The following is a 44,716-nucleotide window of genomic DNA, read 5'->3' as shown; positions in this document are numbered from 1 at the left end:
CCCGTGGGCAGCACCGCCTATGCGCTCGCGGCGGTCGAGGAGATGGCGGCCGAGGCGGGCGAGCGCCTGCGCGAACGGAGCGAAGGCGGGCGCCGGTTCGAACTGTTGTTCTTCCGCACCGATGGCCTTGCCTTCCCGCTGCGGGTGGAAACCAGCCTGCCGGTGCGCGATGCGCCCGCGATCATGCGGCTGGTGCAGGAGCGGATCGACAGCCTGTCCGATCCGCTCGACCCCGGCTTCGGGTTCGACATGCTGCGCCTTGCCGTGCCGCAGGCCGAACCGATGGCCGCGACCCAGCTTGCCCTGGAAGGCGGGGAGGCGCGGCGGGAGGAAGCGGTCGCGGCGCTGATCGACCGGCTGTCCGTCCGCGCCGGGCGCAACCGCATCCAGCGGCTGGAGCCGCGCGACAGCCACATCCCCGAACAGGCGCAACTCGCCTTGCCAGCGATCGAGGTCCGCACGCCGTCGAGCTGGCCGCGCCAGGGCGAGCCGGGCGAGCCGGGCGATCCGCCGATGCGCCCCATCCATTTGTTCGACCCGCCCCAGCCGATCGAGGTGGTGGCGCAGGTCCCCGACGGCCCCCCGCATCATTTCCGCTGGCGGCGCGCGGCGCATGAAGTGACCCGCTATGAAGGGCCGGAGCGGATCGCGCCCGAATGGTGGAAGGCGAAGGACGGCGCGCTGGAAGGCGAAAGCGCGGGAATGACGCGCGACTATTACCGGATCGAGGATGCGCGCGGGCGGCGCTACTGGATTTTCCGCCACGGCCTCTATGGCGCGGAGGCGCGGCATCCCGCCTGGTATATCCACGGCCTGTTCGCATGAAACGCGGCAAGGGCCCCGACCCGTCCAGGCCCAAGTCCATGGACCGGCGGGAATTGAACGCGGCCGAAGCGGCGCGGGAAAAGGCGCGGGCCAAGGAGGCGCGGCCGCCTTCGTCCCGCAAGGATGATGGTCCTGCCTTTGCCGAGTTGGTGGCGGCGACCAACTTTTCCTTCCTGCGCGGCGCGTCGCACGCTTCGGACATGGTGTCGCAGGCGATCGATCTTGGCCTGAAGGGGTTGGGCATTGCCGATCGCAATACGGTCGCGGGCGTGGTCCGGGCCTGGTCGGCGCTGAAACGCGCGCCCGAAAAAGCGCGCGCCAACCTGCTGGCGGCGAAGAAGGAAGCGGGGCAGCCGCTGGAATTGACCGAAGAAGAGGAGCAGGCGTGCCAGAATGATCTGCGGCTGATCGCCGGCGCACGGCTGGTCTTTGCCGACGGCACGCCCGATATCGTGGCCTATCCCGCCACCCGGCGCGGGTGGGGGGAACTCACCAAATTGCTGACGGTCGGCAATTTGCGGTCGGTGAAGGGAGATTGCATCCTCACCTATGCGGATCTGACCGCTTATCTCGACGATCTGCTGCTGATCGTCCTGCCATCCTCGACGGCCACGGCGCAGACCGCGCATCGAAAGCCGGTGGACTATGACTATGACGACCGGCCTTCAAAGGAAGCGGTCCGGCAGGGGCATTTGAGCCTGGTGCCGCCGCCGCGTCCGGCGGACCTGGAATCCTGTTTGTTGCGTCTGTCCCGTCTGGCGCCCGGACGGGTTTGGCTGGGCGCGGCCTTGTGCCGGGATGGACGGGACGCGCGCCGGATCGCTCGCTTGCAGGGGCTGAGCGATCGCACCGGCGTGCCCCTGATCGCGACGATGGACGCGCTTTACGCCACGCCCGCACAGCGGCCGTTGCAGGATGTACTGAGCTGCATCCGCGAAGGCGTGACCATCGGCAAGGCGGGGCGGCTGCTGGAGGCCAATGCTGAACGGCACATCCATGCGCCCGATGAAATGGCGCGGCTGTTTCGCGATTGCCCGCAAGCCATCGCCGAAAGCATGCGCTTCCTTGGCCAGGTGCATTTCCGGCTGGAACAGCTGGCCTATGAATATCCCCATGAGCCCGTGCCCGAAGGCTGGACGGCGCAGCAATGGCTGGAGGAACTGACCATTTCCGCCGCGCATGCGCGCTATGGTCCGCATATTCCATCCAAGGTCCGCAAGCTTCTGGACGAAGAGTTTCAATTGATCGGCGACCGCAACTATGCCTATTATTTCCTGACCGTCCACGACATCGTCGCCTTTGCCCGGATGAAGGGCATATTGTGCCAGGGGCGCGGATCGGCGGCCAATTCCATGGTCTGCTTCCTGCTGGGCGTCACCTCGGTCGACCCGGAGCGCCATGAACTGCTCTTTTCCCGCTTCGTGTCGGAAGAACGGGACGAGCCTCCCGATATCGACGTCGATTTCGAACATGAGCGGCGCGAGGAGGTGATGCAATATATCTACGAACGCTATGGCCGCCATCGCGCCGGGATCGCGGCCACCGTGATCCATTACCGGTCGCGCAGCGCCGTGCGGGAAGCCGCAAAGGCGCTGGGCCTGAGCGAAGATGTGGCGGCGCGCCTGTCGAGCACGGTCTGGGGCAGCTATTCGGGCGAGTTTCCCGAAGCGCGGATCATGGAAGCGGGCTTTGCCCTCGACAATCCCCAGATCGTGCGGCTGCGCGCCGTGGTGGACCAGCTTCTGGACGCCCCTTTCCCCCGGCACTTGTCCCAGCATGTGGGCGGCTTCGTGCTGACGCAGAACCGGCTCGATGAAACGGTGCCGCTGCATCATGCGGCGATGGAAGGCCGCAGCTTCATTGAATGGGACAAGGATGACATCGACGCGCTGGGATTGATGAAGGTGGATATACTGGCGCTGGGCATGTTGAGCTGCATTCGCAAAGCCTATGACCTGATGCGGCTTCATGATCTGGGCGATCACGACCTCAATATCGACCTCAAGTCCGGCGACCCCGCCGTCTACACCATGCTGGAAAAGGGCGACAGCATTGGCGTTTTCCAGGTCGAAAGCCGGGCGCAGATCAACATGCTGCCACGGCTGCGGCCACGATCCATCTATGATTTGACGGTGCAGGTGGCGATCGTGCGGCCAGGGCCGATCGAAGGTGACATGGTGCACCCCTATTTGCGGCGCAGATGCGGAGAGGAGGATGTGGAATATCCAGCGCCCGATCCCGCTCATGGTCCGCCGGACGAACTCAAATCCCTGCTGGGCAAGACCTACGGCGTCCCCCTTTTCCAGGAGCAGGCGATGAAGCTGGCCATCGTCGCTGCCGGATTCACGCCGTCGGAAGCGAACCAGTTGCGCCGTTCCATGGCGACTTTCCGCCAGGTGGGCGGCATGGACAAGTTCAAGGACAAGATGGTCAACGGCATGGTGGAGCGCGGCTACAAGGCCGATTTCGCCGAACGCTGCTACAGGCAGATCGAGGGGTTCGGCAGCTATGGCTTTCCCGAAAGCCATGCCTTGTCCTTTGCCCGGCTGGTCTATGTGTCCGCCTGGATCAAATGCCACCAGCCCGCCGTGTTCGCCTGCGCGCTGCTGAATTCCCAGCCCATGGGCTTTTATGCCCCCGCGCAGATCGTCCGTGATGCGCGCGATCATGGCGTCACCGTGCATGATGCCGATGTCAATATGAGCGGCTGGGACAATGCGCTGGAGCCGCTGCTGCGGTCGCGCGACAGCGGGAAGGGAGAGGGCGAGGGCCGGGCGCTGGCGCTGCGGCTGGGCTTGCGCCAGATCGATGGCTTTCGCGAGGGCTGGGCCGCGCAACTGGTCGAGGCGCGGGCGCAGGGATTGTTCACCAGCCTTGAGGATCTGGCGCGGCGGGCGGGGTTGCCCGCACGGGCCTTGCGCCTGCTGGCGGATGCGGATGCCTGCCGGTCGCTGGGGCAGGACAGGCGGGCGGCCTTGTGGGAAGCGCGGCGCACGCCGTCCAATGAATTGCCGCTGTTCGCCGCCGCCCGCCAGCGTGGCGAGGCGGCAGGGGGCGAGCTGGGGCGGGAGCCTGACGCCAGGCTGCCCGCCATGCCGCTCGCCGAGCATGTCGCTGCCGACTACCAGATGACGCGCCTGTCGCTCAAAGGCCACCCCATGCAGTTTTTGCGGCCGGTCTTCGCCGCGGAAGGCGTGCTGAGCTGCGCGCAGACATCGGCCGCGAAGAATGGGGCGCTGGTGCGGACGGCGGGCGTGGTGCTGGTGCGGCAGCGCCCCGGCAAGGGCAATGCCGTCTTCATCACCATCGAGGATGAGACGGGGATCACCAATGTCCTGCTCTGGGCCCGGCTGTTCGAAATGCAGCGGCGGCCCGTCATGGCGTCACGGCTGATGCTGGTCGAAGGCGAAGTGCAGCGCAGCAAGGAAGGCGTCGTCCACCTGATGGCGAGCCGCGTCCACGACCGCACCGCCGAACTGTCGCGCCTGTCGGATACGCACCGGCCGCAACTGGCGCTCTCGCGGGCGGATGAGTTCATCCATCCCCAGCATCCCCGCACCTCCAGCCACCCGCGCAATGTGCGGATATTGCCCAGGTCGCGGGATTTTCATTGAGGGGGTGAGTTCAATCCTTCCTGCGCCGTAGAAGGCTGGTCCCCTCCCCATCTTGCGACGGGGAGGATTAAACCCTCAATAATCCTTGGAATAGCGCAGGTTGGCCGATGATCCGGCGTTGGTGCCGGTCTTCGACAGCAGGCTCAGCGTCTTGGACAGCGAGATTTCGAGCTGGGTCGCGGTGAAGCCCTTGGGATCGGTGATCACCTCCACATAGATGTCGTTGGAGATGCGCTGCCCGACCGCGAGCGACGTGCCGCGACCGGTCGCGTCATCGCCGCCGACGATGCCGATGCGGTCGATGCCCGACGCATTTTGCAGCTTGCCCATCGGGTTCAGCCCGCCGCCACCGCCGCGCAGACCATTGAGCGCCGCCGCCAGCTGCACCGCCTGGGTCGCTGACAGGTTCGCCACATTGTCGCCGAACAGGATGCGGGCCAATATCTCGTCCTGCGGCAAGGTGGGCGTGGACACGAAGCTGATGTCGGGCCGTTGCGCCGTTCCAGCGACGGCGATGCCCGCCGTGACCGTGTCGATCCGCGTTTCCGCGCGGATCGCCAGCACCGGGTTCATCATCGGCCCGTTGAAGGTGATGACGCCCTGCTCCAGTTCGAACTGGTGGCCGGAGAAGCTGTAGCGGCCGCGGATCACCTCGATCTTGCCGACCACGCGCGGATCGGCGGTGGTGCCGGTGACGCGCATGTTGGTCTTCCATTCGGAATCGAGGCCCATGCCGGTCACGTAGATCTCGTTATCGGCGCGCACGCGGACGTCCAGCTTCCAGTTCGCGGGCCTGGCCGCCGCCTGCCGCCCGGCGAGCCGCTGGTCGAGCACGTCGCTGCCCTCGCCCTTGCGCCGCACGCCGGTCAACTGGCGGATTTCGGCCCCGCCCTGCCAGGCGACGCGGTAGCGCGTTTCGGGCAGCCACAGGTCGCCCTTGATCAGGCCGCCATTGGCCGCGCTGTTGGTGATGTTGATCGTGCCGGTCGCGACGCTGGTGATGGCTTCGCTGCGGGCAAGGCGGGCGCGGTCCAGCTTCACCGCTATGTCCATCGGATAGCCGCTGTCCGCCGCCAGCCCCACCGTGCCGCGCGCCTGCACCGTGCCGTCGCCCGCGCGCCCGGAAAAGTCGCGTATGTCGAGCCGGTCGTTGGTGAAGCGGCCATCCAGCCGCATCTGCGTGACGCGCGTGCCGAACGTCTCATTTTCATAAGTGAGCGCATTGGCGCGGACAAGGCCGTTGAGGCGCGGCTGGCTCAGCCTGCCGCCGAAGTCCGCCGCCACCGCGATGGGCCCGGTCAACTGCTGGTCGGCGAGCCCGGCGAAGGAGAAGAGGACATCGGCGGGCCCGGCATAGCGGATGCCGCCGCCAAGGGGCGCTGCCTGAAGCTGCTGCATCCAGCCCGCGCCCGGTCCCGGCGGCGCCAGCGTCGCGACGAAGCGGCCAAGGGTCGCATTGCCGCGCCGGATGAGGCCGCGCAGGTCGCCGCCCGCGCCCGACAGCTTGCCCTCGATCGCCATGGAGACCGGATCGGACACGGCGCTCAGGCTGGAGCGGCGGAAGTCGCTGATCGCCACGCGCGTGGTCGCGGTGGGGAAAGCGTTGCCGCTCTGGGTGAAGTCCAGCGACCCGGTCGCCTTGCCGCTGACGCCCAGGCCGGGCGAGGCGATGTTGGCGATGGCGAGGTCGAAATCCTTGAACCGCGCTTGCAGGGCTGTCTGCCCGCCGAAGCGCCCGGCGAGGTCGACGCGGCCCTGCGGCAGCACCAGCGTAGCGGGCTCCAGCCGGTAGCCGCCCTGTTCGATGCGGATGATGGCGGGCCGGGCGAAGCGGAAGGGGATGTTGCTCGCCTTGCCTTCCAGCGCGACGGCATAGAGGCTGGGGCGCAATGCGGCGTTCACCGCGATGGAGAAGGGCACGCCGGTCGATCCGTCGGCGACCAGCTGTGCGCGGCCGCGTCCACCCTGATAATCGACCCGTCCGCGCGCCTTGCGCACCACATAATCGCCATAGGCGGCGTTCGCCATCTGCACATCGGCAAGGATGCGGGGCTGGTCGGTCAGCACCATGGAGGCGTTGACGATGGCACGGCCGATGACGATGTCCGCATCGCCGGGCAGCCGCGCATTGCTGGCGGTGGCGTTGACGTTGACGCCCTGCGCCTTGCCCACGGCGGACAGGCGCACCGTGCCGTTGATGCCAGACCCGTTCATCGCGAGCTGCCCGGCGAACGGCCCGGCGGCGCTTTGCTGCACCCGCCCGTTCATGTCCACCCCGGCAAAGCGCGCGCGGGTAATGTCGATGGTCAGCGGGCCCTGGGCCGTGCGGATCAGCACATTGGCGAAGAAGGGTCCGTAGGGCGATCCGCCCGTGGCTTCCAGACGATAACCCGCCGCTTCGCCGTTCAATTTGGCGACCACGTCCGTCAGTTGCACGCCGACATTGGGGCGAGCGGCGCGCAGCACGGCGCGGGGCCGCTCCATCGTGCCGCGCACCGTCAGCGCCAGCGGACCATATTGGTTGGAGGCCGCGCGCGCGTCGAAAGCGATCGCGCCGTCCGTATCATAGCTGCCGGATCCCGACAGGATGCGGAAATTGGGGGCCGCGCCCTTGAGGCCGGCGAGCGTGAACTTGCCCTCCGGCGTCATGCCGATCCGCCCGGACATCACGGCATTGCCGCCCAGGAAGTCGCGCACCGACGCATTGTCCCACCGCGCCGTGCGCACGCCGAACTTCCCCGACAGGCCGAAGCCGCCTTTGGGTCCCGGCACCAGTTCCATGTCGGTGGTCAGGTTGACGATGCCCACGCCGTCGATGCGGTAATCATTGACGCGCCCTTTCAGCGCGCCGCGATAGATGGCGTTGTCGAGATCGGCGAGCACGATGGCCGTGGCGTCCACGCTGTCGCTGTCGATTTTCAGATTGTCGCTGATCAGCTTGCCCGCGGCATAGGCGAAGTCGCCCTTCACCCGCAGATTTTGCAGCAGCCCGCCAGCGGCGGCGTTAAGGCCGGTGACACGCCGCGCGGTGGCGTTCACCGGGATGCGGATGCGGTCGGCGTCGATCACCGCCCGGCCGCTCGCCTTCAACCCTTCGATGCCGGTCTGGTCGAAGGCCAGCATCGCGGCGCTGAGATCATAGTCGATGAAGGGGGTGGCCATCGGCCCGTCCAGGATCACCGATGCGCGCACGTCGCGTCCGCGCACTTTCTCCATGATCGCGCCGGGCGTCAGCAGCGCCGCGTCGATCTTGAGCCCGCTGAACTCGCTCTTGCCCAGGTCGATCAGGCCCTGCGCCGTCGCCGCCAGCGCGGACGACCGCAGCGAACCTTTCAGATTGACGCGCCGTTCGTTGAGGCCCGCGAAAAGATCGACATCCAATGCTGGCGCGGTCAGCCGGTCCACCGTCCCGGCAAAGACCAGCCCCGGCCGCACCGGGCCTTTGGCGGTGAAATTGCCGTCGCGCGCGGCGAGGGCGATGTTCGCCAACTCGCCCCTGGGAGAGGTGGCGACGATCCGCCCGTTCCATGCCTGCCACGTGCCCCGGCCGTCCAGCGACGCGGTCAGGCCATCGGTCAGGCCGCTCATCTTCGCGATCACGCCGCCCTTGGGCGCGGTGAGCCTGCCCTTCATCGCCAGCCGGTTCTGCTCAGGCACGGCGTCCAGCCATGCCTCCAGCTTGTCGCCGCTGTCCACCACGGCGTTGGCGGACAACTGCGCGCGCCCATCGGCAATATGGGTGACGCCGTCGATGGCGATTTCCCGCTTCTGCCCGATCACCGGCCGGGCGAGGACGAAGCGCGCGATTTTCAGCCGGTCGACATCGATGTCCAGGTCGGGAAGGATCGGCGCATTGGGATCGCTTTCCGTCACATTGAACTGCGGGCTGCGGGCCAGCACCACCAGCGGGCTTTCCAGCAGCCGCACGGAAATATGGTTGTTGATGTAGCGGAAGGGGCTCCAGACGACATGGACGCGCGGGGACACGGCGAAGGGCCCCTTGGGGTCGCGCAGCACCAGGTCGTGGATCACCATGTCGCTGTAGATCGACCCTTCGATGCGGCCGACCTCTATGCCCATGCCAGATTCCAGCTTGAGCGCGGCGATCTGGCGGATCAGGAATTTCTTGCCCGGCTGGGTGTTGAGGAACAGCAGCAGCCCGGCGACAAGGACGGCGAGCGCGGCCAGCAGCCCGGCGGCGCCCAGCGCGATCTTCTGCCAGAGCGGACGGCCTTCGCGGATGACGATGGTGTCCGTGGTTTCCGTTTCAACGGCGGGCGGGGGTGTGTCCTCGGCCATCAGAATGCCTGCCCGATGCCGATATAGAGGGTGAATTTGGATTCGCCCGGCTGCCGGTTGATCGGCATGGCGATGTCCGCGCGGAACGGCCCGAAATTGGTGTAGAAGCGCCCGCCTACCCCGACGCCGTAGCGAATGCCGGAAAAGCGCGGGATGGAGCTTTCATAGACCTGCCCGGCATCGACGAAGGCGACGACGCCATAATCGCCGAAGCGGTAGCGGCCCTCTACCGCGAATTCGTTGACGGAGCGGCCGCCAACTGGATCGTCATTGGCGTCCTTTGGCCCCAGTTCCTGATAGCCGAAACCGCGCACCGATCCGCCGCCGCCCGCATAGATGCGGCGGGACGGGGCGATCTGGTCCCGCGCCGCGCCGCTGATGGTGCCCAGCCGCGTGCGCGCCGCGATCACCAGCGCGTCAGACACGGGATAATAGCCGGTCAGGTCGAACGTCGCCCGGACATAAGGCGACACATTGCCTTGCAGCGAAGCTTCGGGCGACACGCGCAGATTGGCGCGGAACCCCTTGGTGGGGTTCAGCAGGTCGTTGGACCGGTCATAGCCGATCTGCGTGGGCAGGGAGCCGATGAAATAAGTGAGCCGCCGCTTTTCCGCCGTGGCCGGGTCGATCGTCGTCTGTTCGTTCGACAGCAGGATTTCCGCGCCATAGGTGTAGGTCCAGCGCTTCTGGAAAATCGGCGTGGACTGGCGCGCCCAGTTGATGTTGAGCCCGGCGGTATAGGCTTCGAACGCGTCGTAATTCTGATGGTTGATCAGCGCGCCTGTCTGGAAGGTGCGGTCGCGCTTGCCCGCGTTGGACCGGCGGAAGGTGCCCGACACGCCCTGCTCCTGCGTCCCGGCGATCACGCTGGCGATCAGCGCGCCTTCGGGCGGGAAGAGGTTGCGGTGGGTCCATGTCGCCTCTGCGCGGAAGCCCTGGCCGGTGCCATAGCCAAGCTCGCCCGCCAGCGTGCGGGGCGGCCCCGCTTCCTGATCGACATGCAGATCGACATATTCGGTGCCGTCAGGCCCCGGCTCGCTGGTGCGCACCGGATCGACGGCGACGCTGGAAAACAGGCCCGTCGCCACCAGCGCGCGGCGCAGGTCATCGACCTTGCGGCTGTCATACAGCTCGCCCGGCTTGAAGCGGCTGATGACCTTCATATGATCCGTGCCGAACGCCTGCTTGGCGCCGCTGGTCGTGATGCTGCGGAAGGAGCCGCGCGGCCCCACCTCGACCGGCAGCGTGTAGGCGCCGGTGACGGTGGCGGGGTCGAGCAATATGTCCCGTTCCCCCACCTTGGCGAAGGGATAGCCGTTTTCGGGCAGCTTCACCCCGACATTCGCCTCCGCGCTCTCCACATCGGCGGCGACGATATAATCGCCGGTCTGGAGCGGCAGGCTGCCGCGGACGAGGTTGGGGGGGACGGTCGCAGCCGCGTTGATGACGATGTCGCCGATCTTGTAGCGCTTGCCGGGCGTGACCGAGAGCACCGCCTTCAACCCGCCTTCGCCCGTCTGTTCCAGCGAGGCGAGGGCGGTCGCGTCATAATAGCCCTCCGAATAGAGCAGCCGGACGGCCAGCGCCTCATCCTCATGCGCGCGCGCCTGCACCATCGCGGCGGTCTCCGCCCGGCCGTCGCCATCGATCAGCGCGGACGCATCGCGGAACGCATCCTCCAGCCCTGTCTTGCCAAAGCCCTCTATATCGACGGCGTAGCGTATTTCGGGCGTCTTTTCCTCCGGGCTTTCCGCCGCCACCTGAGCCGGCACGGTCACGCTGTCGAGCGGCGGCAGCGGCTGGGCAAGCTCCATTTCCTGCTGCGGTTCGATGGCGGGCGGCAATTCCTGCGGCGCTGCGGCCTGCGGCATCTGCTGGTCGATCCAGCTTTCGATCGAAGGCAGGGGGGCAGCGGGGTTGGCGGCATCGCTATCGCCCGCCTTGGGCAGGCGCGCTTCGAACTCGCTGTCGGGCAGGATCGGTTCTTCTCGCTCAGGCGCGGCGGCGGGGGGCGGTGTCTGCGCCTGCGCCATCAGGGGGAGGGGGGACATGGCGATCATGAACATGCCCAAGGCACGCCGAACATTCTTCGCCTGCCTTGACCCCATGAAATTCGCGCCGCCCCTTTTAAGCCACCCGGCGCGTCCGCGCGGGACGGGAAATACGCATGGAACAAGGCTTTGGTTCCCATGACTCTGGCCATCCCCGCCGGGGCAGTCTAGGAATCGGGCATGAATGTCGCGCTGAACGTCTCCCGATCCTTCCTTGGTCAGCCCTGGCGATGGCGCGGGCAGGGCGCGGATGCGCGATCGCCCGGCTATCTGGCCGACGATCTGGTGACGCAGCTTCTGCTGGCGCGCGGCTGTCCCAGGGAAGCGGTGGACGCCCATCGCAATCCCACCATCCGCCACTTCATGCCCGACCCCAGCCTGTTCCGCGACATGGACGCGGCCGCTCACCGGCTGGCCGACGCCGTCCAGCGCGGGGAGCATGTGTGTATCTTCGGCGATTATGACGTGGACGGAGCCACCAGCGCCGCCCTGCTGATCCGCCTGCTGCGCGACCTGGGCCTGGCCGCGCGGCCCTATATCCCCGACCGGCTGATGGAAGGCTATGGCCCCTCGGGCGAAGCTTTGGTGCGGCTGGCGGGGGAAGGGGCGACGCTGATCGTCACCGTCGATTGCGGCGCCCAGGCGTTCGAGGCGCTGGCCATGGCCAGGCAGACCGGCGTCGATGTCGTCGTCGTGGATCATCATAAATGCGCCGCCGCCCTTCCCGAAGCGTTCGCGCTCGTCAACCCCAACCGGCTGGACGAGGTGGAGGAAGCCGCCGCTCACGGCCATCTCGCCGCCGTGGGCGTCGCTTTCCTGCTGGGCGCGGCGCTGGTGCGCGTGCTGCGGTCGCGCGGATGGTTCGCCGCCCGCGCCGAACCCGCGCTCATCGACCTGCTGGACATCGTGGCGCTGGGCACCGTAGCGGACGTGGCGCAATTGAAGGGGCTCAATCGCGCCTTCGTTGCCCAGGGGCTCAAGGTCATGGCGAAGCGGCGCAATGTCGGCCTGTCGGCGCTGATCGACGCCAGCCGCCTTAGCCGCGCGCCGCTGTGCCATGATCTGGGCTTCGCGCTGGGGCCGCGCATCAATGCGGGCGGGCGCGTGGGCAAGGCCGACCTCGGCGTGCGGCTGCTGACGACGGAAGATCCGCTGGAGGCGGCGCAGATCGCGGCAGAGCTTGACCAGTTCAACGAGGAGCGCCGCGCCATCGAAGCGCTCGTGCAGGAACAGGCCGAAGCGCTGCTCGCCGCGCAGGGCAACCGCGCGGTGGCGGTGATCGCCGGTCCAGGATGGCATCCCGGCGTCATCGGCATCGTCGCTGGCCGCATCAAGGAGAAAGCGGGCCGCCCCGCCATCGTCATCGCAATGGATGAAGCGGGCGTGGGAAAGGGGTCGGGACGCTCCATTTCCGGCGTCGATCTGGGCGCGGCGGTGCTGGCGGCCAAGGACAGCGGACTGCTGGCGGCGGGCGGCGGCCATGCCATGGCGGCGGGGCTGACGGTTGCGGCGGACAAGGTCGATGCGCTGGCGGATTTTCTCGACGAACGGCTGGCCGGGCCGGTGGCGCGCGCGCGGGACGATCGCGCGCTGCTGATCGACGCGGTGCTTGCCCCGGCCGGGGTCAACCCCGATTTCGTCGCCGCGATCGAGGCGGGCGGCCCCTACGGCGCGGGGTGGCCAGCGCCGCTGGTCGCCGCCGGGCCGATGCGCGTGATCAAGGCGGACGTGGTGGGCAACGGCCATTTGCGCGCCGTGATGGCGGGGGAGGACGGCCGATCGATCAAGACCATCGCCTTCCGCCAGGCCGAAAGCGATCTTGGCCAAGCGATATTGGGCGCGCCGCGCGACCGGCGGCTGTGGGTCGCGGGGCGGGCGAAGATCGATGATTGGGGTTCCCGCCCGGCGGCCGAACTGCATCTGGAGGACGCGGCCTGGGCGGATTGAACGATCCTGTCATTTTCCTTCGCCAAGGGGGTTGACCGCCGCAAACTCCCCCCCTAAAGCCGCCCTCGCTTCGCAGCGCCGCCCAAGCGGAACTGCATGTGGCCCCTTCGTCTAGCGGTCTAGGACGCGGCCCTTTCACGGCTGAAACACGGGTTCGATTCCCGTAGGGGTCACCACTTATGCCGGGATCGGCGAAGTTGTGCGGAAGACGCAGAAATCAACGCTTCATTCGCTGTCCGATGACAGGCGAGGCGCCGCATCTCTGCCCGTTACAAGGCCGGGGTAAAGCGCCTGTCCGCATTGTCTCGCGGCCCCTTGCACGCCATCAGGGCGCGGCGGCGTGGCCATAGAGCGCGGCGGCAAAGATGCAGGCCATCGAAGCCCCGACGAGGATGCTGCGCCGGTCCTTGACCGCGAAGGCGACAGGATCGCCCTCGACCTCGCCCCGCCGCGCCATCATCCAGATCCGGTTCAGCCAGTAGATGAGCGGCAGGCAAAGCAGCCACAGCAGTTCGGGAACGGCATAGTGGGCGGCCGTCTCAGGATCGTGGGCGAAGAGAGCGAGCACGAGGATTGCGACCATGCCGGCGGAAATCCCCGACATCATCACCACGTCCAGATCGCCGCCGACATAGCCGCGCCCGCTCAGCAGGCGGTTCGGATCGATGGCCTCGCGCATTTCGATATAGCGCTTGAGATAGGCGAGGCTGAGGAACAGGAACACCGAGAAGAGGAGCAGCCAGAAGCTGAGCGGCACGCCGATCGCAATGGCTCCGATCCAGATGCGGATCGTGTAGAGCGAGGCAAGGACGATGGCGTCGCCGACCATCACTGCCTTCAGGCGGAAGGAATAGGCAGTCGTGATCGCCATATAGACGAGCAGCCAGAAGGTCAGCTTCGTCCCGCCCAGGATCCAGCCCCCAATAAGGCCCGTGCCCGCCAGCGCGAGCGACAGGCCCAGCGCGGCGGGGATCGAGAGATCGCCGTGGGCGAGGGGCCGCTTCCATTTGGTCCGGTGCGCGCGATCGGAATCGATGTCGAGCATATCGTTCAGAAGGTAGATGGACGAGGCGATCAGCGACATGAGCAGCGCGGCAGCAATGGCCGTCAGCAGCGCGGCAGGCCTGGTGAACGCCCCCGATGTGAAGGCGGGGACGAGAACGAGCGCGTTCTTGGCCCATTGATGCGGCCGCATGGCCTTTACCAGCGCGCGCGCCAGGCCGGGGCGAGGGCCGCCGAGACGTTCCACCGCCGATCGCGGCGGGACATGGCCGACTGACCAGCCCTGCCGCGCCTCCCGCCACAGGCAGCAGTCGGCGCGGCTGTCGCCCACATAATCGAACGGCGCATCGGGACCGATGCGCGCGCGGATCGCAGCCAGCTTGGCGCTGCCCTTGAGATTGGCGCGGCCGCGCGTCGCGATGATCGGGCCGGATAGTTGCAGATGATCGGCGATGCAGCGGATATGGCGCCAGTGACTTGCGCTCGCCAGGATGACGGGGCGGCCATCGGCCTTCGCTTCCTCGATAAGGCCGAGCACTTCCTGACGATAAGGAAGCCGCGCGGCGTCGATCCGGTCGCGCCTTGCCGCCATCGTCTTGGCGGCGGCGCGGCCCGCTATCAGCCACAGAAGGACGGCCATCATTGCGGCGATGCCGGACCGCGCAATTCGCACGAAGCTTTCCAGCGAGATGTCCGCGCGTATCAGCGTTCCGTCCACATCCACGAACAGCGGGACCGCTTCGGTGGCGGCCATGGGGCGTTCATGCAGCATCGGGGCCGCTCCTTTGCGTGGCGGGACGGCGGTTCATGCGATCCCCTTCAACAGGTCAGGCCGAGCGCGCGACCAGCACGCAGCCAGCCGCGATCAGCAACGTGCCGCCGACCCGCGCCGCGCTCACGCCCTCGCCCAGGTACAGAGCCCCGGCGAGCATCGTCAGGATGAAGCCCATGCCGACGAAGGGATAAGCGAGCGACAGCGGGGCGCGGCCGAGAACGAAAAGCCAGAGCAGCGCGCCCACGCCATAGAGGCCAAGGCCGGCAAGGACCATGGGCGACTGGATGAGGCCGCCTACTTCGCCGCCGACGCCCGCCGTCCGCGCGCTTGCGGCGGCCGTGGTGCCCATCTTGAGCGCAAGCTGGGCGAGTGCGGACAGGCTGACACTTGTGAGAATCAGAAGGAAAAGGCGGAACGTCATGGATGTGTCCACTATCCGGCCCGGCTCAACATAAGGTAAATCCAGGCTGCTATGATCTGCCGGGCTGATGGGGTCGATGTTGTGTGGATCGGCCTATCAGCACATCATTTCCCTTCGCTTCCATGACCCGGTAGCCCGGCGGCAAGTCGATCCGGTCTGCCGCGACGCCCCATATCCAGATGGTCTGGAAATCGTCGTTCGCCATGTCCCGGACACGCTCCGCCAGTGCAGCCTGATCCACCTTGCCGGCGGGGCAGACGGCCTCGACATCCTCCGACAGGTCGAACCAGCGGGCACGATCCCCGGGATCGCGGATGGTCATCAGGTCGGAGCCGTCCACCTTGAACATGGTGTTGGTGAAGGCATCGCGGCGAGGAATGACGAGCCCCGGCAGCTTGCGGTCGGGATTGAGAACCCATGGTGTGCGGCAGTCGGAATGAACCGCGATGAAGCCCATGCGGCTGCCCCGCGGGACATCGTCCAGGATGCGCAAGCGCTGTTCCAGCACGGTCCCGGCACGATGCCAGCTTGCCGATATGCCAACTACCCGCACCGCGAACAGCAGGGCACCGGCGGCGAACAGGAGCCGCTCACGCCGGGGCTGCGCCGCTGGCGTGATGGAGAGCAGCACCAGTATGACGCCGACAGGGGCCAATCGGAAATCGGCGCCCCAGCTGCCCAGAACCTTGGTCGGCATGATGACCGACAGGAAGGAGATGCCGAGACCGGCGGCGAGCAGCCTGGCATCGGCGCGGCGGCCGCCTGCCCAGGCGAAGGCCAGCAGCGCGAGCACGCCGATCGCTCCGGTCATCGCCAGATCGGGATAGCGGGACCAGCCCTTGAGCACGGCGGCGAAGCTCATGAACTTGCCCCAGAGCAGATGCTGGTCGCTGTAGCTGAAGGCAGGGCCGCCGGACGCGCCGCGCCACATCAGCAGCGGAACGAGAGGCAGGGCCAGCGGCAGCAGGCGGCGCGCACTGGCGGCGATATCGCGAAGCCCCCGCACGCGCACAAGCTCGGCGCAGCCTGCCACCACCAGCAGCACGGCCCATCCGCCCAGATGAGCCGTCCATACGAGCAGCGCCGCGAGCGCGAACAGCAGTGCCCCGCGCACCGTTTCGGGCGGGCGGGCGAGATAGGCGGCGAACACCAGCAGGGCCAGGGCGACGCTCAGGCAATAGTTGACGAAGCCGTACATATAGGCCTGATGGAAAACCAGCGGCAGGGCCAGCATCGCGCTGGCGCTTATGCGGCCGTGGGCCACGCGCGACAGGAGCAGGATCGCGGCGGCCGTCAGTGGGGCGATGAACGACACGGCGGCACGCGTCGCCGTCTCCGCATCAAGCCACTGCATGAGCAGCATGACGGGAAGATCGACGCCCAGATTGCCGATCCAGCGCCACTGGACATCGAAATAGTGGTCGAGCATGCCTCCGCTGCCGTGATGGAACATGACATGGTGGCGCGCGATATGATTGGGCAGATCCGCAAGCCCCGGTATGGGGTTCAGAAGCACTGGCAGGAATGCCAGCGTGATCAGCAGGGCAAGGATCGCCCAAACGCGCATGCGCTCTGCCGGAACGGGAAATCGCCTGGACTGCATCGTTGATCCACGGGCTCATATGTTGCGAGGGTTGCGGGAACCATCGATCCTGATGGCGAAGGATTGATTTTCCTTTACCGTCCCGCCCAGGCGAGCTGCGCTGCCGCCGCTGCCTTAACCAAACCCTTAGCATTGGGCTTTAGCTAGTCTGCTTCGAGCTGTCCGCCGCGGCGCGGGATATCGCATCATCATGTTGAAAGCAGAAGGGCGCATGCAGGATTTAAGCGACGCGCGGATCGATGACAGCAATTTCGGCGGCCGCATCCGCAGCGCCGTTTTCTGGCGATCGGGCAGCCAGATCATCAGCCAGGTCGTTTCCTGGACCTGCACCCTGATCGTGGTGCGCCTGCTCGATCCGGCCGACTATGGCCTGTTCGCGATGACTCAGGTCGTCCTGAACTTCATGAGCTTCATGAACGGCTATGGCCTGGTGAGCGCGCTGGTTCAGGCGCCCTCGCTCGAAGCCAAGCAGGTGCGTCAGGCCTTTGGCCTGATGCTCGTGCTCAATTTGGGCCTTGCGCTGGCGCAGTTGACGCTCGCGGGCGTCGCGGCTGATTATTACGGTCAGCCGATGGTCGCGGACCTCCTGCGGGTGCAGGCCCTCATCTATCTCAGCACGCCCTTCATCTCCCTGCCCGAAGTGCTGATCGGCCGCAGCCTCGATTTCAGGCGCTCCGCCATCGTCAACATCGTCACCGCCCTGATCGCCGCATTGACCGCATTGACGGGCGCGTTGCTGGGCTGGGGCGTCTGGACATTGGTCATAGCGCCCCTGGTCGGCTTCTGGGCCAAGGCGGCCGGCAATGTGATCGTGACGCGCTTTTTCATATGGCCGAGCTTCGATTTTCGTGGAACCGGCCAGATGATCGCCTTCGGCATGGCGCTGCTGGGCTCTCAACTGCTCATCATGATCCAGAGCCAGTCCGATATATTGATCGGCGGGCGCTTTCTTGGAGCCCATGAACTGGGCCTGTATGCCGAGGCGTTGTTCCTGACGCAGATTTTCATGTCGCGCTTCATTCCTCCTCTCAACGAGGTAGCGTTTCCCGCCTATGCGCGCATGCAGTCGGACAAGGTGCTGCTTGGCCGGTCCTTCAGGCGGGCAGCCCGGCTGATCCTCCTGATCGCCTGTCCGCTCTATCTGGGCATGGCGGTCGTTGCCGCGCCTCTGGTCGAACTGCTGTTCGGATCGAAATGGCTGGGGATGGCGCCCCTGGTGTCGATCCTCGCCCTCTCCATGCCTTGCTACGCATTGCAGGTATTGTTCAGCCCGGCTCTCAACGCCATCGGATTGCCACGCCTTACCGCGACCATATCGGCGATCGGCGCACTATTGATGCCCGCGTCGTTTCTGATCGGCGTGCGGATGGGCGTCATGGGACTTGCCGTGGCCTGGGGGGCGGGGATTCTGCTTCTGACACTGGCGACCATTCGGATTGCGGCGCCAGCCATAGGCCTGCGCCCGGCGAGTTTCGCGGGCGTGATCCTCCCTTCGCTGTGCGCTTCCCTGCCGATGGCGCTGGCGGTGCATGTCCTGGGTCTCATGCTTCCACCCTTGCCGGTTGCGGCCAGGCTGGGGCTGCTCGTCTCGGCAGGCGTGATTATTTATGGAGTGTCGCTGTTCATCTGCGCGCGCGAAACATTGGACGAACTGCTCGCAATGCTGCGAGGCAGGCCTCTCCCGCTCAAAACCGCCGGTTGAGCCGGATCAAATGGGCGAAATGTCTCCGGCCGCCTGACCTGTTGGCAGGGGACGCCTGCCGGTCCGGTCCAGTGACCGGATCGCCGCCAGCGACCGCTGCAAATAGGTGAATTTGTGCCAGCGATAGGTGCCGATGAAGTGCAGAAATCGCACGTCTTCGGCGATGGGTTCTCCCCAATAGTTGACATAGAGGCCGGATGGCAGCGCCACGGCATTGGCATCATTGGCGACCACGAAGTTGGACGTGACCTGTTCGGTGCCCCATTCGCGCCATCGCGCCTGACCCAGCATGGCGCTCATCGCCCGCGAAAAGGCGGTTGCCAGCGCGCGGTTCTGCCCACGGGCGAAACCGGCGAAACCTGAGCAGCCCCGCACGTAGCGCGGGCGTTCCAGGCCCGGAATTTCCAGCCGGGTCAGGAGGGATTCGGTCGCACCCTGAATATGGCCCGTCCGGTCCTCCTCAGAGGGCGATCCTCCGGGGAAAAACCGCCGCTCAAATTCCCCGGCATCCAGGATGCTATCGACCCGCGTTTCAGCGCCGAGCAGGGTGAAGCTTGCGTTGGCGGCGATAGCTGCCTCGACATGGGGAATGGGGCCTGTGGTGACGGTGTCTGAATCGAGCTGGATGATGTAGTTGCCGGCCGCCATGTCCAGAATGGTCAGCAAACGCTCCCAGGTCCCGCCGCGCGGGCAGGGGCCGACATCGACATCCTTGATCGACAGGATGACCGGATCATCCAGATGGCGGCGCAGAAGCGAGCGATCGCGCCCGGTCAGGGTGCCGTCATCCAGGATGACGAAACGCCCCCGCCTGAGATGATGATGCAGCGATTTCGCGGCCACCATATAGGGGATCATGACCCCGGTGCCGATCATCGAGAATATGATGACGCCATCGTCGCTGGAGCATATGGGCCGAGTGCTGAATATCGCTTCGCACAGATGGTTGTAGGTCGCGCGCTTCAGGCGCCATGCAATCTCCGGCCACATCCCCGCAACGTCTCCATATCATGAGATGACGGCGTGAACTCAGCCATTCAGGCGCGGGTCCCCATACATCTCGCCTGTTCGGCAGCCGCTGGATTCAGCCCAATGACCCGATTCCACGGACAATATGCTTTTCGCCCATCCCCAAATGACGATCGGCTCGTGGAAGCATTGTCGAGCAAGCCGGAAAAGGGCTGAAATGGTTGCATGCCTCTAAGAAGACCGCTTATCCGGCAAAGGTAAAATGATCGCTAACTTTTGAATTCGGGGATGGCGCCCAGCCTCCGCTTCCCGGCCTGTTTCGCGCGATTGCAGGGATCAAAGCCGCCGAGGGACCGTTTTCCTGCCAGAAACCGGCAAAAAAGGCGATCTTTCCTGTGCAATCCCTCCATTGGCCAAGCCAGCTTATCATCGTCCGTCATGGCCAGAGCGCCGGGAATGTGGCCCGCGACGCAGCGACGGAGGCGCAGGCGGACCGGATCGCGCTGTCGGTGCGCGATGCCGACGTGCCCTTGAGCGGGCTTGGCCGGGACCAGGCGCGCGCGCTTGGCCACTGGTTCGCGAGCGGGGCGGAGGATGAGAGGCCGCAAGTGCTGCTCTCCTCCCCCTATCTGCGCGCCTTCCAGACCGCGCAACTGTTCCGCGAGGCAGGGGGCGCGCCTGCGGACGAGCCGATCTGCTTCGACGAAAGGCTGCGGGAAAAGGAATTCGGCATCCTCGACGGGCTGACGACCAGCGGCATCCACAGGCTGGAGCCCGCGCAGGCGGAATTCCGGCGGATGCTGGGCAAATTCTATCATCGCTCCCCCGGCGGAGAAAGCTGGTGCGACGTCATCCTGCGCCTGCGGTCGGTGATGGACACGATATCGCTGCACTATGCGGGGCAGCGGGTGATGATCTTCACGCATCAGGTCGTGGTGCTGTGCATGCGCTACATCATCGAAGGGCTGGACGAAGCGGGCATATTGGAGATCGACCGGGCGGGCGATGTCGCGAACTGCGCGATCACCGACTATCGCTACGACCCCGCGCATGGCCGCAACGGCGGTCTTGTCTTGCAGCGCTATAATGTCACCGCGCCGCTGGAAGAGGAGGCGACGCCCGTCACCCGCGAGCCGGACGCGATCGCAGGGGCGCGGGGATGACGCCGCTCCCGCCCCTGGACGCGCAATGGCTGCGCTCCCATCCCTTGCCCGAACCGGACGGCGCATCCGACAAGAACAGCCGCGGCCGCGTGCTGGTGGCGGGCGGGGCGGAGTTCGTGCCGGGCGCGCTGCGCCTGACGGGCGAGGCCGCCCTGCGCGCGGGCGCGGGAAAGCTGAAGATGGCGACCGTCCGCTCCGCCGCCATGTCGCTGGGCGTGCTGGTGCCCGAAGCGGCGATGATCGCGCTGCCTGCGCAGGAAGATGGCGAGATCGCGGCGGAAGGCGCGGACATCCTTGCCACGCATCTTTCGCGCTGCGACACGCTGATCCTGGGGCCGGGGATGAGCGCCAGCGCCCAGACCGACGATCTGGTGGCGCGCATCCTGTCGGCGATGGAGCCGCCGTTGACGCTCGTGCTCGACGCCGCCGCCCTGACCTCCGCCCGCCACTTGCAATCGGCGATCGCGCGGCAGGGCGGGCGGGTGATCATGACGCCCCATCATGGCGAGATGGCGGTCCTGACCGGCCGGGATGAAGCGGCCATCGCCGCCGATCCCGCCGCAATCGCCCGTGAGGTGGCCCGCCAGTTCAACGCGATCGTCCTTTTGAAGGCGAACCAGAGCATCGTCGCCGGGCCGGGCGGCGAGTGCCTGCTGCATGAAGGCGGCTGCGTCGGGCTGGCGACGGGCGGTTCGGGCGACGTGCTTGCGGGCATCGTTGGCGGCCTTGCCGCGCGCGGGGCTGACCCTTTCACCGCCGCCGCCTGGGGCTGCTGGGTCCATGGTCATGCCGGGCGGCAGCTCGCCTCGCGCATCGGCCAGATCGGCTTTCTGGCGCGGGAGATATTGCCGCTCATTCCCCCGGCGCTGGGGGAAGCCGCGCGCGGCTAGAGAGCGCTCGCAAGCGCCATGATGACGCCGCCGCCGACCAGCAGCAGGCCCATGATCTCGCTGCGCGCGATTCGCTCGCCCAGATAAAAATGGCCAAAGCCAAGGGTGAAGGCGACCTCGATCTGCCCGACCACCCGCACTAGCGCGACGGGCGCGGTGGCAAAGCCGGTGAACCAGCAGGCCGACCCAAGGGCGGACAGCAGGCCGACTTGCCCCGATATGCGCCAGGTGCTGAACACGCGCGCTATCTCCCCCCGCTCGCGCAGCAGCAGATAGCCGCCCTGCATGACGATCTGGAGCGCGAGCGTCGCGACCAGCACGATCAGCGCGGCGAGGATGGCGTCGTCGCTCCCCACCTCCTGCGTGGCGCGGCGGATGCCGATGGCGGTCAGCGCGAAGAAGAAGCCCGACGCGATGCCGGTCAGCGCGGCGGGCTGGCCAAGCGCTTTCAGGAAATCGGCCGGACCCATGCGCTTGCCGCCGGTCGACAGCAGCATCACCCCGGCGACCCCGCACCCGATGCCCGCCCAGGCGAGCGGGCTCAGCCGCTCCCCCATCAACAGGAAGGACAGGAGTGCGCCCTGCACCGCTTCCGTCTTGGAATAAGCGGTGCCGACGACGAAATTCCGGTGGGCGAACGCCATGATCAACAGGTTGGTCGCGATGATCTGCGCCAGCCCGCCGCCCAGGCAAAAGAGCAGGAACATCGGATCGGGCCGGGGAAAGGGCCCGGCAAAGAGCAGCCGGTAGCCGCCCAGCAGGATGATCGCGAAGGGCAGGCCGTAAAGATAGCGGACCAGTCCGGCGGCATTGAGCGACAAGCTGTGGCTGACCCGCCGCTGGATCGCGGTGCGCCACGCCTGCGTCACGCCTCCGACGAGGGCGGCGGGAAGCCAGATGGGCGAGGTGATCACAGCTGGTCCTCCCCATCGCCAGATGGGGATGATTTTAGCATCATGCCTTTTCGAGAAGGCCTTCCTTCCTGATCTTTTCCTGCCAGACCAGCGGGGCGAGGCGGTGGACGTTCTGGCCTTCGCTATCGACGGCGACGGTGACGGGCATGTCCTGCACCTCGAACTCATAGATGGCTTCCATGCCAAGGTCTTCGAAGCCGACGACCTTCGCGCCCTTGATCGCGCGGGCGACGAGATAGGCCGCGCCGCCCACCGCCATCAGATAGGCGCTCTTGTGCCTGGCGATGCTGTCGGTCGCGGCCGGGCCGCGTTCCGCCTTGCCGACGCAGGCGGCGAGGCCCTGTTCCAGCATCATGTCCATGAACTTGTCCATGCGCGTCGCGGTGGTGGGGCCAGCGGGGCCGACCACTTCGTCGCGCACCGGATCGACCGGGCCGACATAATAGATGACGCGGCCCTTGAAATCGACCGGCAGGGGCTCGCCCTTGGCCAGCATGTCCTGGATACGCTTGTGCGCGGCGTCGCGGCCGGTCAGCATCTTGCCGTTCAGCAGCAGGCGGTCGCCATGCTTCCAGCTCTGCACGATATCGGGCGTCAGAGTGTCGAGATCGACGCGGATCGCTTCCTTGCTGGGCTTCCAATCGACCTGCGGCCATTCGGACAGCTTGGGCGCTTCCAGATAGGCCGGGCCGGAACCGTCGAGGGTGAAATGCGCGTGGCGGGTCGCAGCGCAGTTCGGGATCATCGCGACCGGCTTGCCCGCCGCATGGCAGGGATAGTCGTGGATCTTGACGTCGAGCACGGTGGCAAGGCCACCCAGGCCCTGCGCGCCGATGCCGAGCGCGTTCACCTTGTCATACAGTTCGATGCGCAGTTCCTCGATCTTGTTCTGCGGCCCGCGCGCCTTCAACTCGCCCATGTCGATCGGGTCCATCAGGCTTTCCTTGGCCAGCGCCACCGCCTTTTCCGCCGTGCCGCCGATGCCGATGCCCAGCATGCCGGGCGGGCACCAGCCAGCGCCCATCTGCGGCACCATCTCCAGCACCCAGTCGACGATCGAATCGCTGGGGTTCATCATCTTGAACTTGGTCTTGTTTTCGGAACCGCCGCCCTTGGCCGCGACATCCACCGTCACCTTGTTGCCCGGCACCATTTCGACATTCAGCACGCAGGGCGTGTTGTCCTTCGTATTCTGGCGCGAAAAGGCGGGGTCCTTCAGGATCGAGGCGCGCAGGCGGTTTTCCGGGTTCAGATAGGCGCGGCGCACGCCTTCATCGACGACCTCCTGCATGGAGCGGCTGTTGTCGTCCAGGCGGCAATCCATGCCCCATTTGATGAAGACGTTGACGATGCCGGTGTCCTGGCAGATCGGGCGGTGCCCTTCGGCGCACATGCGGCTGTTGGTCAGGATCTGGGCGATGGCGTCCTTGGCCGCCGGATTGGCTTCCGCCTCATAGGCTTTGCCCAGCGCGCGGATATAATCCATCGGATGATAATAGCTGATGAACTGGAGCGCGTCGGCGACGCTCTCGATCAGGTCGGCGGTCTTGATGACGGTCATCTACCCTAATCCCTATCTTGCGCCCGCCCTGCACGGCGGGTCCTCGCCCGCGCGGCTAATAGGGATTTGGCCCCGAGTCCAGCGAGCTATCCGCCGGCATAGGGGAACATAGGCCACCAGGGCTGCTTTTCCTCCAGCACCCGTGCAAAGCTCGCCCGCGCCTCCAGCCGGTCGAGATAGGCGGCCAGCGCCGGAAAGCCGCCGCGCATCGGCTCCACCTTGTCCGCGTAAAAAAGGGCCGGGGCGGCGGCGCAGTCCGCCAGCGTGAAATCATCCCCCGCCGCCCATCGCCGCGCGCCGATCCGCTCCTCCAGCATGGCATAGGCCTTGCCCAGCAGGATGCGCGCCTCGCCCACGCCCTGCACGTCGCGCGCGTCCTCCGCCCGCAGCCGGTCGGCGACGATCTTCTGCATCGGCGTCATCACATAATTGTCGAACAGCCGGTCCATCAGCCGCACCTCCAGCGCCTCCGCCGGATCCTCAGGAAGCGGGCGGAATGGGCCGGGGCATTGCTGCCCCAGATATTCGATGATGATGCTCGCTTCGGCCACCGTCTGCCCGCGCGCCTCGGCGCGCAGCACCGGGAATTTGCCGATGGGCCAGAGCGCCAGCCACGCCTCCGCCACGCCCGGCTCCTCCATCATCCTGCGCTCGAAAGGCGTCTCATTTTCGTAAAGGGCGATCAGCACCTTCCAGCAATAGGAGGAGAGGGGGTGATAATAGAGAATCATGGGGCTCTGCCTCTCTTTCGCGCGCCGTGCGTGGCGGATTGGCGCTTCTTACCATGCTTTGCGGGCTACGGCTCATCCACAGTTGATCCACATCAGATTGTGGATAAGCCGGTGGATAACCACCATCCTTAGCGGAAAGGGACAAGCCTGTTGACCTGATCGCGCTGATTTGGCGGACAAGCGGAAATTATTTTCGTTCTCAATTTGTTTCCCTTGCCTTTTGCAGGAGCGCCGGAAGTCCGCGCGTCGCTGCGATGCAGGAGCGCGCCCTGTCACGCAAATGCCATCCAATCCGCCGCGCAGAGTCCTCGTACCGTCATTTACCCTCTTGCAAGCAAAAGAAGCTGTGGCACTATCCCTTGTATCAGGTTAACGGGGGTTACCCAACAGATTGTGATTGCACGGCCGGACCATTTTCCGGGCGAGGGACGTTTCGTCCCATTCGATCCGCTGCTGGCGAGCCCCGCTGCCGGTCCGGCAAGCCTTCCAATCAGAGGCTTGACCGAATCGAACGGAACAGGAACATTCGGGGGCTCGGATGGATTTTCGTGACAGCGAACAAACAGGTGCAGACGACGTGGCGACGGTAATCGACGAAGTGGTGGAAACGGTGGCGGAAAAGAAGAAGGCTGCGCCAGCCAAGGCGCCCCCCGCGCCTTCCTCTTCGTCCATTCAGGCGCGCCGGTTCGACGTGGTCACCGACGACAGCCGCGACGCGCTGCTGACCGAATTCGGCAAGGACACGCTGAAGGACCGCTATCTGCTGCCCGGCGAATCCTATCAGGATCTGTTCGCCCGCGTCGCGGCCGCTTATGCCGATGATCAGGCCCATGCCCAGCGCGTTTATGACTATATCTCGCGCCTGTGGTTCATGCCCGCGACGCCGGTGCTGTCCAACGGCGGCACCGGGCGCGGCCTGCCCATCAGCTGCTATCTCAACAGCGTCGACGACAGCCTGGAAGGCATCGTCAACACCTGGAACGAAAATGTGTGGCTCGCCTCGCGCGGCGGCGGCATCGGCACCTATTGGGGCAGCGTGCGCGGCATTGGGGAGCCGGTGGGCCTCAACGGCAAGACCAGCGGCATCATCCCCTTCGTCCGGGTGATGGACAGCCTGACTCTGGCGATCAGCCAGGGCTCGCTGCGCCGTGGTTCGGCGGCCTGCTATCTCGACATCTCCCACCCGGAGATCGAGGAGTTCCTGGAGATCCGCAAGCCTTCGGGCGACTTTAACCGCAAGGCGCTCAACCTCCACCATGGCGTGCTGCTGACCGACGAGTTCATGGAAGCGGTGCGCAACGGCAGCGAGTTCCAGCTGAAATCGCCCAAGGACGGTTCCGTGCGCGGCACCGTGGACGCGCGCAGCCTGTTCCAGAAGCTGGTGGAAACCCGGCTGGCGACGGGCGAGCCCTATATCGTCTTTTCCGACACCGTGAACAACATGATGCCCAAGCATCATCGTGAACTGGGGCTCAAGGTTTCCACCTCGAACCTCTGTTCGGAAATTACCTTGCCGACGGGTCGCGACCATCTCGGCAACGACCGGACGGCGGTCTGCTGCCTTTCGTCCCTGAACCTGGAAACTTGGGACGAATGGAACAGGGACCCCGTCTTTGTCGAGGATGTCATGCGCTTCCTCGACAATGTGCTCCAGGATTATATCGACCGCGCGCCGGACGAAATGGCGCGGGCGAAATATTCGGCGGCGCGTGAACGGTCGGTGGGCCTTGGCGTCATGGGCTTCCACTCCTTCCTCCAGGCGCGGGGTCTTCCCTTCGAAGGGGCGATGGCCAAGAGCTGGAACCTGCGCATCTTCAAGCATATCAACGAGAAGGTGAACGAAGCCTCGATGCAGCTTGCGGTCGAGCGCGGTCCCTGCCCGGACGCCGCCGACATGGGCGTGATGGAGCGCTTTTCCTGCAAGATGGCGATCGCGCCCACCGCGTCGATCAGCATCATCTGCGGCGGCACTAGCGCCTGCATCGAGCCGATCCCGGCGAACATCTACACCCACAAGACTCTGTCCGGCAGCTTCGTGGTGAAGAACCCCTATCTGGAAAAGATCCTGCGCGAAAAGTCGAAGGATTCGACCAACGTCTGGAACACGATTCTGGAGCGCGGCGGGTCCGTCCAGCATCTCGACTTCCTGAGCCAGGAGGAGAAGGACACGTTCAAGACCAGCTTCGAAATCGACCAGCGCTGGCTGCTCGAACTCGCGGCCGACCGCACGCCCTTCATCGATCAGGCGCAGTCGCTGAACCTGTTCATCCCGGCGGACGTGGAAAAGTGGGACCTGATGATGCTCCACTTCCGCGCCTGGGAACTGGGCATCAAGTCGCTCTACTATCTGCGGTCGAAATCAGTGCAGCGCGCCGGTTTCGCAGGCGGGGTGGAGGCCGACAACACCATCGACGCACCGAAATTCGAGCTGGGCGGGGGAAGCACGGACTATGACGAGTGCCTTGCGTGCCAATGAGCTAATGGGGGGGATGGGCGCGGCGGCGGCAACGCCGTCCGCGCCCACACAATCACCGCTCGTCCTTTTCCTCTTCAAAGAGGACGGCGTTGGCCCCAGTCGCAGACAGCCTTACGGTGCCGTCCTCATCAACCCCGGCGATCAATCCCTTGCTGATATAATGATGATGCCCGGCGTGACTACCCTGGCCGCTGTCCGCCTTGATCAGCTTGATACGATCGCCCTCGACATGATCGACAGTGCCGACATGGACGCCATCAGCGCCGATAATATCGGCATGTTCCTTGATGCTGCTCAGATCAACCATCATATTGCTCCTGTGCCGGGAATGACGGGACCTCAACGTTCCGCGCCCGCGCAGGTTGCGCTTATCCATTAATTCGGAGCCGACCCCCATGCCCCTTCTTCAAGCCAGCAAGGTCTACAAGCCTTTCGAATATCCCTGGGCCTATGAATATTGGAAGCGCCAGCAGCAGCTCCACTGGCTGCCCGAAGAAGTGCCGCTGGGGGAGGATTGCCGCGACTGGGCGCAGAAGCTGTCGGATCATGAGCGCAACCTGCTGACCCAGATCTTCCGCTTCTTCACCCAGGCGGACGTGGAAGTGCAGGATTGCTACCACGAAAAATATGGCCGCGTGTTCAAGCCGACCGAAATCAAGATGATGCTGACCGCGTTCAGCAACATGGAAACGGTGCATATCGCCGCTTACAGCCATCTGCTCGACACGATCGGCATGCCCGAAACCGAATATTCGGCCTTCCTCCAATATAAGGAGATGAAGGACAAGCATGACTATCTGGCGCAGTTCGGCGTCGACACGGACGAGGATATCGCCAAGACGCTCGCCATGTTCGGCGGCTTCACCGAAGGGCTGCAACTCTTCGCTTCCTTCGCCATGCTGATGAACTTCCCGCGCTTCAACAAGATGAAGGGCATGGGCCAGATCGTCACCTGGTCAGTGCGCGACGAGACGCTGCATTGCGAAGGCATCATCAAGCTGTTCCACGCCTTCGTGAAGGAACGCGACTGCCTGACCGCATCGGTCAAGGACGACATCATGGATATGTGCCAGAAGACGGTACGGATCGAGGATGCGTTCATCGACCTCGTCTTCGAAATGGGCCCTGTTCCCGGCATGACGCCAAAGGACATCAAGAAATATGTCCGCTACATCGCCGACTGGCGGCTGGGACAGCTCGGCTTGAAGCCCATCTACATGATCGACGAGCATCCCCTGCCGTGGCTGACCCCGCTGCTGAACGGCGTCGAACACGCCAACTTCTTCGAAACCCGCGCCACCGAATATTCCAAGGGCGCGACGCGCGGCCAGTGGAACGAGGTCTGGGACGCGTTCGACCGCCGCAAGAAGCTCAAGTCCGGCGACGCGGCCAACGCGGATGAGGCGAACGACCCGGATATGTTCAAGGCTGCGGGGATCGCGGCGGAGTGAAATCTGGTGTTCGGATCGAAAGTGTATGACTTTCTTTATGCTGATCATGAGAAAGTCGCTTCTATATTGTCGCAGCTTGAAGACGATGGTGCTCTGAAGGAAACCGCTATCCGAGCACAAAAGGGCAAAGATCAAAGGGTCGGGTTTTCAGCAAAAATTAGCGGGCTGGGAGGAGAAATTGGTAATAATCGAGGTCTGCAATATGAAGTTCGCCAAACCTACGATCCATTATGGCGAAATTCGCGAAAGTTAATTGAACATATTGGGGAATCTCAACAGGATCCCGAATTTTCTGTTGGTAGTATGTGCATTATGGAGGGCGATCTTATTGCCTTTGACCAGTCAGTTTTCTCAAAACTGATGGCGGCAGAATCAATGCGTGACTTTATAGCGTCAGGTATAACGGCTGGTGCGGATGATAAGAGGTCTGCTCAAAAGCAGGTACAAGAAAAAAGAAAAGAAGCTGAAATCATCCAGAAATATATTGCCACTCTTGGGCTAAGCATTCAATTCGTATTTTGTGCATTTCAGTCTGGGTTTTGGTTCAACATTAATAGGGATTATCTTTATCTTCATGAGACAGATATCCCTCTCAAATATCCAATCACGATTAGTGGCAAATGGCGCGTTCTTGGGATAGTTGATGCTCTACCCGGCGATCAATTCTCTTTGGATCATCTCGATGAGGCGGGGGCTAGCCCACATATTCCTGGAATGATCACCCACTTAGCTCAACTTATTGGCGTAACAGCAGTTTCGTTCGGCAGGCCTTTGGCGTCCTATGGCTTGAAGCCCTTAGCGATTTTTCGTGAAGTTGGCCTCCCGGCGGCTAGAACTTCCAAACCGGATCAGGCGATCAGTAACTGACTAGTAGAACATCATCTTCTTCATAGCAGGTCATCGCCGCCAAAATCCAATTTTCTATCCTATTCCGTCCCCAACCTGCCACAGCTTGATTGGCTCTTTGCCTCTGTCGGAAATAGGAAAAAGCGGACCTGCGTTTTACATCAATTCGCTACTTCGCAAATCTCACGCGAACCCAATTTACCGCCTGTCTACCCGCTGAACGGAAGGTTTTGTTCCGTTCATGCAACGGCCGCTTCCATCATGAGTTTAGCTCTACAGCCTTGATAAGGAGCAACTCATGAAATTCTCGATGAAGCGGACCATTGCCGCTCTGTCGCTTGGCGCGATGACGCTGACCGGCATCGCCGCTACCCCAGCCTTCGCGCAGCGCCCCGCATGGGGAGAGGGATCGGCGCGGGAGCAGCGCCGGGATGACCGCGAATATCGCCGCGATGTTCGAGACGCCCGGCGCGAATATCGCAAGGATGTCCGCGAGGCGCGCCGCGATTGGCGCGACGATCGCCGGGAGGATCGCCGCGACAATCGCTTGAGGCGCCCAGGCCGGACCGTCTACAACTATGACTGGAACCGCCCGGATCGCCGCTATGGCACACGCTACCGGCCGGACCGCTATTATCGCAGCGGCTATGAACCGATCCGCGTGACCCGCAACACCCGCATCTATCGCGGCTATGACGATCGCTATTATTGCCGCCGCTCGGACGGCACCACCGGCCTGATCGTGGGCGCGGCGCTGGGCGGGCTGCTCGGCAACCAGCTTGATCGCGGCGGGTCGAGCCTGCTGACGACGCTGATCGGCGGCGGCGCGGGCGCTCTGCTCGGCCGCGAGATCGATCGTGGCGGAGTGAGTTGCCGTTAACTACGGCACCAGGGCTGGCGTGATCCCTGCCAGGGGCGCGCCAGCCCTTCCGCAACCAGCATCGCCCCGATCGACCGGCCGCCCCGGCTGACCAGACGCGAAGAGCGGCCATAGCGATCCTTGTCCCGCTCGACCGATTGCAGAGAAAAGCCGCCAGCGTTCAGCAGCGCCAGCAGGCGGAGGGTGGCGCGCTGTCCCCGCTGATATTCCGCCGGGCAGCGCGGCCGATGCGTTTCGGGCGTATCGATATCGGCGATGCGGATTTTTTCCCCGCCCAGCCGGAACGTGTCGCCATCCACGACGCAATCCGTCCCGCCTCCGGTCTGGCACAGGCCGAAACGCTCGGCGGAAGCGGGCTGAGCAATGAAGATGGCGAATGCGGCAAGGGCGGCGAGGGCGAAGGGGCGGCAGGACATCGCATGAGCATAGGCCGCGCCCTGTCTTGCGCCCGTTCAAGCTGATCCGCATTCCCTCCGTTCCGGCGGGAAGGTCAGCTCTCCTCCCGCGTTCCCTGGCCCAGCATGTCGTCTTCATCGTCCATATTCTCGGTATCTACTTGCCCCAGTGCACTTTCCTCATCGTCCATCTGCGGCTCACCGGCGAAGGCGTCCATGTCGATCCGCCCGGAACGGTTCATTTCTTCCATCCGCTCCACCAGGTCGGGCGTGTCGTCGGGGATGATCTGTGCGGGGTTGGGGCGGCCGCCGCGCTCGCTGTCTTCGGACAGGTCGGTGCTGCGGACACGCGCGTCGTCCGCGACGTCCTGCGCCTGCGATCCGCTGTCGCGCTGCTCGTCATTCTCCTCGACGGTGTCGGGGAAGCGGTCCTTGTCGGCTTGGTCCATGGCATGTCTCCTTGCCGCTTCAACGGATCAGTCCCGCCGCCGTTCCTCGCTGGCCAAAAGGCGCTGGACAGCGGCGGCGGCACGGGGCAAGAGCCGCCGCGATCCTTTTCCCGCTCCCCGTTCGAAGGAACTTCCATGTCCCGCACGCTCATTTCCTCGGGCTCGCCTTTCGAGGCGCAGGTCGGCTATTCCCGCGCCGTCGTCCAGGGCGGCTGGTGCTTCGTCGCAGGCACGACCGGCACCGACCCGGAAACTAGGGCGATGCCTGAAAGCGTCGTCGACCAGACCGCCAACGCCCTCAAGGTCATCGGCAAGGCGCTGGAGGAAGCGGGCTTTTCCTTCGCCGACGTGGTGCGCGTGACCTATTATATCACCGACCCGGCCTATTGGGACGAACTGGGCAAGGCGACCGCCCCCATATTCGGCGAAATCCGCCCCGCCGCCAGTTGCATCGTCACCGGCCTCATCAAGCCGGAGATGAAGGTCGAAGTCGAAGTCACAGCGTTCAAGGGCTGACCCCATGATCACCATGTATGGCATCAAGAATTGCGACACGATCAAGAAGGCGCGCAATTTCCTGGATAATGAGCGGGTCGCCTACAGCTTCCACGACTATAAGGTGTCCGGCGTGGACAAGGCCAAGCTGGAGGAATGGGTGATGGAGCATGGGTGGGAAACCATCCTCAACCGCTCCGGCACCACTTTCAAGGCGCTGGACGCCGGGGACAAGGCCCATATCGACGCGGACAAGGCGATCCTGCTGATGTCCGCCAACCCCTCCATGATCAAGCGGCCGATCCTGGACATTGGCGGCCGGACCGTGGTCGGCTTCAAGGCATCGACCTATGAAGCCGCGCTGGAAGAGGTGAAGGCCTGACGGGCCGCGCGGCGGCTTGTCAAATGAGGCGGGTGGGCGAATAACGGGATCATGCTTTCGCAGAAGACCCGTTACGCCATCCGCGCCCTCCAGCACCTTGCCGACCGTTACCGCCAGGGACCTGTGCCGCTGAACGAAATCGCGACGCGGCAGAATATCCCGGCCAAGTTCCTGACGGTGATCCTGTCCGAACTGTCGCGTGAGGGGCTGGTTGCGACCCAGCGCGGCCGCGACGGCGGCTATTGGCTGGCGCTGGCGCCTGTCGACATCAGCTATGGCGACATCGTGCGGCTGACGCGCGGATCGCTGGCGCTGACGCCCTGCGCCAGCCGATTCGCGCATGAAACATGCACCAACTGCCTGCCCGAATCGGAATGCAGGCTGCATCGCGTGATGCTGCGCGTCCGCGACGAAACGGCGAAGGTGCTGGACGGCATCAGCCTGGCCGAACCGCTGGGACTGGAAGAGGCGGAGTAAGGCCGCCCTCCGGCCCGTTGCGCCGCCTCTTGCGCCGCGCGCGCGGCTTCGCCACATCGGCCCTATGACCAGCCCATCGCAGACCCCGCCGCTCCAGGCCACGCTGATTCCCGTGACGCCGCTCCAGCAGAATTGCACCCTCTTCTGGTGCACCGCGACCAGGCGGGGCGCGTTCGTCGATCCGGGCGGCGACCTCCCGCGCCTGAAAGCCGCGGCGCAGCAGCACGGGGTCACCATCGAGAAGATTTTGGTGACGCACGGCCATATCGATCATTGCGGCGAGGCCGGCATCCTTGCCAGGGAATTGGGCGTGCCGATCGAAGGCCCGCATGAGGCGGACCGATTCTGGATCAGCCGTCTGGAAGAGGATGGGCGCAATTATGGCGTTAACGGCAAGGTCTTCGAGCCGGATCGCTGGCTGGCCGACGGTGATCAGGTGAGCGTCGGCGACCTTGTGCTCGACGTCTATCACTGCCCCGGCCACACGCCGGGCCATGTCGTCTTCCACCATGCGCCCAGCAAGCTCGCCATCGTCGGCGACGTGCTGTTCCAGGGATCGATCGGCCGCACGGACTTCCCGATGGGCAATCACCAGCAGCTTATCGACGCGATCACCGGCAAGCTCTGGCCGCTGGGCGGGGACACGGCCTTTGTGCCCGGCCATGGCCCCATGAGCAACTTCGCCCATGAGCGGCGCACCAACCCCTTTGTCGGGGACGCGGTGCTCGCCTGAGCCTAGACCTGAGCGGCGAGGGCAGGCGGAGCGGGAACGGCGCGCGTGGCGCTGTACGCGGCATAGAGCGCGGTGACGGCCAGCACTGCGGTGACGGCCCAGGTCAGCAGAGCCCCCGCCGCGCGCCATATCGTGGGCTGATCCGCGTCCATGCCGATGGGATGTGCGGCCCGCGCGATGATGAAGACGCATGCGGCTATCCACAGCCACAGCGGCGAGCCGAGCGCCAGTTCGATCAGAGCGAAGAGGATCAGGACGATCGGCGCATATTCGGCAAAATTCGCGTGGGCGCGCATGCGGCGGGCGAGCAGCTGGTTGCCGCCATCGCCATGCAGCGTTTTGGCTGTCATGCGAATCCTGACGCAGCGCGTCGCCAGCCACAGGTTCACAATGGCGCAAGCGGCGGCCAGTGTTAGCGTGATCGGCAACAGCATGATGGTATCCTCCCTTATCTCTGCGGTGCGGAAGGTTAGCGGGACTGCCTTCAAGGGCAAGGAAGGACTTGCGCCCCACCCAAAAAACGCTATAGGCGCATGGCTTCGCGATCACCCGGGCCGCATGGGTCTGCGGCGCCTGTGGCGTCGGCATCCCCATCGGATTCTGGCCAGTCGCACAACCAGATATTTACGGAACAAGGTGCCGACATGGCTGTCCCAAAGAGGAAAACTACCCCGTCCCGCCGTGGCATGCGCCGCAGCCACGATGCGCTGCGCGTCGAAGCCTATCAGGAATGCTCGAACTGCGGTGAACTCAAGCGCCCGCACAATCTGTGCGTGGCCTGCGGCCATTATAACGGCCGTGAAGTCGTTGCCGCCGGGGCGTAACGACACTTTTCCTCCTGCAAAGGTGTCCTGAAGTGTCCAGCCAACCGCGAATCGCAATCGACGCGATGGGCGGGGATGAAGGCGTGCGCGTGATGATGGCGGGCGTGGCGCTCGCCCGTCACCGCCACGAAGGGCTGCGCTTCACGCTGTTCGGCGACGAAGCGCGGATCAAGTCCGCGCTCGACCGTCACCCGAATCTGCGCGCCGCATCCGAAGTCGTGCATGCGAGCGACGTGGTGGAGGCGGGCGACAAGCCCAGCGCCGCGATCCGCAAGAAGGCCAGCTCCATGAGCTTGGCGATCGCTGCGGTGAAAGCGGGCGAGGCGGGGGCTGCCGTATCGTCGGGCAATACCGGCGCGCTGATGGCGATGGCGAAGCTGGCGCTGCGCACCATGCCGGGCATCGACCGGCCCGCTCTGGCGGCGCTGCTGCCGACGCTGGGCGGCAATGACGTGGTCATGCTGGACCTGGGCGCCAATACGGAGTGCGACGCCCGCAACCTCGTCCAGTTCGCGGTGATGGGCGCTGCCTATGCCCGCATCGCCTTCGACCTTGAACGCCCGCGCGTCCGCCTGATGAACATCGGGACGGAGGAGATGAAGGGCACGGAGGAAATCCGCGACGCCGCCGCCATATTGCGCGCCGCGACGAGCCTGCCGCTGTCCTTCGACGGTTTTACCGAAGGCGACAAGATCGGCAGCGGCGACGCCGATGTCATCGTCAGCGACGGCTTTTCGGGCAATGTGGCGCTCAAGACGGCGGAGGGCACGGCCCGCTTCGTGACCGACCTGCTGCGCACCGCCTTCACCAGCTCGATCCGGTCCAAGATCGGCTTCCTGATCTCCAAGCCCGCGATGCATCTGCTCAAGCATCATCTGGACCCCAATAATCATAATGGCGCGGTCTTCCTGGGCCTGAACGGCGTGGTGGTGAAAAGCCACGGCAGCGCCAACGACAAGGGCGTCGCCAACGCCGTCCATGTCGCGGCGCGGCTGCTGGAGGAAGACATCACCCGGCGCATCGCCGCCGACATGGCGGGCATCACGTCGCTGTCAGCCGTCGCATCGAAACAGGAGCTGGCCGCAAAGTGATCCGCAGATCCGTTCTCCTGGGCACCGGTTCCGCGCTGCCGGTCCGGTCGGTCAGCAATGCCGAACTGGCGCAGACCGTCGACACGAGCGATGAATGGATCGTCGAGCGCACCGGCATCCGCAACCGCCATATAGCGAGTGAAGGCGAAACCACCGCCAGCCTGGCGACGGACGCCGCGCGCGGGGCGCTGGACCGGGCGGGCCTGTCGCCGCAGGACATCGACCTCATCATCCTGGCGACGGCGACGCCCGATCAGACCTTTCCCGCCAGCGCGACCATCGTGCAGGCGGCGCTGGGCATCGACGATTGCGTCGCGTTCGACGTGGCGGCGGTCTGCTCCGGCTTCCTCTACGCGGTGACGGTCGCGGACAGCATGATCCGGTCGGGCGCGGCGCAGCGGGCGCTGGTCATCGGATCGGAAACCTTCAGCCGCATCCTCGATTGGGAGGACCGCACGACCTGCGTCCTGTTCGGCGACGGCGCGGGCGCGATCGTGCTGGGCGCGGAGGAAAGCGAGGATGGCAAGCGCGGCATCCTGGCGTCCAAGCTCCACGCCGACGGCCGCCATAACCAGCTGCTCTATGTGGACGGCGGCCCTTCCACCACGCAGACGGTGGGCAAGCTGCGGATGAAGGGGCAGGAGGTGTTCCGGCACGCCGTCGTCAATCTGGCGTCGGTGCTGACGGAAGTCATGGAACTGGCGGGCCTGACCCCGGCCGATATCGACTGGCTTGTCCCGCATCAGGCCAATGCGCGCATCCTGGACGCCACCGCCCGCAAGCTCAAGCTTTCGCCCGAAAAGGTGGTGATGACGGTCGACCGTCATGCCAACACCTCCGCCGCTTCGGTGCCATTGGCGCTTGACCTCGCCATGCGCGACGGCCGGGTGCGGGCGGGCGACCTGCTGGTGCTGGAAGCCATGGGTGGCGGCTTCACCTGGGGCGCGTGCGTCCTGAGGGTCTGACCATCCCTTTTTGCGCCGTTTTTGCGCACATCGGGCAACGAGTCATCTTGCAGAATCATTCGGGTTACCGCAAAATAAACCATCGAACGGGCGCAAAACCGCGCAGAAGAAGGTGAGGAAGATCAATGACTGCTCCTGGCACGTTGACACGCGCAGACCTTGCCGAAAGCGTGAACCGTCATATCGGTCTGTCGCGCGCCGAGTCCGCTGCCATGATCGAATCCATTCTGGAACATATGTCCGCCGCGCTTGAGCGTGGGGAGAATGTAAAGATTTCCAGCTTCGGCACCTTCGTCCTGCGCGACAAGACGCAGCGCATGGGCCGCAATCCCAAGACCGGCGTCGAAGTGCCGATCGAGCCGCGCCGCGTGCTCACCTTCCGCGCCAGCCAGACGATGCGGGATCGCGTCGCCGCATCCTGACGAGCCGCTGCAACAGGGCCGCATGCCGCGCGATGGTTGACCTTGTTGCGGCTATGGGTGCAACATCGCCGTCATGGAAAAGGCAGACGGCGCATTTCTGACCATCAGCGAATTGTCCGCGGAGCTTGGACTGCCGCAGCATATCCTGCGCTATTGGGAAACGCGCTTTCCCCAGCTCCGGCCGCTGCAACGGTCCGGCAACCGGCGCTATTACCGCCCGGCTGACGTCGCCCTCGTCCGGCGCATCAACCAGTTGCTGAATGTCGAGGGCTTCACCGTGCGCGGCGCTCAAAAGGCGCTGGCGGAAGGAGCCGGAACGCCAGCGCCAGCCAGCGCCGCACCCGCGCCCCAGCCAGCGGACCCGCCAGCGCCGCCGCAGGATTTTCTCGCACGGCTGCAATCGATCCGCGCCACATTGGCGCGCGCCGTTGGAGAGGACGGCGTGACCTGAGCGCGCCTGGAAAGCCGCTATAAGTTCCGCGCGTAGACGAGGTCGCGAAAGGGCGTTTCGCCGACCATGAAGACGGTCTCGCCAATCTCTTCAAAGCCGTGCCGGGCGTAGAAGCGCCGCGCCCGCTCATTCTGCGGATAGACCGCCAGCAGCATCCGGCGCGCGCCGCGGTTGCGGCTTTCTGCGGCGAGCAGGTCCATCAGCATGTCTGCATGACCGCCGCCCTGCCATCCGCCCAGAAGGTAGAAGCGCTTGACCTCCACATCATGCCGGCCGTCGCAGTCCACGGGAAGGTCCGGCGGGGTCAGCATCGCATAGCCGACCGGCGCGCTCAGGGGCGTTTCGCCGATCAGCAGCAGTTGCGAAGGATCGGCGATCGCCGCCTGATAAAAGCTTTCCGAATGCGCCGAACGGACATGGGCGAGCAGCGCATCGCCGGGATGGTCATGGGCGAAGCTGGCGAGGAAGGTCGCGCCGCCCAGTATGGACAGGGCCTGCGCATCGCCTGCCACGGCCCCGCGCCAGCGGATCGGCGTCACCGGCCGCCTGCGTCAGCGCGATCCGGGGCCAAGCGCCGGATCGATGTCGCGCGGACGGGTGAAGCTCACCAGCGTGCCGACATCCTTCTTCGCCTGTGCCCAATGATCGATCGTCAGGTCCATCGCCGCCAGGCTGGCCGTCGGGAATTTCACCTCGACATCCTCGCGCAGAGGGCTTGCGCCGTCATCGGGCACCAGTTCCAGGATCAGTTCCTCCAGACCAGGATTATGCCCTGCCATCAGGACGCTCTGCGCCGTATCGGGAAGGTCGCGGATCACGTCGAACAGGGTAGCGGCCGATGCCAGATAGATGCGCCGGTCCCAATGCGGCTCCAGCGGCTCGCCATAGCCCGACAGGAACGTGTCCAGCGTCTGGGTAACGCGCACGGCGGGCGACGCCACCAGCCTGTCGAACTGCATCTTGCGCGATTTCGCGAACTGGCCGACCAGCAGCGCCGCCTTTTCGCCCCGGCGATTGAGCGGCCGGTCGAAATCACGCGCGACCGGATCGTCCCAATCGGACTTGGCGTGGCGCAACAGGGTCAGCCGCTTCATCTTTGCTCCAGGTCGTGGGTGCCGGACTCGTTATCCTGAAGCCCTAGCGCCGCCCCGCCGCCAATGCCAGCGCGGGAATGCGCGCTGACCGCAATGATCGCTTCATCCAGCGTCAGCCGCCGCACGGGCGTGCCCGGCGGAAAGGCGCTGAGCAGGCGGCTGGGCATGGCGGCCGACAATATGACGAAGCTGCCCCGGTCCTCCGCGCGGCGGATGAGGCGGCCGAACGCCTGGGCGAGCCGGGCGCGGATCAGCCGGTCGTCATAGGCCGCGCCTCCGCCCGCCAGCCGCCGGGCCGCATGCAGCACCGTCGGCTTGGACCAGGGAACCCCCTCCATCACCACCAGCCGCAGCGAATGCCCCGGCACGTCCACCCCGTCGCGCAGCGCATCGGTGCCGAGCAGGGACGCGCGCGGATCGTCGCGGAAAATGTCGATCAGCGTGCCGGTGTCCATCGGATCGACATGCTGGGCATAGAGCGGCAGGCCGGCCCTTGCGAGCCGGTCGGCGATCCGCGCATGGACCGCGCGCAGCCGCCGGATCGCCGTGAACAGGCCCAGCGTGCCGCCGCCCGACGCCTCGATCAGCCGGGCATAGGCCCCGGACAGGGCAGCGATGTCGCCGCGTTTGATGTCGGTGACGATCAGCACTTCGGCGCGGCTGGGATAGTCGAAGGGGCTGGGCGCTTCGAACCTATGCGCGCCGCGCGCCAGATGGACCGCGCCGCTGCGGCTTTCTGCATTGTCCCAGTCGCCGCCGCCCTTGAGCGTTGCCGAGGTGACGAGCACGCCATGCGCCGGTTTCAGCACGGTTTCGGCCAGCGGACGCGTGGGATCGAGCCAGTGGCGGTGCACGCCGATGTCATATTCGCGCCCCTCGACGCGATCGACCGTCAGCCAGTCGACGAAATCAGGATCGGCCGGTCCGCCGATCCGCGCGAGCAAGGCGAGCCACGCGGTGATCAGGTCGCGCCGCCAGTTCAGCGATGCGATCGCGCCTTCGATCCGCGCGCGCGCGGCGCCGTCCAGCCAGTCGGGCGCATCCTCCACCACCGCTTCCAGCCGCCTGGCGAGCCGGGCGAGCGGACGCAGCAGCGCGTCGAGCGCCAGCGCCGCATCCTGCGCCGCTTCCACCAGAGCGCCGTCCGGTTCGGCAAGCTCGGTTTCCAGGCCATAGCCTGCGTCGGCTTCCCCCGCATCGGCGGCGCGGGCGAAGACGGTGCCGCGCACGGCGGCGAGCAATTGTTCGACCGGGCCGAAAGGCTCGCCCGCGACGACGCGCTTCAACCATTCGTCGGCAGGCAGCGCCCGCGCCGCGTCGGTCGCCGCGCGGATCGCTTCGCCGCCTTCCTCGTCATAGCTGGCAAGGTCAGACAGGCGCGCCGCCAGCCCCCTCCGCCTGCCGCGTGACGATCCTTCGGGACCCATGATCCAGCGGCGCAGTTCGATCGCTTCCTGGCCGGACAGGGCCACGGAAAAGGTCGCGTCGGCGGCGTCGAACAGATGATGGCCTTCGTCGAAGACGATGCGCTGCGGACGCTGCCCGGTTTCGCGGCCGCGCGCGGCGTTGATCATCACCAGCGCATGGTTGGCGATGACGATGTCCGCTTCGGCCGATGCCCGCGCCGACCGTTCGATGAAGCATTTGCGATAATGGGGACAGCCCGCATAGATGCACTCGCCCCGCCGGTCGGTCAGCGCCGTCGAACCGTTGCGCCGGAACAGGGTGGGCAGCCAGCCGGGCAAGTCGCCACCCACCATGTCGCCATCCTTGCTATAGGCCGCCCAGCGCGCGACGAGCTGCGCCAATATGGCGGCGCGCCCGGCAAAGCCGCCTTGCAGCGCGTCCTCCAGATTGAGCAGGCAGAGATAATTTTCCCGCCCCTTGCGCACGACGACGCGCCGCGCCGCCGTCGCCGGATCGGGAAAGAGGCGCAGGCTTTCGCGGTCGAGCTGCCTTTGCAGCGCCTTGGTATAGGTGGATATCCACACCGTCCCCTGCGCCTGCGATGCCCAGAGCGAGGCGGGCGCGAGATAGCCCAGCGTCTTGCCAATGCCCGTCCCGGCTTCGGCGAGCAGCATGTTGGGCTGATCGCGGTGCGCGCGGGGCCGGAAAGCCTCGACCGCCGCAGCCGCATAGGCGCGCTGTCCCGGCCTTGGCTCCGCTGCCGCGCCGGTGAGGCTGGAAAGGCGCGAGAGGACGGCGTCCTCCTCCAGCGCGATGGAGCGGGCGGCGGGGCGGGGCGGCGCTTCCTCCCATTCCGGCAGGCGGGAAAACAGCCATCGTTCCGCCTCGGCCGGGCGGGGGATGCGCGGCGCAACCAGCGGCCCCCATGGCCAGCGCAGGCGATGGAGCGATTGCGCGGCGGTCCATCCGCCTTCGCGCTCCGCCCAGTCCGGCGCTTCCAGCGTGGCGAGCAGGGCCGACGCCGCCGATTGCAGCAAGGCGGGGATGTCCGCCTCGTTCGCGGGCCGCTCCAGCCCCAGCGCTTCGGCGAGGCCCTTGGCCGTGGGGACGAGGAAGCGGGCGGGATGCACGAAGGCCCAGAGTTCCAGCAGATCAAGGCCGTTCAGTTCGGGATAGCCCAGCCTCTGCCCCGTCAGCGGCGCGTTCAGCAGCAGCACGGGCGTTTCCGCCGCGCGGCCGATCGCGCTGCCCTTCGCCACCGCCTGCGTCACGGAGCCTTCACGCAGCCATATGCCGCCATGGCTGGCGTGGAGGGCGGGCAGGGCGGCGGGATCGATCACGCATCCGGGAGTAGGCGAGCTGGAACAAAAGGGAAACTGAAATTCGGCGAACGGCGGCGCGGCGCGGCCGATTTCTTTACCCGTTCCCTTTCCGGCTGACCGGGGCTAGGGGACTTTCCATCATGACTGTGTCCGAAATCCTCCGCACCGCCGCACAGGCGTCCAAGGCCTGGCCCTATGAAGAAGCGCGCAAGCTGCTCAAGCGCTATCCCCAGGGCGCGCCTGATAAAGGCTATATCCTCTTCGAAACCGGCTATGGTCCTTCGGGCCTGCCGCATATCGGCACCTTCAACGAAGTGCTGCGCACGACCATGGTGCGCAACGCCTATCATGCGCTGTCGGATGTCCCGACCCGCCTGATCGCGTTCAGCGACGATATGGACGGCCTGCGCAAGGTGCCCGACAATGTGCCCAACCAGGCGATGCTGGCCGAACATCTGGGCAAGCCGCTGACGCAGGTGCCCGATCCGTTCGGGAAGTTCGAAAGCTTCGCGCATCACAATAATGCGATGCTGCGGGAATTTCTGGACCGTTTCGGCTTCGACTATGAGTTCGTCTCCGCTACCGAGCGCTACCGCTCCGGCGCTTTCGACGATGCGCTCCGCAACGTCCTGCGCCATTATCAGGACATTATGGACATCATGCTGCCGACGCTGCGCAAGGAACGGCAGGCGACCTATTCGCCGGTCCTGCCCATCAGCGCCAAAAGCGGCATCGTCCTCCAGGTCCCGGTCGAGGTGGTGGACGCCGAAGCGGGCATCGTCCGGTTCGAGGATGAGGGCGAAGTGATCGAACAGTCGATCCTGTCCGGCGCGGCGAAGCTGCAATGGAAGGTCGACTGGGCGATGCGCTGGGTCGCGCTGGGCGTCGATTATGAGATGGCGGGCAAGGACCTGATCGATTCGGTCACGCAAAGCTCGAAGATCTGCCGCGCGCTGGGCGCACGCCCGCCAGAAGGTTTCAACTATGAGATGTTCCTGGATGAAAAGGGCGAGAAGATCTCCAAGTCCAAGGGCAACGGCCTCAGCCTTGAACAATGGCTGACCTATGGCCCGCAGGAAAGCCTTGCCTTCTTCGCCTATCGCGAGCCCAAGAAGGCCAAGCAACTGCACATGGGCGTGATCCCCCGTGCGGTGGACGAATATTGGCAGTTCCGCGCCAATTACCCCAAGCAGGCGATCGAGCAGAAGCTCGGCAATCCCGTGCACCATATCCATGACGGCAAGCTGCCCGAAGGCGAATTGCCGGTGACCTTCGGCCTGCTGCTGAACCTGGTCGGCGTAATGGGGGATGCCAGCCGCGAACAGGTGTGGGGCTATCTGCAAAATTATGTTCCGGGCGCCAATGCGGACAGCTATCCCGAACTGGATGCGCTGATCGGCCATGCGCTCGCCTATCACCGCGATTTCGTCGCGCCGACGCTCAAGCGCCGCGCGCCGGAGGCGCATGAGGCCGCGGCGCTGCGCAAGCTGGATGAGGAGCTTGCCGGTCTTCCCGAAGATGCGGGCGCGGAGGAGATCCAGAATATCGTCTACGCCATCGGCAAGGACGAAGCCTTTGGCTTCGCCGAACTGAAGGACTGGTTCAAGGCGTTGTACCAGACGCTGCTGGGGGCCGATCAGGGGCCGCGCATGGGCAGTTTCATCGCCCTTTACGGCATCGCCAACAGCCGCCGGTTGATCGCGCAGGCGCTGGGGGGCTGAGGGGCGCGCGGCGGAACATTCAGGGCCGCCAAACGTTGCGTTATCTGGTCCACCCCCTTTCGGACTGATGGCGCGCCTGGCGCGTGTCATCGGCCGCGCCTGCCCGGAGACGAGCGGCGCGGCCAAGGGGTTCAGGACCTTGGCCTGCCATGCAGCAGAACGGCTCCAGACCGATCGATCTGGAGCCGCTGTCGTTTCCTCAGGAGGCCGTGCCGCTTACCAGAAGAAGCCGCGATGGACCTGGATCACCCGGCCGGTGCGGACATTCACCAGCAGCACGTCATTATAGTGCCTGACCCAGCGCATATTGTTGCCAGGACGGGGCAGGCGGTAGCGATAGGGATCGCTGATATAATAGCGTGAGCTGTAATAGGCCGGGCGAAGCCGCGCGCCCGCTTCCCAGCGATTATAGCGGAAGGGCGCGTTCCAGTTGCCCGCGCGGTAGACGTCGCGGTGCGAGCGGCGATAGTCGCGCCAGTCTTCCCGCAGCTCCCGCCGTGCTTCGCGCACATCGCGGCGCTGTTCGCGCACGTCGCGGCGGTCGCCATAGCGGCGGGCATCGCGAAGCTCGCGCTGTTCCTGCCGCAGTTCGCGCGCGCTGTCGCGGACTTCGCCGCGCGACTGGGCCATCGCCGCGCCGGGCATGGCAGTGGCTGCAATCAGGCCCAGGATGATCAACTTACGCATATATTTTCTCCCAATCAGCTTGGCGGCGGGAAACCGGCGGGCGTCCAGCTTTCAGCCCCTGTGGCAGGTTCCGCCGCCAACAGCATGCTTATGCGCCCCTTGCGCTGAACCGCCCGAAAACGGGCCGGTCAGCTAACGGTCATTTATGTCGCGAAATGTATCAGCCCGGCGGAAGGAGGGGCGTCCGGTTCAGCCGCCCCAGCGCTTCTCCCGAAACCATTTGGTGACGACATATTTCTCGCCCCGCTCGACCGGGCGGGCGGCGTGCAGGCTGTCGGGATTGGGCGCGCCGTCGGGCTTCATGTTGTTCCAGAGCAGGATCATGCCTTCGACCGGCGGCACCATGAATTCGCAGTGCGGGAAATGAGTCTCTCCCCCTGCTTCCACGGCGGACAGATAGATCATCGCCGTCCAGCTGCGCTGCCCGCCGGTCGTGCGCATGGCTGGCCAGTAATTGGCGGTCACGGGAAAATAGTCGCAATGCGGCTTATATTCCTGTCCCACCGCATAGCGCTGGCCTTGCAGCGTCTCGCCATTTTCGGACGGCAGGCCGGTCAGCGCGCAGATCCGGTCGCTGATGATCATGACCAGCGGGTCCCACGGGTCCAGATTGCAGCTATGGCTGGTGCGATAGTCCGCGTTCGCGCTCCCTGAAAACAGCGTCGATGGCTGCGCGCCCGCATCGATCAGCGCGCGCAGCCCGGCGCATTCTTCCGCGTTCAGGAAATCGCGGCGTCCATAGATTTCCAGCCGGGGCGCATCGATCCGGCTGACCATGGGGTTGCGCTCCAGCCGGGCGCGCACCGCTTCCCCTATCCGCGCGCGGGCAGGCGATGCTATCCCTCCATCATCGATCACATCGGTCATGCATGCCTCCTGCCACCGGAGCGCCCGATGCCGCAAATGAAAAGGGCCCGAAGCCTGCCGCTTCGAGCCCAGTTGTTCCTGATGTGCAGTCAGGAGCCGTTATCCTGGTCTCATCCGCTCACCAGAAAAATTCATGGATCACGTCGACCACATAGCCGTCGCGAATGTCCACCAGCAGCGCGTCGTCATAATAGCGAATCCAGCGCAGCGTCCCATAGGCGGGCGGCAGACGGTAGGACCATGGATCGTCGATCCAGTAGGAATTGGTGAACAGCACGCTGTTCAGGAAGATGCCGGTGGAATAGCGCCTGTAGCCGTAGCTCCATCCGCGCGGGGCATAATAGCGGCCGATGCGGTAGCGGTCGCCATAGCGCGAGCGGTAGCTGCGCCAGTCATAGCGCCGGTCCTGCCGCCAGCCGCTGTCCCAGCGCCGCTGGCCATTCCAGCGGGTGCGATCGTCGAACCGCCGGTCCACGCCGTTGTTGCCGCGCCAGCGCCGGTCGTCATTGTTCCACCCATCATTGCCGCGCCAGCCGTCGCGCCGGTCCTCCCGGCGGCTTTCGCGCCAGCCCTGGCGGTCGTCCCGCTGCCGGGACGCCTCGCCCCAGCCTTGCTGACGGTTCCAGCGGGAAGCGTCGTTCCTGCGGCCCTCGTCTCTGCGCCCATCGTCCCTGCGGCCATCATCCCCGCGGACGCCGCTCTGCTGCCAGCGGCCCTGCGCCCCGGATTGCTCCACACGGCCGGAGGGGCGGTCATCGCGCCGCTGCGGCTGTTGCTGCTGCTGCCAGCCTTCGCGCCGCTGCTGCCAGCGCTG

At 65.4% G+C, this 44,716-nt stretch carries 38 protein-coding genes, 1 tRNA gene and 1 pseudogene; 21 read left to right on the top strand and 19 right to left on the bottom strand.

The window, feature by feature from the left end; genetic code table 11:
- Together L288_RS37225 and L288_RS37220 are read left to right on the top strand one after the other, a co-directional pair.
- A pseudogene (locus L288_RS37225) lies at window positions 1-825 on the top strand (DNA polymerase Y family protein); the annotation flags it as partial.
- On the top strand, window positions 822-4,439 hold the full coding sequence (locus L288_RS37220) for an error-prone DNA polymerase (protein WP_031304683.1): 3,618 nt from the start codon (window positions 822-824) through the stop codon (window positions 4,437-4,439). The pseudogene L288_RS37225 and the gene L288_RS37220, both read left to right, overlap by 4 nt.
- Window positions 4,440-4,514: 75 nt before the next feature.
- Here L288_RS37220 and L288_RS37215 read toward each other — a convergent pair whose 3' ends face one another.
- Together L288_RS37215 and L288_RS37210 are read right to left on the bottom strand one after the other, a co-directional pair.
- On the bottom strand, window positions 4,515-8,738 hold the full coding sequence (locus L288_RS37215) for a translocation/assembly module TamB domain-containing protein (protein WP_021239225.1): 4,224 nt from the start codon (window positions 8,736-8,738) through the stop codon (window positions 4,515-4,517).
- Window positions 8,738-10,846 carry an autotransporter assembly complex protein TamA gene (locus L288_RS37210; protein ID WP_031304682.1) on the bottom strand — a complete coding sequence of 703 codons (2,109 nt, stop codon included), beginning with the start codon at window positions 10,844-10,846 and terminating at the stop codon, window positions 8,738-8,740. Before L288_RS37210 ends, L288_RS37215 begins: the two co-directional genes overlap by 1 nt.
- A gap of 123 nt (window positions 10,847-10,969) precedes the next feature.
- On the opposite strand from L288_RS37210, the gene recJ reads away from it, so the two are divergent.
- Together recJ and L288_RS37200 are read left to right on the top strand one after the other, a co-directional pair.
- Window positions 10,970-12,736, top strand: a complete 1,767-nt coding sequence (recJ, locus tag L288_RS37205; protein WP_021239223.1) for a single-stranded-DNA-specific exonuclease RecJ — start codon at window positions 10,970-10,972, stop codon at window positions 12,734-12,736.
- Between the two features lie 100 nt (window positions 12,737-12,836).
- A tRNA-Glu gene (locus L288_RS37200) sits at window positions 12,837-12,912 on the top strand.
- Between the two features lie 149 nt (window positions 12,913-13,061).
- Here the strand turns inward: L288_RS37200 and L288_RS37195 are convergent.
- Genes L288_RS37195 through L288_RS37185 form a run of 3 tightly spaced genes read right to left on the bottom strand, consistent with a single transcriptional unit; the run spans window position 13,062 to window position 16,501 of the window.
- A complete protein-coding gene (locus tag L288_RS37195; RefSeq protein WP_021239222.1) occupies window positions 13,062-14,510 on the bottom strand; it encodes a UbiA family prenyltransferase in 1,449 nt (482 codons plus the stop codon).
- 55 nt (window positions 14,511-14,565) lie between these two features.
- Entirely contained in the window at window positions 14,566-14,934 is a 369-nt protein-coding gene (locus tag L288_RS37190) for a DMT family transporter (RefSeq protein WP_021239221.1), read from the bottom strand.
- Between the two features lie 49 nt (window positions 14,935-14,983).
- Window positions 14,984-16,501: a hypothetical protein gene (locus L288_RS37185; RefSeq protein WP_021239220.1), complete on the bottom strand. Its 1,518-nt coding sequence runs from the start codon at window positions 16,499-16,501 to the stop codon at window positions 14,984-14,986.
- Between the two features lie 247 nt (window positions 16,502-16,748).
- On the opposite strand from L288_RS37185, the gene L288_RS37180 reads away from it, so the two are divergent.
- Entirely contained in the window at window positions 16,749-18,239 is a 1,491-nt protein-coding gene (locus tag L288_RS37180; RefSeq protein ID WP_021239219.1) for a lipopolysaccharide biosynthesis protein, read from the top strand.
- Between the two features lie 6 nt (window positions 18,240-18,245).
- On the opposite strand, the gene L288_RS37175 is transcribed toward L288_RS37180, so the two are convergent.
- Window positions 18,246-19,229, bottom strand: coding sequence for a hypothetical protein (locus L288_RS37175; protein ID WP_021239218.1), 984 nt, complete (start codon window positions 19,227-19,229; stop codon window positions 18,246-18,248).
- A 374-nt stretch (window positions 19,230-19,603) separates the two neighbouring features.
- Here L288_RS37175 and L288_RS37170 point away from each other — a divergent pair, with 374 nt between their 5' ends.
- Together L288_RS37170 and L288_RS37165 are read left to right on the top strand one after the other, a co-directional pair.
- Window positions 19,604-20,371 carry a histidine phosphatase family protein gene (locus L288_RS37170; RefSeq protein WP_021239217.1) on the top strand — a complete coding sequence of 256 codons (768 nt, stop codon included), beginning with the start codon at window positions 19,604-19,606 and terminating at the stop codon, window positions 20,369-20,371.
- Entirely contained in the window at window positions 20,368-21,261 is an 894-nt protein-coding gene (locus L288_RS37165; protein ID WP_021239216.1) for an NAD(P)H-hydrate dehydratase, read from the top strand. The genes L288_RS37170 and L288_RS37165 overlap by 4 nt, the downstream gene beginning before the upstream one ends.
- Here the strand turns inward: L288_RS37165 and L288_RS37160 are convergent.
- The 3 genes from L288_RS37160 to L288_RS37150 form a co-directional block, all read right to left on the bottom strand.
- Window positions 21,258-22,175, bottom strand: coding sequence for a DMT family transporter (locus L288_RS37160; protein ID WP_021239215.1), 918 nt, complete (start codon window positions 22,173-22,175; stop codon window positions 21,258-21,260). The two genes, L288_RS37165 and L288_RS37160, sit on opposite strands and share 4 nt — an antisense overlap.
- Before the next feature lie 40 nt (window positions 22,176-22,215).
- Window positions 22,216-23,736, bottom strand: coding sequence for a fumarate hydratase (locus L288_RS37155; protein WP_021239214.1), 1,521 nt, complete (start codon window positions 23,734-23,736; stop codon window positions 22,216-22,218).
- An 86-nt stretch (window positions 23,737-23,822) separates the two neighbouring features.
- Entirely contained in the window at window positions 23,823-24,467 is a 645-nt protein-coding gene (locus L288_RS37150; RefSeq protein WP_021239213.1) for a glutathione S-transferase family protein, read from the bottom strand.
- 538 nt (window positions 24,468-25,005) lie between these two features.
- Here L288_RS37150 and L288_RS37145 point away from each other — a divergent pair.
- Window positions 25,006-26,943: a ribonucleoside-diphosphate reductase subunit alpha gene (locus L288_RS37145; protein ID WP_021239212.1), complete on the top strand. Its 1,938-nt coding sequence runs from the start codon at window positions 25,006-25,008 to the stop codon at window positions 26,941-26,943.
- 52 nt (window positions 26,944-26,995) lie between these two features.
- Here L288_RS37145 and L288_RS37140 read toward each other — a convergent pair whose 3' ends face one another.
- The gene (locus L288_RS37140; RefSeq protein ID WP_031304677.1) at window positions 26,996-27,250 is read right to left on the bottom strand and encodes a DUF2171 domain-containing protein; all 255 of its coding nucleotides are present in this window, start codon (window positions 27,248-27,250) and stop codon (window positions 26,996-26,998) included.
- 88 nt (window positions 27,251-27,338) lie between these two features.
- Here L288_RS37140 and L288_RS37135 point away from each other — a divergent pair, with 88 nt between their 5' ends.
- From L288_RS37135 to L288_RS37130, 3 genes are all read left to right on the top strand, one after another.
- Window positions 27,339-28,394 (top strand): ribonucleotide-diphosphate reductase subunit beta, encoded by a 1,056-nt coding sequence (locus L288_RS37135; protein WP_021239210.1) that lies wholly within the window; start codon window positions 27,339-27,341, stop codon window positions 28,392-28,394.
- 6 nt (window positions 28,395-28,400) lie between these two features.
- Window positions 28,401-29,261, top strand: coding sequence for a DUF6414 family protein (locus tag L288_RS43215; protein WP_152522097.1), 861 nt, complete (start codon window positions 28,401-28,403; stop codon window positions 29,259-29,261).
- A 277-nt stretch (window positions 29,262-29,538) separates the two neighbouring features.
- Complete coding sequence (locus L288_RS37130; protein WP_021239209.1) at window positions 29,539-30,120, top strand: glycine zipper 2TM domain-containing protein; 582 nt, start codon at window positions 29,539-29,541, stop codon at window positions 30,118-30,120.
- Here the strand turns inward: L288_RS37130 and L288_RS37125 are convergent.
- Together L288_RS37125 and L288_RS37120 are read right to left on the bottom strand one after the other, a co-directional pair.
- Complete coding sequence (locus L288_RS37125; protein WP_021239208.1) at window positions 30,117-30,536, bottom strand: thermonuclease family protein; 420 nt, start codon at window positions 30,534-30,536, stop codon at window positions 30,117-30,119. The two genes, L288_RS37130 and L288_RS37125, sit on opposite strands and share 4 nt — an antisense overlap.
- Before the next feature lie 74 nt (window positions 30,537-30,610).
- Complete coding sequence (locus tag L288_RS37120; protein WP_021239207.1) at window positions 30,611-30,964, bottom strand: hypothetical protein; 354 nt, start codon at window positions 30,962-30,964, stop codon at window positions 30,611-30,613.
- A gap of 135 nt (window positions 30,965-31,099) precedes the next feature.
- Here L288_RS37120 and L288_RS37115 point away from each other — a divergent pair, with 135 nt between their 5' ends.
- From L288_RS37115 to L288_RS37100, 4 genes are all read left to right on the top strand, one after another.
- A complete protein-coding gene (locus L288_RS37115; protein WP_021239206.1) occupies window positions 31,100-31,480 on the top strand; it encodes a RidA family protein in 381 nt (126 codons plus the stop codon).
- A gap of 4 nt (window positions 31,481-31,484) precedes the next feature.
- Entirely contained in the window at window positions 31,485-31,841 is a 357-nt protein-coding gene (locus L288_RS37110) for an ArsC family reductase (RefSeq protein ID WP_021239205.1), read from the top strand.
- 51 nt (window positions 31,842-31,892) lie between these two features.
- Window positions 31,893-32,318, top strand: a complete 426-nt coding sequence (locus L288_RS37105) for an RrF2 family transcriptional regulator (protein WP_021239204.1) — start codon at window positions 31,893-31,895, stop codon at window positions 32,316-32,318.
- A gap of 64 nt (window positions 32,319-32,382) precedes the next feature.
- Entirely contained in the window at window positions 32,383-33,051 is a 669-nt protein-coding gene (locus L288_RS37100) for an MBL fold metallo-hydrolase (RefSeq protein ID WP_021239203.1), read from the top strand.
- Between the two features lie 2 nt (window positions 33,052-33,053).
- Here L288_RS37100 and L288_RS37095 read toward each other — a convergent pair whose 3' ends face one another.
- Window positions 33,054-33,485, bottom strand: coding sequence for an MAPEG family protein (locus L288_RS37095; RefSeq protein ID WP_021239202.1), 432 nt, complete (start codon window positions 33,483-33,485; stop codon window positions 33,054-33,056).
- Window positions 33,486-33,695: 210 nt separating this feature from the next.
- Between L288_RS37095 and rpmF the strand changes: the two genes are divergently transcribed.
- The 5 genes from rpmF (at window position 33,696) to L288_RS37075 (ending at window position 36,804) form a co-directional block, all read left to right on the top strand.
- Window positions 33,696-33,875, top strand: a complete 180-nt coding sequence (gene rpmF, locus L288_RS0122005) for a 50S ribosomal protein L32 (RefSeq protein ID WP_030538896.1) — start codon at window positions 33,696-33,698, stop codon at window positions 33,873-33,875.
- A gap of 65 nt (window positions 33,876-33,940) precedes the next feature.
- Window positions 33,941-34,966 (top strand): phosphate acyltransferase PlsX, encoded by a 1,026-nt coding sequence (gene plsX / locus L288_RS37090; protein ID WP_021239200.1) that lies wholly within the window; start codon window positions 33,941-33,943, stop codon window positions 34,964-34,966.
- The gene (locus L288_RS37085; RefSeq protein WP_021239199.1) at window positions 34,963-35,931 is read left to right on the top strand and encodes a beta-ketoacyl-ACP synthase III; all 969 of its coding nucleotides are present in this window, start codon (window positions 34,963-34,965) and stop codon (window positions 35,929-35,931) included. The genes plsX and L288_RS37085 overlap by 4 nt, the downstream gene beginning before the upstream one ends.
- A 125-nt stretch (window positions 35,932-36,056) precedes the next feature.
- The gene (locus L288_RS37080) at window positions 36,057-36,353 is read left to right on the top strand and encodes an integration host factor subunit alpha (protein ID WP_021239198.1); all 297 of its coding nucleotides are present in this window, start codon (window positions 36,057-36,059) and stop codon (window positions 36,351-36,353) included.
- A gap of 73 nt (window positions 36,354-36,426) precedes the next feature.
- Window positions 36,427-36,804, top strand: a complete 378-nt coding sequence (locus L288_RS37075; RefSeq protein ID WP_021239197.1) for a MerR family transcriptional regulator — start codon at window positions 36,427-36,429, stop codon at window positions 36,802-36,804.
- A 17-nt stretch (window positions 36,805-36,821) separates the two neighbouring features.
- Here L288_RS37075 and L288_RS37070 read toward each other — a convergent pair whose 3' ends face one another.
- From L288_RS37070 to L288_RS37060, 3 genes are read right to left on the bottom strand one after another with little or no spacing between them, the layout of a single operon-like run.
- Complete coding sequence (locus L288_RS37070) at window positions 36,822-37,343, bottom strand: GNAT family N-acetyltransferase (protein WP_021239196.1); 522 nt, start codon at window positions 37,341-37,343, stop codon at window positions 36,822-36,824.
- 12 nt (window positions 37,344-37,355) lie between these two features.
- The gene (locus L288_RS37065) at window positions 37,356-37,898 is read right to left on the bottom strand and encodes a SixA phosphatase family protein (RefSeq protein ID WP_021239195.1); all 543 of its coding nucleotides are present in this window, start codon (window positions 37,896-37,898) and stop codon (window positions 37,356-37,358) included.
- Window positions 37,895-40,645 (bottom strand): ATP-dependent DNA helicase, encoded by a 2,751-nt coding sequence (locus L288_RS37060; protein WP_021239194.1) that lies wholly within the window; start codon window positions 40,643-40,645, stop codon window positions 37,895-37,897. Before L288_RS37060 ends, L288_RS37065 begins: the two co-directional genes overlap by 4 nt.
- Window positions 40,646-40,767: 122 nt before the next feature.
- Between L288_RS37060 and L288_RS37055 the strand changes: the two genes are divergently transcribed.
- The gene (locus L288_RS37055) at window positions 40,768-42,348 is read left to right on the top strand and encodes a lysine--tRNA ligase (protein ID WP_021239193.1); all 1,581 of its coding nucleotides are present in this window, start codon (window positions 40,768-40,770) and stop codon (window positions 42,346-42,348) included.
- A 216-nt stretch (window positions 42,349-42,564) separates the two neighbouring features.
- On the opposite strand, the gene L288_RS37050 is transcribed toward L288_RS37055, so the two are convergent.
- From L288_RS37050 to L288_RS37040, 3 genes are all read right to left on the bottom strand, one after another.
- Entirely contained in the window at window positions 42,565-43,035 is a 471-nt protein-coding gene (locus L288_RS37050) for an RcnB family protein (protein ID WP_021239192.1), read from the bottom strand.
- 189 nt (window positions 43,036-43,224) lie between these two features.
- Entirely contained in the window at window positions 43,225-43,902 is a 678-nt protein-coding gene (locus tag L288_RS37045; protein WP_021239191.1) for a 2OG-Fe(II) oxygenase, read from the bottom strand.
- Between the two features lie 118 nt (window positions 43,903-44,020).
- The coding region (locus L288_RS37040) for an RcnB family protein (protein ID WP_021239190.1) at window positions 44,021-44,716 on the bottom strand (696 nt) is incomplete at its 5' end.

Origin of the sequence: Sphingobium quisquiliarum P25, assembly GCF_000445065.1 — a bacterium.
Taxonomy (GTDB): Bacteria; Pseudomonadota; Alphaproteobacteria; order Sphingomonadales; family Sphingomonadaceae; genus Sphingobium; species Sphingobium quisquiliarum.
The sequence above is the reverse complement of the archived record's forward strand: the minus strand, read 5'-3'. Positions and strand labels throughout refer to the sequence as shown.

What these genes read in the sequence shown, in the direction of transcription:
- L288_RS37220 (WP_031304683.1), top strand. Translation starts at nt 822, where the DNA reads ATGAAACGCGGCAAGGGCCCCGACCCGTCCAGGCCCAAGTCCATGGAC.
- L288_RS37215 (WP_021239225.1), bottom strand. Translation starts at nt 8,738, where the DNA reads ATGGCCGAGGACACACCCCCGCCCGCCGTTGAAACGGAAACCACGGAC.
- L288_RS37210 (WP_031304682.1), bottom strand. Translation starts at nt 10,846, where the DNA reads ATGGGGTCAAGGCAGGCGAAGAATGTTCGGCGTGCCTTGGGCATGTTC.
- recJ (WP_021239223.1), top strand. Translation starts at nt 10,970, where the DNA reads ATGAATGTCGCGCTGAACGTCTCCCGATCCTTCCTTGGTCAGCCCTGG.
- L288_RS37195 (WP_021239222.1), bottom strand. Translation starts at nt 14,510, where the DNA reads ATGCTGCATGAACGCCCCATGGCCGCCACCGAAGCGGTCCCGCTGTTC.
- L288_RS37190 (WP_021239221.1), bottom strand. Translation starts at nt 14,934, where the DNA reads ATGACGTTCCGCCTTTTCCTTCTGATTCTCACAAGTGTCAGCCTGTCC.
- L288_RS37185 (WP_021239220.1), bottom strand. Translation starts at nt 16,501, where the DNA reads ATGCGCGTTTGGGCGATCCTTGCCCTGCTGATCACGCTGGCATTCCTG.
- L288_RS37180 (WP_021239219.1), top strand. Translation starts at nt 16,749, where the DNA reads ATGCAGGATTTAAGCGACGCGCGGATCGATGACAGCAATTTCGGCGGC.
- L288_RS37175 (WP_021239218.1), bottom strand. Translation starts at nt 19,229, where the DNA reads ATGTGGCCGGAGATTGCATGGCGCCTGAAGCGCGCGACCTACAACCAT.
- L288_RS37165 (WP_021239216.1), top strand. Translation starts at nt 20,368, where the DNA reads ATGACGCCGCTCCCGCCCCTGGACGCGCAATGGCTGCGCTCCCATCCC.
- L288_RS37155 (WP_021239214.1), bottom strand. Translation starts at nt 23,736, where the DNA reads ATGACCGTCATCAAGACCGCCGACCTGATCGAGAGCGTCGCCGACGCG.
- L288_RS37150 (WP_021239213.1), bottom strand. Translation starts at nt 24,467, where the DNA reads ATGATTCTCTATTATCACCCCCTCTCCTCCTATTGCTGGAAGGTGCTG.
- L288_RS37145 (WP_021239212.1), top strand. Translation starts at nt 25,006, where the DNA reads ATGGATTTTCGTGACAGCGAACAAACAGGTGCAGACGACGTGGCGACG.
- L288_RS37140 (WP_031304677.1), bottom strand. Translation starts at nt 27,250, where the DNA reads ATGGTTGATCTGAGCAGCATCAAGGAACATGCCGATATTATCGGCGCT.
- L288_RS37135 (WP_021239210.1), top strand. Translation starts at nt 27,339, where the DNA reads ATGCCCCTTCTTCAAGCCAGCAAGGTCTACAAGCCTTTCGAATATCCC.
- L288_RS37130 (WP_021239209.1), top strand. Translation starts at nt 29,539, where the DNA reads ATGAAATTCTCGATGAAGCGGACCATTGCCGCTCTGTCGCTTGGCGCG.
- L288_RS37125 (WP_021239208.1), bottom strand. Translation starts at nt 30,536, where the DNA reads ATGTCCTGCCGCCCCTTCGCCCTCGCCGCCCTTGCCGCATTCGCCATC.
- L288_RS37120 (WP_021239207.1), bottom strand. Translation starts at nt 30,964, where the DNA reads ATGGACCAAGCCGACAAGGACCGCTTCCCCGACACCGTCGAGGAGAAT.
- L288_RS37115 (WP_021239206.1), top strand. Translation starts at nt 31,100, where the DNA reads ATGTCCCGCACGCTCATTTCCTCGGGCTCGCCTTTCGAGGCGCAGGTC.
- L288_RS37110 (WP_021239205.1), top strand. Translation starts at nt 31,485, where the DNA reads ATGATCACCATGTATGGCATCAAGAATTGCGACACGATCAAGAAGGCG.
- L288_RS37105 (WP_021239204.1), top strand. Translation starts at nt 31,893, where the DNA reads ATGCTTTCGCAGAAGACCCGTTACGCCATCCGCGCCCTCCAGCACCTT.
- L288_RS37100 (WP_021239203.1), top strand. Translation starts at nt 32,383, where the DNA reads ATGACCAGCCCATCGCAGACCCCGCCGCTCCAGGCCACGCTGATTCCC.
- L288_RS37095 (WP_021239202.1), bottom strand. Translation starts at nt 33,485, where the DNA reads ATGCTGTTGCCGATCACGCTAACACTGGCCGCCGCTTGCGCCATTGTG.
- rpmF (WP_030538896.1), top strand. Translation starts at nt 33,696, where the DNA reads ATGGCTGTCCCAAAGAGGAAAACTACCCCGTCCCGCCGTGGCATGCGC.
- plsX (WP_021239200.1), top strand. Translation starts at nt 33,941, where the DNA reads ATGGGCGGGGATGAAGGCGTGCGCGTGATGATGGCGGGCGTGGCGCTC.
- L288_RS37080 (WP_021239198.1), top strand. Translation starts at nt 36,057, where the DNA reads ATGACTGCTCCTGGCACGTTGACACGCGCAGACCTTGCCGAAAGCGTG.
- L288_RS37075 (WP_021239197.1), top strand. Translation starts at nt 36,427, where the DNA reads ATGGAAAAGGCAGACGGCGCATTTCTGACCATCAGCGAATTGTCCGCG.
- L288_RS37065 (WP_021239195.1), bottom strand. Translation starts at nt 37,898, where the DNA reads ATGAAGCGGCTGACCCTGTTGCGCCACGCCAAGTCCGATTGGGACGAT.
- L288_RS37055 (WP_021239193.1), top strand. Translation starts at nt 40,768, where the DNA reads ATGACTGTGTCCGAAATCCTCCGCACCGCCGCACAGGCGTCCAAGGCC.
- L288_RS37050 (WP_021239192.1), bottom strand. Translation starts at nt 43,035, where the DNA reads ATGCGTAAGTTGATCATCCTGGGCCTGATTGCAGCCACTGCCATGCCC.
- L288_RS37045 (WP_021239191.1), bottom strand. Translation starts at nt 43,902, where the DNA reads ATGACCGATGTGATCGATGATGGAGGGATAGCATCGCCTGCCCGCGCG.